This is a genomic window from Corynebacterium sp. LaCa117 (genome assembly GCF_046717765.1).
In the GTDB taxonomy this organism is placed as follows: Bacteria; Actinomycetota; Actinomycetes; order Mycobacteriales; family Mycobacteriaceae; genus Corynebacterium; species Corynebacterium kefirresidentii.
Window position 1 is genome coordinate 113,162 of record NZ_CP177102.1, and the last position, 53,154, is coordinate 166,315.

A 53,154-nucleotide genomic window follows, 5' to 3' on the forward strand; every position below is an offset into this window, starting at 1 on the left:
CCCGGGCCCATGTCGGGGACTACCTTCGCTGTGACTTGCAGGAACGCGTCTATCTCATTGATCGCCCACTCGGGGTCCAGCTCGGCCATGCCTCCATTATGACGTATGGGGCTGACATGGCCGGAGAGAACTGGTCTGATACCCCCCACCAGAAACACCCCGCATTGTTGCAGGCGCGCTGACGCGCGCCCATCATGGAAACCATGAGCGATCCCAACTTCACGATCCGCCAGATCACCTTCGACTGCCACGATCCCTCAAAGCTCGCCAAGTTTTGGTCCGCCGCAACCGGCTGCGAAATCGCCGCGGATTACGGCGATTTCGTGATGGTTGATTCCACCCCGGCGCTGGGATTTCAGCGCGTTGAGGAACCGACACCTGGGAAAAACCGCATGCACGTCGACGTTGGCGGGGCGGAGCGCGAAACTTTAATAGAACGCCTCAAAGACCTAGGCGCCACCGAACTCACCACCCACGAAGCGCCGGGATTGGTGTGGACCGTCATGCAGGACCCGGAAGGCAACGAGTTCTGCGTGGGTAACCCCGGGGCCTAGCTACACGTTGAACTTGAACTCGACTTGGTTCAAGTCATCCGTGTGACCCCGCGGGCGACCCGCGCCGGGTTGATGCGTGCGTTGGGGTGTGCAGCGGCACAGAGTTTTGGGTGACAGCATCCTTGGCTGGCGCTCCGCGGTGATCACTGCACGGCCTAGTGTGTTGGGTGCGCTGCAACTCATTGGCGGGCTTTTGTCCGTATGAGCGTGTCTTCGATTCGTTCCGGTTTTAAGTCCGCCGCGTACCTACCGTGGTGGCGGGCACCGAGAATTACACGGAACAGGCCATCGCAGCCGGCAGCATTAATGACTTGACTGGCTGGCTCGCCTATAAGCTCGGGGTGGTCACGAACCTATCCAATCCGAAAGCACTCGTGTTCTTCGGCGCGGTTTTCGCGCAGTTTATTCGCCCCGATATGTCGCCCACGTGGACCGTTGCGGTGGCGGTAATCCTCTTGGCGATGTCCTTGACGTGGTTTTCTACCTTTGCTCTCATTGTGCGCGCGGCATCGCGCTGGATTGCGCATCATTCCGCGGCCATCGATATCGTTTCCGGTCATATCTTTGCGGGGCTGGGACTCGTTATGGCCGTGGAGGGCGTCATTGAGCTCTTCGGTTAGTGCAGGTGGCGGATTTCTATAAAAGAGTTGATATAGGAGCTGCCTAAATCACAGAACTTACCTGTTTCGCTGCAGGTGAGAGGGCACTTATAGTGGCATACGTTGATCCAATGGCATGCGAGTATGGAGGTGTTAGGTGGCTATTAGCGCCCTCGTGACCCTGATGGGCGTGTGGTTCGCGGCGATGGCCTCGCCGGGCCCAGACGTAGTGCAAATCATTCGCTTAGGTGCGCGTTCTACGCGCGCAGCCGTATGCGCGGCGCTGGGTAGTACCACCGGCCTTACCATTTGGACCGTGGCCTCCTTGGCGGGGCTGTCCGCGCTGATTTCCGCGCACCCTGGGATCCTCGTGGCGCTGCAGGTTCTCGGTGGCTGTTACCTGCTGTGGATGGCCTATACCGCCATTACCGGTGGCATCAAGGAGCGTCGCGCGCCCGCAACCGTCGTGGGCACCGAAACCCGCGCCCCGCAGCCGCGCGGGTTTACACCGGACGGCATCATCAAGGCGGGCACTGCCTACCGCATGGGATTTATCTGCGATCTTTCGAACCCCAAGGTGGTCATCTTCTTTGGCGCCATCTTTGCCAATTTCATTGATCCCGGCATGGGCATCGGCGCCAATCTCATGGTGGGTGCCGTACTGATTCTGGAAAGCCTCGTGCTGTTTGTGGGCGTGGCTTTGAGTACCCGCGCGGTCTCAAAGTGGATGGCTAAGAACTCCGCCTGGGTGGATATTGTCAGCGGCGTGGTCTTCCTTCTGCTGGGTGTCATCATCCTTTTTGAGGGAGTGCGTGGTCTTATAGCCATGTAATCTGGGGCCATGATTTTTACCACTACTAATACCGTTGATGGTTATGAGATTACGGACTATATCCGCATTATCGCCGGGGAAACCGTCATCGGTATTAATATGCTGAAGGATTTCGGGGCATCCATTCGCAATATCACCGGTGGGCGCTCCGCCGGGTACGAAAGCGAGGCCATCAAGGCGCGTGAGGCGGCACTCGATGAGTTGTGGCGGCGCGGGCAGGAGCTCGGGGCCGATGGTGTGGTGGGCATCGCCTTCGATTATTCGCCCATGGGGACGTCGAATGACATGCTGATGGTCACGGCCACCGGCACGGCGGTGAAGCTGCGCGCTCGTGATTAAGGTAGGCAAGAAAACACTGGCCCTGTGCGCTGGGTTATGCGCGGCCGCCGGACTCATGGCGGGGTGCGAGGAAGAACCGCCGTTACCGGGCAGCGTGCCAAATGAATCGCAAGGCGCGGCCGATGGCTATATCACCACGCTGCCGGACCAGGGCACAACGGCCAATGGCCGCTACCAGATCATTAACCTACAAAATCATCGCAGTTTTGTAGTCCACGTGCCGTTTAATGCGGATAAGCACCACCGCTTGCCCGTGGTCGTGGTGATGCACGGCTATGAGATGGACGCCGGAAATATGTTTAAAGGCACCGACTTATCCCAAGGCGATGCCATTACCGTCTTTGTCCAAGGTGCGGGCAAGGCGTGGGCACCGGCACCCTATGCGGTAACCAGTTTGGAAGATGACCTCAAGTACGTGGATGACACGATTGATTTCGTCCGGCGCCATTATCCCGCCACGGACACCACCTATGGCGTGGGCTTTTCCAATGGCGGCGGATTCGCTCGTGCGGTGACCTGCAAGCGGCCGGGCCTATTCGATGCGGTGGCCACGGTTTCGGCGGCAAAATATGACCGCGTGGAAAAAGACTGCGCCAGCGAGCCCACCGATTACCTGGATATCCACGGCACTAAGGACGCGCTGATGAAATATGGCGGTGGGCGCCAACACGGAGCGCACTACCACTCGGTCAAACAATCGCTGCGCGGGATTGCGAAAGAGAATGGGTGCAATCCGTTTCCAAAGAGGCGTCGGAAAGAAGCAGTGGAGCACTTCACCTGGCGGGTATGTGATGCGCGCACCGAGCAGTACACCATTCACGGCGGCACGCACACGTGGAATGGTGGGGCCACGGACCATTCCGGCCTAGTTAAGGCAGAATGGACCACCGATACGGTGCTGGATTTCTTCCATATTGCCCACCCGTAGTAAGCGCCGCGCGCGGGCTGGGTAAGCTGGGCGGCATGCTAGACATTCCTATCAACGGCGATTCCATCAAATTGGGTCAGTTCATCAAGCTGGCCAGCTTGGTGGCTACCGGCGGCGAGGCCAAGGAACTCATCGCGGAAGGCGTGGTTACGGTCAATGGCGAGCCCGAAACGCGCCGGGGTGCCACGCTCCACCCAGGCGACGAAGTGTGCATCGAGGATGCTTGCGCACGGGTGGGCGAGCCGGACGAAGACGATGATTACTTTGATGAAGCCACGGCCGACGATGACTTTGATCCGGAAAAGTGGAGGAATATGTAGATGCCAGCATTCGAAGCTGAAGTGGGCATGCCCTACTGGATTGACCTGACCACCTCGGATCCGCGCAAGTCCGCGCACTTCTACGAGGAAGTGCTGGGGTGGGAGATTTCCGCCGAGTCCGCGGAGGAAAAGCCCTATCAGATGGCGCGCTTGCAGGGCCTGCCCATCGCCGGGCTTATCCCGCAGCCGGAAGAGGCACCCATGCCGGATACTTGGGTGACCTACTTCCTCTCCAAGGACATCGCTGGTGATTGCCAGCGCGCCGAGAGCCTAGGTGGACGCATCCTGGTGGAGCCGCAGCAAGTGCAGCTAGGGCACATGGCTTTGCTTGCCGACGCCGCCGGTGGCATGTTCGGCCTCATCCAGCCCGCCGGCCCAGAGCACTTCGTCGCCGCCGGCGAACCCGGCACCCCGGTATGGCACGAGCTCACCGCAACCTCGGGTTTCCAGCGCGCAATGGACTTTTATGGAGAGCTTTTCAATTGGGAAATTCGCGCCATGCAGTCCGAGGATGAGAACTTTATCTATGCCACGGCGGAAGAAGACGGTGCGCCGTTTGCTGGCCTGTGGAACGCCGAGGGCCAGTTCCCGCCCCAGGTGCCGAGCTTCTGGCAGACCTACTTGGGCGTGCGCGATATCGACGCCGCTGCGAAGAAGGCCGTGGAACTAGGCGGTGAGGTCATCCGCGAACCATGGGATTCGCCCTTTGGCCGCATGTGCCTATTGGCCGATTCCACCGGTGCGACCATCACCCTCACCGAGGTCGAAGACGCCCCTGAAGAGGAGCCGACCGAAGCGGATGATGTGTTGGGCCTTGACCCGCAGTAATCGCGATGAGTGAGTCGCCACTGGTCAAGCGCGTATTGGCGGTGGTTGCTGTAATTCCACCCGGCAATGTCACCTCCTATGGTGAGGTGGCTAAGGTGGCCGGTTGCGGCGCGCGCAACGTCGGTACCGTGTTAAAGCGCCACGGTGCCGGTACTGCCTGGTGGCGCGTGGTCCGCGCCGATGGCACCTCTCACGATCCCGTCCGTGCGGAGGACTACTGGGACCGGGAGGCAATCGCCCACGCTGGCGGCCGCGTTAAAATGCACGAGCACGGAATCGACGCCCGCGAATTACAGGAGTTGATGGAGTGAGGGCCTGGGTCATTCTCTTCCTCGCGATTGCCAGCGAAGTCGTGGGTACCATCGCGCTGAAATACGCCGTAGACCATTTCTGGATCTACGGTGTGGCCGCTCTTTGTTTCATCCTCGCCTTCGTGCTCCTGCACCGCGTCATGCAAGAAGGCGTCAACGTGGGCGTGGCCTACGGCCTCTGGGCATCCGGCGGAGTAATTTCCACCGCGCTGCTTTCCGCCGCGCTCTTTGGCGAGCCGCTCGGTGCAGTAAAACTCGCTGGCATCGCGCTCATTATGGCCGGCGTATTCTGCGTGGAAATGGGCGTGAAACCGCACGAGGATGAAAACCGCACGGTGGAGGTGGCACCGCAATGATCTGGTTTCTGCTTTTCCTCGCCACCGCCATTGAGGTCACCGGCACGTTGTGCCTGCGCATGTCCGCGGTGACCGGCCGTCGCTTCTGGGTAGTGCTCGTCGCCCTGTGTTATGTCAGCGCCTATGGGTTCTTGGCGCTCGTGCTTAAGGCCGGTATGGACCTGGGCGTGGCCTATGGCATCTGGGCGGCTACCGGCGTTGCGCTTACCGCCATCGCCTCGTATCTCCTGTTTAAGGAGCCGTTTACCTGGCTAAAATCCCTCGGCGTGGTACTGATTGTCGGAGGAGTGCTGCTGGTAGAAGCTGGTGCGTAGCACCTGCGGGGGCGCTACTATATTTTCATGATGAAAAAGCTGGCGGTAGGTTCCCTGGTTACCGCACTCTCCCTCGCAATCGCCCCTGCCGCCCAGGCTGTCACCCTCGATCCGCACGCTGTGCCCGCGCGCACCCAGATCACCGTCCGGCATGATTCTGGCGCGACTGTTTCCACCGCTAACGCCCATGAGTCTCGCCCCGCGCTGTCTTTGAGCAAGCTCTACTTGGGCTATTGGGTCCTAAAATACGGTGCGCCGACCGACAAAGCCCGCGTGGAGCACATGATCCGCGTCAGCGATGACAACGTGGCTACCGACTTGGATCGCCGCTACCCGCAAGCCATCCCCAGCACCATCCACGAGTTTGGCCTGCGCGAAACGCACTACACCGGGTATTGGGGAACGACCACAACCTCTACTGAAGATGTAGCGCGGTTCACCTCGCGTATCCAGCACGATCCCATTGCCGCACCCATCATGACCGGCATGGCTAACGCCGCCCCTGTGGCTGCCGATGGCTACCGCCAAGATTTTGGTACCTCACGAATTCCGGGTGTTATCGGTACCAAGTTTGGCTGGTCCGATAATCGCCGCATCCATGCCTCGGTATCCACCGCCCCTGGATTTACCGTAGCCGCCAATACCTATGGTGACGCGGGCACTCATACCGCAGATGTCACCCGGGCCGTACATAACGCCCCAGGCGCACTACCCGCAGCGGGCGGTTCTAGCCAAGCTATTGGCGCGCGCATCGAGCACGATTTGAATCTACAAGGCCCCGCGCGACAGGCCGTCCGCGATGCCACCCGCACGGCAGCGAGCTACGAGCGTCAAGCCTGCGCGAGCGCGAACCAGGCATTGGCGCAGGTAACGCCGATGCGTGTGTGTAACTAGGATTTACGGAGCCAAAACAGATGCAAAACAAGCACGTTTCGTCTCTCACGGGGTGTGAAAAGGGCGAAACGTGCTTGTTTTGCACAGTGGTCGGACGAAGGCTAGCGCGTCTTCGGTGGTGCTGTGGCTGTAGCTCTCGTCAGCCTTGGCGAGCTTATTGCCACGCAGTACAAGCCACACGCTGGTGGGGTAGAGAATAAGCGCCACGACAACGGCTTGGATGATCGAGGCCACCTCGGAATCGTGCAGGTAGTTCCAACAAAAATGCAGGGTGAAAGAGGCGGCTAGGGCGCCGAGGAAGACTCCGATGCGCCACCACCCGGGTTTGGCGGCGGCATAGAGCGCCCAGCCGATGCCCCAGCCGGCCAGCGCGGTGAGCAATACGTGTAGGCCAGGACCGGCGATAAGGCGCAGGCCCCACATTTCAAAAAGCCCCTGGATATCGCTATCAGGATGCATGGTGGCGCCCATGGCGCCGTAGAGGATATTTTCGCAGGCCTCGAAGCCAAGGCCCACCACTGCGCCCACCATCCAGCCATGCCATGGGCGGTTGAGCTGGCGGAAGGACATGAGCACGAAGATTACGCCGGTGGCCTTAGAAATTTCTTCCGGATAGGCACCGCTCCACGACATCATGGCGTCGACCCAGCCGGAGCCAATGGCGAGCTGCATGACCGGCCCAGCGCTGATAAGCGCCAAGGCAACGGCTACTCCGCCGCCCCAAAGGAAAGCCAGCGTGGCCCATAGGCGCGCCGGGCGGGCCCACATGGGGCTGCGTTGCAGCAGGTAGATGACCAGCGCCACGAGTATGGCGGCGATGAGCAGGCTGAGCAGGCCCATCAGGGGAGAAATCAAAAATGTGCTTAGCGTCTGGAAAAAGAAGGCGATGAGTCCAATGCCGGATAAGATCCACAGCGTGGTGCGAAAGAGCTTAGACATCTAGAACATCAACTCCCCGTTAAAGTCAGCGAATTCTGAATCGGCATCGGCGGGTAGATCCTTTTGGCCGAAGGCATGCCAAATGCGAGAGGCGGTGGCGCGGGCCTGCTCACCCTTGCCGGTCACGGTGACCACCCAATCCTTGTTTTCGTCCTCGCCGGTGCCGTCAAGGGAGAGGGCGGCGGTGGAGGAGGGGGCGTCGGCAAGCAGGAGCGCTCCGTTGGTGCCGTCGAAGGTAGGGGCATCGGCCGGCAAAGGCGCCATGGCTAGGGCGCGGACCATGCGGCGCAAGGTGGTGGCATCGTCTTTGGCATCCTCGGTAAGGGTGGCTTGTACGCTGACATCGCCGCAGTTCCAGCCGATGCTGGCGAGGGATTCATAGTCGCGCTCGCAATAAAGATCGGGAACGTCAATCTCCCAGTCCTGGCTGGGCTCGGCCAGGGTGACCTGCTCGACGTCTGCGGAAGAATCCCCTAGCGCCGCTTGCACGATCATGGGCAGGGCAAGAACCACCGCCACGAACGCAATGACGGCGCAGAAAAGGCGCCGCGGATGCGCTGGAGGAAAGCGATAAAAATTCATGGACCACACCTTATCTTGTCGCTTTGCCCTAGAGTGGCAAGCATGAAAGATCTTTATCAACTAGTCAATGGACCCTGGCTGGAAAGCCACGTCATTCCCGATGATCGCGGCGTGGATGGCACCTTCCACGCGCTGCGCGACGAAGCCGAAGAACTCGTCCACGATATCGTGCAAAAGGACACCGGCCGACCGGGCAAGCTTTATGCCTCCTGTATGGATACCGAAGGGGTTAATGCGGCCGGCATGACTCCATTGGATGCGGATCTGGACCGCCTGAGCGCGGCCGACCCAGAGGAATTAGCGCAACGCCTGGGTGAACTCGAGCGCACCGGTGTCGGCTCCCCGGTGACCTTTTGGGTATCTAAGGACTCTGGTTCCGAGGACGCCATTGCCTATGTCATTCAATCCGGCCTGGGCCTGCCGGATGAAGCCTATTACCGCGAGGAAGCCCACGCCGAAACGCTGGCCGCCTATGAAAAGCATGTGGCAGAGATGCTGGAGTTCCTCGACCCAGCCCGCCTTTTCGGCCTAGGCGCCGAGGTAGCCGCCCAGCGCATCGTGGGCTTGGAAAAGGAACTTGCCGCTGGCCATTGGGATGTGGTCTCCACCCGCGATGCGGTCAAGACCTATAACCCGTGTGAGTTTGGCGAGCTGCCCGCCATGGCGCGGGCCGTGCTCTCCGGCGGCAACCTGCCGGAGCACCGCGTAGTCAATATGATGCCGTCCTACCTCGAGCACTTCGAGAGCCTCTTTACCTCCGAGCGCATGGCCGATTGGCAGCTGTGGGCCACCTGGCACATCCTGCGCTCCCGCGCGGCCATGCTGCCGGAGGAAGTCGGCGCGAAGAACTTTGAGTTCTACGGCACCAAGCTCTCCGGCGCCACCCAGCAGCGCGACCGGTGGAAGCGCGCGGTAGGCCTGGCTGAGTCCCTCGTGGGCGAAGAGATTGGCCAGGTATTCGTGGATAAGCACTTCCCGGCTTCCTCCAAGCGTGAGATGGATGAGCTGGTGGCCTACCTCATTGCTGCCTACCGCGAGCGCATCTCTCAGCTGGAGTGGATGACCCCGACCACCCGCGAGCGTGCCTTGGAGAAACTTTCCCAGTTCAAGGCCAAGATTGGCTTCCCGGATTCCTGGCGCGATTACTCCGCCCTCGAGGTTTCCGGCAAGGGCGCGGACCTGCTGGCCAATGCGCGTGCCGGCTCTGCCTTTTCTCACGACTTTGAGCTGGTCAAGATTGGCAAGCCGGCCGATCGCGATGAATGGGTGACTACCCCGCAAACGGTCAACGCCTTTTATAACCCGGTGGTCAATGACATCACCTTCCCGGCGGCAATCCTGCGCCCGCCGTTCTATAACCCGAAGGCCGATGCCGCAGAAAACTTCGGCGCCATTGGTGCCGTCATCGGCCACGAAATTGGTCACGGCTTTGATGACCAGGGCTCGCAGTTTGATGGTCAGGGCAACCTGAACTCCTGGTGGTCCGATGAGGATCGCGCCGCCTTTGAAAAGCTCACCGCCAAGCTGGTGGAGCAGTTCAATGGCCAGGTACCGACGGTGCTCAAGGAGGCCGGCATCGAATCTACCGGGGTGAATGGCAGCTTTACCCTGGGTGAGAATATCGGTGACCTCGGCGGCCTGGGTATCGCCGTGGTGGCTTTTAAGAACTACTGCGCCGATAAGGGCATTGATCTGCAGGGCAAGGAGGAAAGGTTCGAGGTAGACGGCGCCGAGCCAGAGCTGGCCGAGCACACCTACAACGGACTGCAGCGCTTCTTCCTGTCCTGGGCCCGCGTATGGCGCACCGCCATCCGCCCGGAGATGGCCACCCAGTACCTGGCCATTGACCCGCACTCGCCGGCGGAGTTCCGCTGCAACCTCATCGCTGCCAATATTGCGGAGTTTTACGAAGCTTTTGACGTAGCGGAGGATTCTGCCATGTACATCGCGCCGGAGGACCGCGTCACCATTTGGTAGCCCTTTTAGCCGGTAGGCGGTGCGCGTAGGCTCGGTGGCATGACTAACGCAGATGCTAACCAGGACCCGCACCGCCCGCTGGAGCCCGGCCAAGAGTGGCACATCGGCGGCCAAGACCGCCAGATGGAGGACAAGGAACAGCTCGAGCAACTCGTTGCCTATATCGACGCCCACTATGACACCCCGGATTTCCGCCCACCGTGGGCTGGGGGCGGCTCCCCCGAGGCGGATCAATATTGCGCGCTCTTGCCGGACCGGATTACACACGCGGCAATGATGGTGCTCGGCACTGCGGTGGACCATGCGCTGCCGGGAACCGCCTATACGGAGGGCATCAGCGTGCAAGAATCTGAGGTGGGAACCATTTTTCGGCCCACAAAGCCCACCGGCCGCTGGGCGGTGTCGCTCCATTCCGGCGGCTGGTGGCGCGGTGCTGGCCAAGCACTAGAGATGCAATGGCGCCCTGAGGTAGCAGCCGCCGCGCAACTATCTGGCACCACCATCATCGATGTGGACTATCCGCTTGCACCCGAACACACCGTGGCGGAGATGGTCACTGCCGTACAGCACGCCATCGACTATGCCCGCAAGCAGGGTGCTTCCAACGTCACCACCTGGGGATATTCCTCAGGCGGGGCACTAGCGGCGCTTGCGCCTGCCGACGCCCTCCTGCTCACCTTCCCCGATTTCGGCGCCCTGGAAAATCTGCCGGAGGATCTCCGTGCCGGCTATGCAATTCCGGCGGACCTTTCTAAGCTCTGCCCGGATATTTTCGTCCAGACCGCGACCGAGGATGAGATTGCTGCGCGTGTTTCTGTGCCCGGCGCCGTGGCACGCGATTACGTTTCCACCCACCGCGTGTCTACCCCGGCGGTTGCCCGTCAGCGTGTGCGGGATGCGGCCACGTTCCTGGCAGGAGAGCTAGAAAAATAACAATTGCCTGGAGGTTCCATGCTAAAAGGGAACTAGTTTCAACAAGGTTGCGACTAGTTCCGCATGACCATATCCACTCATGGCGCGCTATCGCGCCTGCATAAATTCGCCGGCGTAATCATTGCGCCCTTTCTCATTGTCGCAGCGTTAAGCGGGTTTCTCTATGCCTTGGCGCCCACCTTTGAACCGTGGATTTACCACGATGAGGTGACAGCCACCGCGCAAGGCAGCCCGCGCAGCCTTGATGAACAGATTGCCGCCGCCCAGCGCCAGCACCCGGATGGGACGGTGGTTCGGGTTGAGCCTTCCGAAGACCCGCAAGAGACCACCCGCGTGCTTTTCGACGACCCCACCGCCCCCAATTCCAGCTATACCCACGCTGTCTTTGTAGACCCGGTGGACCTGCACATCACTGGCGAACTACAACAATATGGCGGCTCGCGGGCGCTACCTTTCCGCACGTGGGCCTCTAATGGCCACCGCACCCTATGGTTGGGCGAGCCTGGCCGTCTCTATGCCGAACTTGCGGCCTCGTGGCTCGGTGCGCTGAGCATCCTCGGTCTCTACCTGTGGCTCAAGCGTAAACAAAGGAATAAGAAGAAGCGCTCCACGGTACTGGCGCTGCACGCCCGCGTGGGTGCCTGGTTGTTGCCGGGCTTCCTCTTTCTTACCGTTACCGGCCTGACATGGTCGCTGGTAGCGGGCACAAGTATTGGCAAGGTGCGCGAGGAACTTAATTGGAAGGAACCGTCCGTGGCCACTTCCGTTGCAGAAGCGGGGGCTAGTACTGGGGCGGGGGAGCATGCCAACCACGCCGGGCACGCGGGTCACGCCGGGCACGCGGGTCACGCCGGGCATACGGGACACCACGGTGCCGCAGAACTCGCCGGAGCCCAAACTGCAGAATCGACCGCCCGTAGCCAGGGTTTGACCGGAGTGCTGGAAATGACCCCACCGGAAAAGCCCGGCGATGCGTGGGGCGTGCGGGAGGCTCGTGCGGCCTTCAAGTTACGCAGCGACGCCGTGGCGGTTACTCCGAACGGGGAGGTCATCGACCGCATCAATTCGGCCGACTGGCCGCTTGCGGCACAGCTAACCTCGTGGCTCATCCAGCTGCACATGGGTACGCTTTTTGGAATCTATAGCCAGGTTGCATTGGCGGTACTCGCCCTCGGCCTGCTCGTGGTGAGCATTGCGGGCCTGTGGATGTGGTGGAAGAAACCGCGCCGCCGCCTGCCCGAGCTAAAAATTACCCCCGCCGTGCTGGCGGGGGCGGTGGCCTACTCAATCATCGCGCCTCTCTTTGGCGCTTCGCTGCTGCTGTTTTTCCTAGGTGATTGGATCGTGCGGCGCCTGCGCGCCCCGAAGCGGGATCGGGGCGCGGCCGCTGGGGAGGTTACTCCTCGCCCTCGGGGCGAATCTTCATCTCGGAGTCTTTCCACAGTCCGGAACGGGTAATGTCCTCATAATCAATCTCGGCTGGGACTGGGGCATTGCCCTGTGAATCGGTACGCAGTTCGTACTTTTCGATGGCACCCCAGTCGCGTGCCCAATCATTATTGAGGTAGCTCGGGATCTCATAGGAGTAGTTGACCGCCTCCGCGGTGGACATGGCACCACCACCAGAGAAGGACTGGAAGTCCGTCAGCGAGGTCTGGGCCGAGGAATCCGGCAGGATGCGATACTCCGGGATTTCCGTGACGCCGGCGAAGTGGTCAAAGGTGCGCTGGCACGGGAACTGTAGGGCTACGGCCCAGTCCAATAGTGCCGGGGTGTCCTTGGAGAACTGGTTATTGATGGTGTCCAGCTCCGGCACGCGCGGCGGGGTAAAGGCCAGCCAGTCATCCTCATCGGTGGAATCATCCGTTGCTACCAGGCGCACCACGTTGGCATCCTTTGGCAACTTATCCAGCGGCAGGCGCAGGTTGCGCCACTTTGGCGTGGCACCGACGGCGGAGAGTTCTTCCTCGCCAGTATTGGTGACCTTTCCGGAGCCATCGATGGTGCCGTATTCGAGGCTAAGCTTCATGCCTTCCTGCTCTACCCCGTTGACGTCGTGGTGGTAGATATTGCCGGCTGCAGATACGGCGAGCACGGGAGTATTGTCCTTGGCCTCCGGCAGGTTGTACCACTTGGTGGTCACCTCAGAGGTGGAGTCTTGCGCCTCGGAATAGGAGCCGAGCACCGGGACCTTGGTGTAATCCAGGTTGAACGGCAGGTGCATGGTAGAGCCATTGACACCCTCAGTGCCGCGTACTCCACCCTCCGAGGTATTGGTGGTTTCCTTGGACTTCTTGTCCTTTTTGTTTTGCTTATTCTTTGTCTCCTGGGAATCAGCGGAATCGCTGTTACCGCCGGATTCGGTATCCGCACCCGAGGTAGCGGTCTCCGCGCTATCGGAGGAGGAGTCGCTGGAGCCATCCGCGATGGCACCTACGGAGGCGGAATTCTGGTTTTCCGGCTCGATGGATTCAGGGATGAAGTTTGGATCGAAGCCCTTGTGGGTCTCGTCCTGGTCCACCAGGGAATCGCCCAAGTCGCCTTCGACCGGGGTCAGGAAGGAATCATTGGTGTTGGTCTCCACCATGGTCTGATCCGCCAGAGCGCAGGTATTGCCGCGCAGGGAGGCCACGTTTCCCTTGCCCACGGAGTAGGAATCCGCCTGCGAGACGGTGGCCTTGGCAAAGGAAGCACACGATAGCGCTACCACGATGGCACAGGCCAAGGCGATGGGCGCGGACATGATACCGGCGGAGCGCGAAACCTTAGCGGCGGCATTTTTCTCAAATTCCGCCAGGGTGCCGGCCTCTTCTGCTTGGGACTTGCGGTAGCTATGGCGCAGGGACTGCACTATGCCGATGGCGAAGATGACCAGCGCGATGGCGAGGAGCACCTTATTGGCCTCGATGGCCTTGAATTGCACCGTACGATCCCACCACGGGATGCCAAAGGAGGAAACGTACCACCAGGCGTTCCAGCCGGCGAAGGAAATGGCCAGCAAGAAGACCACCGCAGCGATAGCGAAGGTGCGAGCACGCGGCGAACGCAGTGCGAATTGGGAGAGCACCACGGCACCGAGGGCGGCGATAACACCGGCCACGCCGGCGTAAATGCCAAAGTGGTGGGTCCACTTGGTGGGGGTGAACATGAGGAAGAACATGGACAGCGCCACGATAATGAGCAGGCGCTGGGTCGGGCCAACGGCAGCACCGACGACGCGGCGGTCCTTGATGAAGGCCGCCACGATGAGCACCAAGCAGAAGAGCATGGTGAAGACCGCGAAGCGGCGGGTGAGCGAGCCATCCACCGATTCCTGGAAGAGGGTGGAGTAGCGCGCGTACTCCGCGTACCACGGCAGGGAGGGGCCGACCTCGGAGCGCACGCGGGTGGACTCCAGCACGGTCGATAGCGTCTGATCACCAAAGGCAGCAACCATGATGGCGGTGCCAGCGCTAAGGAATGGCGCAATGAGCGCGAGCCAGCCCAGGGCGCCACCGCCCATGGACGGCACGCGCTCGGCCATGGCGCGGAAGAGGTGCGGCAGGCTGACCAGGAAGACGCCCACGGCAAAGAGGCCGGTGGGGCCGGCGGCCAGGGTAATGGTTGCGGCGATGGTGCCCACGGCCGCCGGGAGCAGGCGGCGGGTGGCGATGGCGCGCTCAAAGGAGGCCCAGGTAAACATCACGCCAAGCGCCACGATGGGCTCGGGGCGGGTGCCGTTATTATAGGGCAGCCAGAAGGCCAAGAACATAAGCGCCGCGGTCCAGTGAGCGACCCGGCGGCCGTCGACAAGCTGGCCAAAGCGCGGGAGTATCTCGCGGGAGAGGATAAACCAAATAATGAGCCCAGAAATCAGGCCGGGCAAGCGCACGAAGACCGAGGCGGTGGAAATCTGGGAGAGAACGGCAACCAGGTCATAATAGGGGGCGCCGAAGGGCGCCTCTGGCACGCCGTACCAGCGGTAGTAGTTGGCCATGTAGGTCGCGTGATCGAAGACGCGGCTCATGGAGAAGATGAAGCCATCATCGGAGGTATTGGCGCCGAAGATATACCAAAATCCCAAGACGGCGGTCACCACGCCATCGAGCGGGCGCACCTTCTTCCACGTCTTAGGCATGAAGCCAAAGCGGCGGCCATCGAGGCGGTCGATGCGCCATAGGCAGAACAGGGATACGACCACCATGGCGGTGCCCAGCCACATGGCGATGGTCTTGAGCAACGTCGGGGAGGAGGTGAAGCGGGAATTGATATCGACGTGCACATTGAGGCCGTCGTCAAGCAGGGCCTGCACGTCCGCTTTATCGTCTATTTCGGTATAGACACCGGTGACCTGCGGGCGCAGATCCTCCTCGGTGGTCTTTTCATGATCCCCCACGCGCACGCTGGTGCCATCGCCCGTAGCAGAAATCTCAATCTTGGCGTCCTTAGGGAGCTTGGCTACCTCTTTGGAGTTGAGGGTAAGCAGAACCTCATCCAAGGAGACAACGGAAAGGCCCTCCTCATTCGCGCGGACAAAAAGGCCGCGGTTGGAGGCTTTCTTGGACTCCGGCGGGACGGTGCCGTAGACCATGGACTGTCCCTCACGCAGCTCATCGACTGCGGAGATAGGGATGGTGGCCTGAAGATCCTCCGGCGCCACGGAAATGAGTGGCGCGTTGATGGATTGCACGGAATCATGCTGCGGCCAGTCATAAGAGGACTGAGTTTGGGTCACCGGCAGTAGCGGGGTGGCTACAAAACACAGGAAACCAATCAGTCCGGCAATGATCGCGGTCCACCGCAGGCCCGCGGGGGCGGCGGCGAAGCGGGAGCTAGCAGGTCGCGCTTGGGTGGTATTCGTAGTGAGGCTATCTGACACGGCGATTAGTCTACGTCAGATAACCCTCTCCGCCCGCGGGCACACCCTGCCACGGGCGGGAAGTGTGGGTGAACTTACTTGGTGCGAACGGCTGTTACGAAGGGGCCGGTCTGCTTTAGCTTCCAGCCCTTGTCAAAGACATCGGCGTTGAAGAAGACCGCGCGATAGCGAATATTCGGCTGATTGGGGTAGATATCTTCTGCCAAATGCAGCTTGAAACCATCGTCCTTATTTTCTAAATCACCGCGGAAGATCATGACATCTGGGCTGCGCCACGCAGCGGAATCCAGGGCCTTGCGGAACTCCTCCGGCTTCATGTCCCAGGAATCGTTGGCCCAGGTTTCAATCTGCTCATTGCGGGTGCTGAACTCACCCAGTGGATTGGCATAGTGGCTGGTAAAGGCGTTAAAACCCCAGTATGGGTAGTAAGACATGAAAATCTTTTCATCCGTGAGCACCACCGTCTCATCCGGCGTATAGCCCTGGTCCTGGATGAAGTTGTGGATATCCAGGTAATAATGAGCAGAATCGCTAGTGAAGCGGTCGGCGCGCTCGCCATAGCCATCGGTATCGCTATAAGCGTGGTCGATGGCGTCCTCGTTGGCCTCCGGAATCTGCTGCGCATAGAAGACGCCGGCCAGGGCGAGGATAATGCCCAAGACCGCGGTGATTTGCTTATTGGTGGTGTGGGAGAAGCGCGCCGGGTAGAGGCGGTGTACGCCCAAGAGGCGAACCTCGGCTAAGGCTAGGACACCGGCGGTAGCAAAAAGGAGTACCACGATGATTTCGAGGCGGAAGCTCAGCAGCGTGGTGCCGGCCAGCGTTGCCACCATAGACACCACGGTCCACAGGTAGGTGCCGACGAGGGAGATGCCCAGCGCACGCACCTCTACGTCCTTGAGGCGAATGACAATATAGACCAGCCCCATAAGGCAGAGGAAGCCCACAATGCTAAAGGACAAAAATGGCACTGGAATCTGGGTGCCTTCCTCTGGCAGGTAGTGCTGCGCGGTGGTCTGCAGCGGTACTGGCGAGTGCATGACCGCCCATACATAGGGTCCCCAGGCGATGAGCGCAATGGCAATGGAGCCTGCCGCCATTACCGCCAGTCGCACGATGGGTCGCCACGTATGCTCAAATAGCGCGGTAAAAAGCGCGATGAGGCTGACCACGGTGAGCGCGGCCGCACCGGTGAAAAGCGTGTAGAAGGTGGCGGAAATGCCCAGGTAGAGTGTCACACCCAGGGTGGAGAGCCAAGAGCCACGGAAGGCGCGGGCGCTGAGCACCGCGACGGTGGGCAGGCCCATGGCGATGACCGCGGAGTAGGGCTCCTCGGCCGCGATGGTAAGCGTAATCGCGGTGGTGACTAGGGCGATGGCGGTGGCGACCGGTAGGGAGCTGGTGAGGCGCTGCCAGAGGGGCACCAAAATGCAGCCGGCTACAGCGATGGAGATAAGCGCCCAGGGCTGGTAGACCTCCCATCCCGGAATGCCCAATAGCGCTCCCAAGCGGCCGCCCAGCCAGAACCAGCCAATGGGGTAAAAGGACGGCATATCCTGGTAGTTCATATCCGCATAGCCCATCTCATCCACCGAGCGGGTGAGGAACTGGGTGCGGAAAGCCTGGTCCACCTGCACGCCGTCGAGCCACAAACGGGAGGCGGACAGCGGCAGGCCCACGGCAGCCAAGGTCAGCAGCGCGGGGGAGAGGTAGGTGACCGCGTAGGTCAGCCAGACCCGCCAGCGCGGCCGAGTAAAGGAATCCTTGTAGTGGTCATAAAGCCACCACACGCACAGCCCGCCGGCTAGAGCCAGCGTGACCACCACACCCACAGTGCTCAGCGCGCGGGTGACCATGGAGGTATTAAAAGAAGGCAGAGACACCGTCTTGAAGGCAAACCAGCCCAGCAGCGTGACCGCACCACTGGCCAGGGCGGTCAACACAATACCCAGCAGGGTCGCGCGATGAGTCAGCGCATCGGCGCGGTAGGCCTCGGTGCGCGGATTTTCGCTCACGGGCGTTGACTGGGTGGGTATAGCTGTGCTTGTCATGCCCATTAGTTTCGCATACCCAAGCGCCACAACCCAGATTTGGCGCGGGCAGGAAAACACTTGCTTTCCGGCGCCCCCTTATACACCACCGCCCCCGCCCCTCCCCGCCGCGGGCGTGCGGCGAGACGGAGGAGCGGGGGCGAGGCGGCTGGCAGGCGCCAGTGCAGAAACCGCGGTGAGTTAGAACGGCAGCTTGCGGAAAATGGCCTGCGGGATGAACTTGAATGCCAAAGAAACGTATTCAAACAGCGGGTGCACGAAGATGGACTGCTTGCCATCGAGCACGGCCTTCACGGTGGCTTCGGCAACATCGGAGACGTTGACGGTCAACGGGGCGTCGCCAGCCTCGGCGGACATCTTGGTACGCACCTGGCCCGGGCGGACAACCAGCACGTTGGCGCCGGTGCCGCGCAGGGCCTCGCCCAGGTTGATGTAGAAGCCGTCCACGCCTGCCTTGGAAGCACCGTAGACAAAGTTGGAACGGCGCACGCGCATGCCAGCCACGGAGGACATGGCGACGATGGTGCCGTGGCCCTGGTGCTTGAACTTCTCGCCCAGAAGCACGCCCACGGAAACCGGGGCGGTGTAGTTGGTCTGCGCGGAGGCGACGGCCTTGTCGTGGTTTTGCCACAGCTCCTCCTGGTCACCCAGGGTGCCGAAGGCAACGATGGCCACGTCTACATCGCCGCGTTCCCAGGCCTTATTGATTACCTCTGGGTGGGAGTCAAAGTCAGTGGCGTCGAAGTCTAGAACCTCTACGTCAGCGCCGCGAGATTCCAGGTCTGCCTTGGCCTGGGCGATGCGCGGGGACTCCGGGCGGGCAGCCAGGGTGACCTTGGCGGGGCCGCGCTGCAGGAATTCGGAGACGACGCCGAGGCCGATCTCAGAGGTGCCGCCCAGAAGCAGGATGTGTTGTGCTTGGCCTACTGCATTAAGCATGGTCAGTAAATCTCCTTAAAGGTGTTATTTCCAGTGATTAGTGCAGCTCGAGGCGGCGGGACATATCGGAGGCGAAGACGCCGGTCGGGTCGATTTCATTGCGGGTCTTCAGCCAGCCCTCCATGCCCGGGTACATCTTGTGGAAGTTCTCCGCGGAAGTGCGGGATTCCTTGGCCAGGTAGAGGCGGCCGCCGAATTCCATCACGCGGCGGTCCAAGTCATCCAGGAACTTGCCCAGGCCCGGACGGATGGGGAAGTCCACGCAGACGTTCCAACCCGGCATTGGATAGGACAGCGGCGCGCGGTTGCCTTCACCGAAGAAGCTTGAACACGTTGAGGGCCGAGTAGTGGCCGGAGCGTTGCATATCGCGGATGATCTCCTTGAACGGCTCCACGGCCTCGGTCGGTACCACGAACTGGTACTGCAAGAAGCCCTTGGAACCGTAGCCGCGGTTCCACTCGCCGATGAGATCCAACGGCTGGTAGAACTGCGTCAGGTTCTTGACCTGGTTCTTGGCCGGTGCACCCATGGTGTAGTAGGCCAAGCCCACAGCGGAGAGGGAAAGCTTATTCATGGTCCAGGACGGGAAGATGTCCGGCACCGTCATCAGCTGCGGCGCATTGAACTTCAACGGATCCTTAGCCAGTTTCGGGGCTAGCTCTTCCAGCTGCGCCAAGGTGGCCAGCGAACCGCGGGAAATGGTGGAGCGGCCCAGTTTTGGTTCTGGGGAAATGACATCGAACCAGGCGGAAGAATAAGTGTAGTTGTGCTCGGAACCATCGGAGTGGAACGCGATGGTTTCATCCAAGTTATCGGTGCGGTCTGTATCCGCGATGAAATAAGCGGTTTCCGTCTTGGTCATGCGGATGGTGGCGCGCAGGATGATGCCGGTCAGACCCATGCCGCCAACGGTGGCCCAGAAGAGGTCGCCGCTGGGGTCATCCTCGGAGCCTTCCGGGGTCAGGTGCAGCACGCGGCCATCGGCCACGAGCAGCTCCATGGAGACCACGTGGTTACCAAAGGAGCCGGCGGAGTGGTGGTTCTTACCGTGAATATCCGGGCCGATAGCGCCACCGATGGTGACCTGGCGGGTACCCGGCAGAACCGGAACCCACAGGCCATAAGGCAGGGCAGCCTTCATCAGCTGGTCTAGGGTAACACCACCATCGACGTCCACCAGAGCGGACTCCGGGTCGATGGAGTGGATCTTATTGAGCTTTTGCATGTCGATGACCAAGCCGCCGCCATTTTGGGCGGGGTCACCGTAGGAGCGGCCCATACCGCGGGCAATGACGCCACGGCGCAGGTGGGCGGGCTTATCCGAGTTATCTTCTGCAACCTGGGCCACGGCCTTCTTGATCACGTCCACGTCTTCGGTGGCGAGAACATGGGCGGTCGTCGGGGCGGTGCGGCCCCAGCCGTGCAGGGACTTTTCAGTGGTATGTAATTCCATCTCTTACTCTTTGCTCGACGGATTTGTGTCGCCTCCCTAGCCTACCTAGCTCACACGAGGGTAGACGGAGTGACGCGAGTGATATTCAGAACAAAACGGACGCTTGTACTGCCCGAATGTGTCCGTTTATAGATCCATAAGCGCGCGGATTTCCTCCGGCAGTTCTTCCTGAGATTCAATAGTCGGGCCATCGTACTCCCGCAAAAGGTCATAGACTCGAGCGCGCGAGGAGGAATCCAGCATGGGCAATTCCTCTGCCATCAGGCGAGTCATGAAAGGACTCAACGGCACATCGGTGTGTTCCGTGGCCTCGAAGTGGCCGTTGCGCTTATCGTCTTCCGCACGCACATCCTGAGCCGCCTGCTGCGCTGGCGTCATATGCTCTGTCTTATCCGAGTACATGCGCATTAGCTTACCGCCGCTTAAAGTGGTCGCTATGACCAACAACCACGAGACGCAAGATCAGCGCCAAGACAACTACGCCCTCGATGACACCCTGGCTGGTCGCATCACCCAGGCGGCCGCCGTAGGTATCGCGACCTCTTATCCGGATTGGATCACATCCAAAGGCGGTTTGATTACTGCCTATACCTTGTCTTTCTTTGGTTTTGGTGCCCTGGTGGCCTATACCAACGCGCACGCGGAACAGGATGGTGATGAGCCGCGCTCCCCGCAGGATGCATCCGATCAGGGCCTCAAACCCTGGGCCATTTTTGCCGCAGTGGTGCTGCTGCTCATCCTAGGCGGCTGGATGAACGTTGCAATTTCCCGCCGAATGGTAAAGTTCCTGCGCAAGCGCGGTGCCAAGCGGCCCTGGACCCTGTTGGGCGCCATTGGCGCGGCACTGACGTTCCTGATTAGTGAGCTGGAAGCGCGCGATATTGCAAAACTAGCTTCCTAAAACTTGCGTATGGTGGGGCCCATGAACGCAGGGGTCACCGATATCGCACAGGCGCGGGCCAAACGCGCCAATAGCGTGGTATCCCTCAAACGCGAGCCCCTAACAATCATTTGCCAAGCCGCGAATATCCGCGCCGATGGTGAGGTGCACCGCCAGATTGGCTTTAGCGATGCCCTGACCTTCACCGAGTTGCACCGTGTGCTGCGCATTTGCTTTGGCCTGCCGGAGGAGGAATCCCCCTGGCACTTTTATGAACACACCGAGGCGCGTGGCCCGCGCATCGATCCGGAACGTCAGGCCTCCGAATTCCTCTGGCGCGAAGGCGATCAAGTCGACTTCGCCTGGGGGTTATGGGACTTCGAGCTGGTGGTAGCTGAAATTTATCCGCGCGATAATGGCACCCCGGAAGCGCTATGCGTAGGCGGCTCGGGCTCGCTCTTTGCACCCTTTGAATTAACCAGCGTCAACCGGGAATTGACCGGGCAAGAAGTCACCGATGAGGTCCTTTCCGCGGTAGTGTCCCCTGTGCGTGATTTGATTGAGCGCACCAAGCTCTATGACTTTGTTCCGCTGCTGCAGGCGATGGACCTAAGCAGGGGTACCGAATTGTCGCCGAATACTGCCCGCGTGCTCGCCAGCCTGCCGCGCGAGGTTACCCATGAAGGCAAAGATGCTTTTTGGTCCATGGCGCTAGCCCTATCGTGCATGGGTGGCGCGGAGCTGACCGATTCCGTGGTGGAGACCACCATGGATGCCCTCGGCTGGGTTAATGACGATGGCTCGGCGCTGACCGGGGCTGAAGTGCGGGAGTTATGTGCGGCATCGTTGCAGCAATTGGCTGGGATAGGCGCCTATGGTGCCGAATCCGCCGCGCCGGTGGATCGGTTGGACATGTACCGAGCGCTCTTGCGCGGGTAGGCTACTCACTCGTGACTAACTCCGCTGATGACGCCGTAGAAGTAAAACCTTCGTCCACCTCGCTGCACACCCAACTGGTGCGATTTATTTCCGTGGGTGTAGGTGCCGCCGCCATTGACTATGGCCTGACGCTTTTATTGACGTATGTGGGACTGCACCGTTCCGCCGCCAAGGCCATCGGTTGGGTCTTTGGCACCATTGCCGCCTACCTGGCTAATGCGCGGTGGACCTTTGGGGTCAAAGTCTCCGGCCGTACGGCCGTTACCGTGGGGATCTTGTACGCCTCCACTTTCGCGGTTCAAAACTTCTTGTACTGGGTGCTCAATGAGCCGCTTTTATCCCTTGGCTTAGAAGGCGTGCTTAAAGACACCATCGCCTTTGTCATCGCCCAGGGCGTGGCCACAGTGACCAATTTTGCCATTCAGAGGGCCTTCATTTTTAAAGAAAAATAACCTCACCACGGGAATCGAGCCCGACCAATCTGCGCGCGGGGTGTCAAGCTCTCGGTGGTGGCGGGTATGTGCCGCGCTTATCGATGCCCCCCTTGCCCAGCCCCTGCAGTTCGGCTTCGGCCTAGCTAGGGCGCCGGAAATCTTCCCTGCGCCCGCGGTTGTGGAGCTTGAGCCATTCGATAAAGCCGGCCGGATCGTGGCGCTGGATCAGGAAGAACCAGCCAAAGCGGGCGAATTCCTGCGGCAGTAGCTTGCGCATGCCGCGTTGCCACAGCAGGTAGCCGCGATTGCGGTAAGTGAAAAACCGCTTGAACTCACCCTCTGGAAACTGGGTGTGCATCTTGCCGCCCAAAATGGGCTTAAACTCATCCGATCCATCTGGGTGCAGGTAGCTTGTGGTCAGCGCCGTGCCGAAAGAAAGCCCGGAATTGACCAGCCGGCGGTGGTATTCCACCTCATCGCCGCGGATAAAGAGCCGGTAGTCCGGCACACCAATGATCTCCATGGCCGCTGCGGAAATCAGCGCGCCGTTAAATAGCGATGCGATGCCAGGCAGGAAATCGCCCTCCAGCTCATCCATTCGTCGGCGCCACACTAGGCCTTGGCGCAGGGGGAAGGCGAGCTGGTCGGGATCGTTGATATTGCATACCGCTGGCGAGACCTCATGCAAACGGTTGGCCTCGGCCACCCGATACAGCTCCGCAAGGACCGTGTGATCGGCGGGGCGGCCATCGTCATCGGCACACCACACGGCATCCGCGCCCAAAGAAAGGGCGGTGAGAAAGCCTAGCGCAAAGCCGCCAGCTCCGCCCAGGTTGGTCTCCGAAGGCACGTAGACGCCGCGGTCGCCCGCCATGGACTCGACAAGTTCACGCACTGCATTTTCCGCACCATTATCCACCACGATCACCCACTGCACGGGGTGGGTTTGGTGTACCACCTGTTCGAGCGATGCCCGCAGCAGTTCGGCGCGCTGATGAGTAACAATGACGGCGGCGGTAGAACCGGTAGAAGTCAGGGTGGCAGTCATGGGTTCCATCTTGCCACCGGGGCGGGGGACCAGCGCAGAAACACTCCGCATTGGTGGAGCGAAAAGTGGATATAGGCGCCGCTTTGCGGATACTGTGAAACCTATGGAAAACTTCTGGCCGCCTTTTGCGGTGACCATTCGGGCCTGCGATGATACGGGCCGCGGGGTTGACCTGCGTGTCATGCGCGATGAGGACATCGCACAGGTAGCGCAGGTGTGTGCGGAAGATATCTATGGCGACGACATTCCAGAACATGCATTTCCCTGGCTTTTTGATGAGAAGACGAATACCCCCGCCGCCATGGCCCAGCACCGATGGGAGCACCGAGCGAAGCTGTGTCCCCAGAAGTGGACCTTGGATTTCATCGCTCGCCAGGTAGAAACCCAAGAATTAGTAGGCGTGGTGGACCTGGCGGCAGAAAATTTTGCGGCCGCACGGGAAATAGAAACTGCATCATGGGTGCTGCACCGCTTTCAAGGCCAAGGCTATGGCACGCTTATCCGCCAGGCGATGGCGGCGTTTTCCTTCTTGCACCTCGATGCGGGTTCGCTGTGCACCAGTTGGATAAAAACCAACCGCGCCTCAGCCCGGGTGAGTGAAAAGTTGGGCTACCGCGTTAGCACCGAGGCAAAAGAAGAGCCTGCGGGCCCAGAAAAAATTAACCGGCCGGTGGTCAGCGCGCGCCTGAGCGCTGCGGACTATCACCGACCGGAAGGGGTGCAGGTGGACGTGACGGGTGTGGGGGACCAGCTGCTGCATATGCTCAGCTAGTTGCCGCTGGTGTCCTCATTTTCAAAACGCTCGCGCAGGTCGCGGACGTAGTCGCCCACCTCAGGTCCTTCGTACTCACCGACGACCTCGGAAACCTCGCCTACCGAGCGGATCTCACCGTGGTCGATCCACAAGGCGGTATTGCATAGCTGGGCCAAAAAGTCATTGGAGTGGGAGGCAAAGACCAGGATGCCGGAGCGCTTCACCAGCTCCTGCAGGCGTACGCGTGCCTTGGCCATGAAGGCGGCGTCGACTGCACCAATGCCCTCATCCAACAACAGGATTTCCGGCTCAATGGAGGTCACCACGCCGAGTGCCAAGCGCACTCGCATACCGGTGGAATAGGTGCGCAGCGGCATGGAGAGATAATCGCCGAGCTCAGAAAACTCCGCAATCTCATCCATCTTCTTTTTCATCTGCTTGATGGACTGGCCCAAAAACAGGCCGCGGATAATGATGTTGTCGTAGCCAGAAACTTCCGGGTCCATGCCTACGCCCAAATCAAAAACGGGGGCCACCCGACCGCGCACATCGGCAGAACCGCGGGTGGGCTCATAAATTCCAGACAAAAGGCGCAGCAAGGTGGATTTACCGGCGCCGTTATGGCCCACCAGACCCACGCGGTCGCCCTCGCGCAGGTGCAGGTTAATGTCCTTCAGGGCTTCCACCACGACGGTGTTTTGGGCATTTTTGCCAATGGCGCCACCGGCAGAAGAGAGCATGGCCTTCTTCAGTGAGCGAGATTTGGCATCAAAGATGGGAAAGTCCACGCACGCGTTATACGTATCAATCGAGACCATCAGTCAGTATCCTTTCGAGGAATCTCCACAAGTACAGGGCGTGGGCTTAGACCCAGTAGCTGACGCGGAAGCGCCACTTGCGCATGACCAAGCCGGCGATGAGCAGGCCGAGCACGGTGCAGCCGATAACGATCCACCAGTGGTAGGCGGCTACCGGCTCACCGATCATGGGTGCGCGGACGATTTCTAGGTAGTGATAGAGCGGGTTGATCTCCGCGATGCGGGCTCGCCCGGCCACGGCACCGCCCTGATCCTTCAGGGTATTGGTCATCCACACAATCGGGGTGACGTAGAACAAGAGCTGGGTTAAAGCCTCCAGCAGCGGGGCTACGTCACGGAAGCGGGTGGCAATGATGCCAAAGAACATGGTGACCCACACGCCGTTGACCAACAACAACGCCAAACCTGGGATAAAGAGGAAGAACTCCCAACCCAGACTGCGCGGGAAGATGAGGATAAGCAACAGCCAGATGATGAGGTTATGGCCCAAAAATAAGGTTTGGCGCCACACCAGGCGGTAGACGTGCACCGAAAGAGGGGCGGGAAGCTGTTTAATCAAGCCCTCATTATCAATGAAGACGGTGGAGCCTTCCTTGATGCAGCCCGAAATGAAGGTCCACATAATAAGGCCCACGGTGACGTGGGGGAGGAACTCCGCAACGGGAATCTGGAAGAGCATGGAATACAAAAGGCCCAAGGCGAGGGCCATCACGCCGGTGGCGATGGTGATCCAAAACGGGCCCAGGACAGAGCGGCGGTAGCGCTGCTTAATATCTTGAATACCCAGTTTGAACCACAGCTCGCGCTGCTGTGCCCCCTGCGCAAGGTCCGCGAAGGCGGCCTTGAGGGTCTCGGACTGGGACGCTGGGGTGGCCTCGCCGTCTGGCTGGGAGGTCATGCGGGCGATATCAGCGCGCAGTTGATTGTTATCTTGCACGCTCAACACCCTAGCGCGCGGGCTGGGCAAACGGGAACTACACGCCGCTAGCCTGCGAAAACGGCCGTATTCAGCGAAAATCCAGATTTGGGAAACTTGGGCCAAACGCGTATACAGTAGGGAATCGACCGCCACTGAGTGGCGATGCCTAGCGCGAAAAAGAAGGGACCGAAATGCCAGCAGGAGCTTCGGCGCACTATGACGTATTCAGTGTGCGCGGTTTATATACCGGGCTATCTGATGGTTGGACCTACCTTAACGCGCACGCGGTTCCCCAGATTTCTGAGCGAGTAGCCTCCGGCGTGGCCCGCTCTTTCCGTATGTCTACCGCGGTGGCGCCCCAGGAAGGGCCGGGTGGCGCCCACTCTGCCACACCCGCGCCGGGGCGCTTGGAAGGAGATGGGAATTACACCGCTGCGCGCATGGCCGTAGCGGATCTGACCGGTTCCAAAGCAGACCGCGTGGTGCTCGGTCCCTCCCTGCCGGTTCTTTACCAGTCCTTGGCGCATGCGGCGCGCCCGCTTTTACGCAGCAATTCCTCACTAGTGCTCTCAAAGCTGGACCCGCCTTCCCTGTATTCAGCATTTTCTGAGGTCAAAGCAGAAACCCGCTGGGCCCAGCCAGACTTAGGCACGGGTGAGTTGCCGGGGTTCCAATTCGCCGAGCTTGTCGACGGCTCCACGCGACTTGTCGCTTTCTCTGCCGCCCACGAGCTTTTGGGTACGGTCTCCCCGACGGCTGAGATCATAGACACCGTGCATGAACGCTCTCGCGCCTGGACGCTTCTCGACGTCTCTGCGATCGCCCCCTACCGCCCCATCAACTTCGATGAGCTCGGTGCCGATATCTTGGGTCTCGACCTTGGTCTGCTGGGCGGCCCGCAGCTAGCGGCCTTGGTATTCCGCGATACCCGTATGTTCCGCCGCCTCGATGCCCTTGATCCGGTGCATGCCAGCAAGGGCGCTCGCAAGCTGGAAACGCCAATTTCCTCTGGCCTGGCCGGCGGTGTCGGACCACTCGTGGACCATCTTGCCGCCCTCGCCGGTGGGGAGAATGGCTCCCGCCGCAAGCGCCTGCGCACCTCTATGGATGCGCTTAGCGCCTACCTCGAGGACCTGCGCGGGGACCTTTATTCCTTCTTGAGCACCTTGCCTGCCGTGCACATCCTCGGAGTGACAGGAGAGGCGGCCGCAGGCGCATCCGATGATCGCCTGCCGCGCCTTACCTTTGCTGTGAAGGGCGTTCCGGCGGAGACCGTGTACAAGCGCCTCTTTGATAATGGATTAGTCACCACGCTTGCCCCACAGACCCCGTTGCTTACGGAGATGGGCGTGGAGGAAATCGGCGGCGCCGTTACCGTTTCGCTTGGCCCCTTCAACACTTATCACGACGTCGAACACCTCACCCGTGTTGTAGCCTCACTGGCTTAAGCGGTAAGCACCAGGGTGCCGGTGACTTCACCGCTGTCGAGTGCAGCGTGGGCGCGGGCGGCGTCGGCAAGCGGGTAAGTGGCGTGCAACGCATGCTTTACTCGGCCGTCCTCCAACATGGGCCAGACATTTTCTACTGTGCCCGCCACAATCTGCGCTTTGTCTTCTAGATCGCGGGCGCGCAGCGTCGTCCCTTGGATAGTCAGGCGCTTGGACAGCATGGCTCCTAGATTGATTTCCGCTTTGGTGCCGCCCTGCATGCCGATAATGATGAGCTTGCCGTCCTTAGCTAGGCACTTCATATTCTTTTCTAGGTACTTTGCACCGATGATGTCCAAAATAACATCGCAGCTTCCCTTTAACTCATCTAAGAAGTCCTGCTCCTTATAGTTGATGAGGATGTCGGCGCCCAGCTCGCGGCAGCGATCCAATTTCTCTTGCGAACCGGCCGTTACCGCCACTTCTGCTCCTAGCGCCTTGGCTACCTGGATGGCAAAAGTACCAATGCCACCGCCTCCACCATGGATAAGCACACGCTGGCCCTCGTGGAGGTTCGCCTCGATGCCCAGGTTGGACCAGACGGTGCATCCGACCTCGACTACCGCCGCGGTTTCCTCAACGCTATACCCCTGGGGTAGAGGAAGTAGCTGGCCCTGTGGGACCGCAACGTATTCGGCGTAGCCACCACCAGCGAGCAAACAGCCCACTTCGGTGCCCACCTCCCAGTCGGTATCCCCGGCGTCCGTGATGGTGCCCGCTGCTTCCAAGCCCAGGATTTCTGACGCCCCCGGTGGCGGCGGATAAGCTCCCATCGTTTGCAGGATATCGCCGCGGTTAACGCCTGCCGCCTGCACCTTGACGAGAACCTCGCCCGGCTGGAGCTGGGGAACCGCGACCTCTTGGAGTTCTAGGGACCGGCGCTCATGGGGATCGGTCTGGACAATTGCCTTCATTTTTCCTGTAGTCATAGGCCCAATCTAACGAACCTGGTGTGTCCTGCGCTACGAAAAATGCTGTATTTCAGCATTGCAGGTGGATTTTTGGGAAACCAGGCCATCTATTTAGTACACTGACTAAGTTGCTTCGTAGGCAAGAAGAGTGCCTTCGATATACAACGTGGAGACGTGGCAGAGTGGCCGAATGCACCGGTCTTGAAAACCGGCGAGGTAATACCTCCGCGGGTTCAAATCCCGCCGTCTCCGCCAACGTCTTAATTTATGGCTCGGCGATACCTCGGTAGCTTCTGGCTCACGCTAGGAGTTACCGTTTTCTCGTTTTACTTATGTGCGGATATCCCGGGAAGCCTCACCCTGGATGGTGTTAACCCGAACTTGGTCATGGCGGGGCACCGGAAAAACGGCTTGGGGTAAAAACCTGCTTCTTTTGGTGCTGCGGCGTTTCATACCGGGGGATGATGCGCCTGCTGCGGCGTTTCATATCGGGGGATGATGCGCCTGGTGCGGCGCAGACTTAATCTTGGAAATGTACAGGGCAAGTGAGATGTGATTGTGATCAAGCTCTGTAGCGAAGATAAAAATTACTCGGCGAAAGGACACCATGAGCACTTCGGAGTTTTACCTAGCAGCAGCGGAATCTACTAACCCTAACGATACGTGGTGGTTCCTCGGGTTCCTTCCCATCTTTTTGCTCGTCGCGTTCTGGATAGCGGCCTTAATTTCTATCATTTCTTCTGGGTACACGCTTGCAGCGAAGGTGCTCTTTATCGTCGCTACCTTCACACTGCCCTTCTTAGGACCGCTTATCTGGTTCCTCTTTGTTCGCGGAAAAGAAGACAAGAATAGAAGGGTCTAGACGGCTCGCCGTGGGGGCGCGTTAACACGCTCCTTGTTGTTCCAACCACGCGTTAATGCCGCCACGCAGGGAAACCACCTGTGAGTATCCGCGCTCGCGCAGAGCGTGGACGGCTTGGGCGGAGCGGATGCCGCTGGCGCAATATATAACGGCTACCTCGCCCGGTGCGATATCGGGGTTTTCACCGGCGAGGATGCGGTTGAGGGGAAGATGCGCTGAATTAGGAATGGTGGACCGGGCGCGCTCGGGGTCGGTGCGGACATCGATAAGCATGGCGTGGGCAGGGATCTCGCGGACCTCGGGGGCATCGTCCGGCTGGGTAGGCTCCGCCCCGGTGGAACGGATGGGGATATATTCCCACGTCCCAGAAAGGGCCTCGTAGTAGCCGAGCGTGCCCATAAGCGGGGTGCCGACGCCGGTAATGATTTTTAAGGCTTCCAAGGCCATCGCGGATCCCACCACGCCGACGATCGGCCCCAGAACGCCGGCCTGAGAGCACGAAGGAACCTCGCCTGGGGCAGGGGCAGTGGGAAAGACATCCTCGTACACGGGGCCCTTGCCCGACCAAAAGACGCTCATTTGCGCATCGAATCCCAAGATAGAGGCCCAAATGTGCGGAATGCCCAAGCTATGGGCGGCCCAAGAGCACAGGTAGCGGGCGTCGAAATTATCCGTGCCATCGAGGAGCACGTCGCAGCCGCGCAATTGCTCGAGGGCGGTGGCCGTTTCGAGGCGACCATGGCAGGTGATGTCCACCTCCGGATTGAGCGCACGGACGGCGGCCGCGGCGGAATCAGTCTTCGGCGTGCCGATGGCCGCGGTGGTGTGGATGACTTGGCGGTGAAGGTTAGAGGGGGAGACCACGTCGTCGTCGAAAAGCGAAATGCGGCCTACGCCCGCGCCAGCTAGGTAAAGCAGGGCGGGGGAACCCAAGCCGCCGGCCCCGATAACCGCTACGTGGGCTTGAGCGAGCTTGCGCTGTCCCTCCTCGCCCCAGAGCGCTTCTTGGCGGGCATAGCGGATGCTCATTCCAGACCCACCCAGTTAGTGGAGCCATCGCCGTGGCTTTGTTCCTTCCAGATGGGCACTTCTGCCTTGACGCGATCGGCGCATTCTTCGGCCGCGCGGAAGGCATCGCCGCGGTGCGCGGCGGCCGCAACTACGGCAAAGGCCAGGTCGCCGACCTGAAGATCCCCCGTGCGGTGAGCGGCCCAGAGGCGCACCGGATGGCTGGAGGAGACGGCGTCGGTGATGTCCTGCAGCTTCTCTGGCGCGGAAGGGTGGGCGCTATAGGAAAGAAGGGTGACATTCGGCCGTCCGCCATCATGATCGCGGACGACGCCTTCAAAGGTGACAACGGCACCCATGGCGGCCGTGGCGGTCTCTTCCTTGGCAGCGGCAAGGTGGGATTCAAGGGGCTGATCGCTCAAAAGCGTGCCAATGGTGCAGCCGGTCTGTTCGGCCACATAGGAGGGATCAGTGCTCATGTACTCCTTCTAACATATCGACGATCGGAACAATTAATTTATCCAAAACTGCACAGCCGTCTTTTACCCCGCCGGTGGAACCAGGCAGCGTCATAGCAAAGGTGGAGTCATTAACACCGGCAATCGCGCGGGAAGCCACCGCGGTGGGCACGCTTTCCAAGCCTCTCTGCCAGAAGGCCACTGCGATGCCAGGCAGCTCGCGGGTGATATGCGGCGCGACAGCCTCTACCGTCTTGTCATCTTGGGTCAGACCGGTGCCACCAGAGGTTAGGATGACCGAGGGTTCTTCGGCGAAGGCGGCAGCAACGGTGGCGGCAATATCGGCATCGGGGACGATGCGTGCAGCGGGGCAGTCAAAGCCCTTGCGTCGCAGGAAATCTACCGCGATAGGGCCGGATCGGTCCTCGTAGATACCCGCGGCGGCGCGAGTAGAGGCGACGATGACGATGGCGGTGCGCTGTGGGCTCATAGTGGGTAGACCTCAACTTCTTGGCCTTCCGCAAGGCGTTGGCCGGCAGGGATGCGGATGAGATGGGTGGCGTCGGCCGCTTGGGCGAGCAGATGGGAGCTGGCACCACCGAGGATATGGGCGTGGGAATCGACGCGCCCACGGCGAAATTGGTCCTTGCATGGGAGGCCTTCGATGCCTGCCGCGAGCGGAACGCGGAATGGCTCCGGAGCCCAGCCCAGTGCCGGGGCCACGAAGAGGCGGAAACTTACCAACGTGGAAATGGGATTTCCCGGCAGACAGATCACCGGCGTGCCGTGGAAAGCAGCGATACCCTGTGGCCCGCCAGGCTGCTGATCCACATGACCAAACCAGCCATCGAGCACTTGGCGTACTACTTCAAACTTCCCAGCAGAGATTCCGCCCGAGGTAATGATGGTGTCTGGGTGATGCTGCGCAATGGCTTCTGTCAAAGCGTGGGTTAAGGCCTGCGGGTCATCATCGGTGGTGATAAAGCCCGCGACGTCGATGCCGGCGCGGTGGGCCAATGCCGTCAATAGCGGCGCATTGGCGTCAGGAATGGCCGCGCTACCACTGCCAATCTCTGCTCCGCCGGTGCAGATGAGGATCCGGGCGGGGCGGTAGACCTCCACCTCGGCGATGCCTTGGGAAGCAAGGGCGGCCAAGCGGACCGGCGTGAGTTTATCGCCCTGGGCCGCCAGGAGGGCGCCTTCTTCTAAGTCCGAGCCGGCGCGGCGGATGAATTGCCCAGGTGAGGTCACCGGCACGGTGACATGGTCACCAGGGGCGAGGAATTCTTGTGGTTCGCAGTGCTCAATAGGCACGATGGCTGCAGTTGCTTCCGGAACTTTGGCACCGGTCATGATGGGGCAGGCCGCGTTGAGTGAGCCGTGGAGCACTTGGGCGGGCTCTGTACCGGCGGCGATGGTGGGGCCTACCTGGTAAGTCCCGGCCGCACACTGAGGGAGGGCGTAGCCATCCATTTGTGAATTATCAAAGCGCGGGGAAGGGAAATCAGCGCGGATATCCGCAGCTAAGACCATATCCTGCGCCTGATTGAGGGTCACGGTGGTCACATGACGTAAGGGCAGGGCCGCGGCGACCTTGCGCGCGTGAATCTCGGGTGTGCGCATGTCGGCTAGTTTACCCGCGGTCTCGACACGGCAGGGGTGCGTAGGCATAGTAGAAGGCATGTTGACCGTTCACTATTTCGCCGCCGCCCGTGCCGCCGCGGGGGTGGCTTCTGAGCAGGTAGATGCCCCCGCTACCTTGGGTGAATTGGTAGCGCAGCTGGGCAAGGACCATACCGGCACCACTGCGGCCGGCATGAGCCTAAAAGAAGTGCTGGGGCGCTGTAGCTTTCTTATCGACGGCGCTGGGAACACCGCCATGGATTCCCCCCTGGCTGGCGTGACCCGCGTGGACGTGCTGCCGCCTTTTGCGGGCGGCTAATCGCGCTGGCGCAGCGGACTGGTAAAGAAATTGATGACGCTGCTGACAATGGAGAGCACGATGGCGCCGATAATCGCGGCTCCCCAAGAGTCGATGATAAGGTGGCCAATTCCGAGGTCCAGCGTATTGAGCGCCCACTCCACAATGATGAGCGCTGCGCCGTTTATGACGAGGGAGAAAAGCCCAAGCGTCAGGCACGTCAGCGGTGCGCCGAGGATGCGCAGCACCGGCGTGACTACGGCATTAATGATGATGAAGACGATGGCAATGGCGATGAAATTTCCGGTTTCGGCCGGAGTGATAGAGATTCCGGGAATGACAGTGACCACGGCCCACAGCGCCACCGCAATGGCAAAGACATTCAGGGCGAAGTTAATGAGCGATCGCATTTAGCCTCCTATGGTTGCGTTCCACGCCTGCAGTAAGGCGTCGGTTTCTTCCCTGGTGGTAACGGTAATACGAATGCCCTCGCTAAAGGCGCGAACGAGCACGCCGCGTTCGGCGAGGCGGGCGGCTACCTCTTGTGGAGTGCCCAGACTGGCAAGATTCTTAGCCGGCAGCCACACGTGATTCGCCTCGGAATGCGGCACGCCCCAGTCCTGCAGGGCTGCTTCTAAGCGCTCGCGCTGGACGACGGTCTCCTCGGTACGCTCCCGCAGTGAATCCTGCGCCGCCAGTGCCGCGCGGGCGCCAACCTGAGCCACGGTGCTGGCGGAGAAGGGGATAGCCACCTTATTGAGGGCCTCAATGATATTTTCCGGGCCGAAGGCATAACCGATACGCACGCCGGCCAGGCCATAAGCCTTAGAGAAGGTGCGCAGGCACACCAGGTTGGGAAAGGTACCCACCAGCTCCGTGCCCAGCGGGGTGTCGGTGTCGCGGTTGTATTCGATATAGGCCTCGTCGAGGGCTACGAGGACGTCGGCAGGCACGGCATCCATGAATGCGGCGAATTCGGCCTTGGTAACCGTGGTGCCCGACGGGTTATTGGGATTGCACACGAAGATGAGCCTGGTTTTATCCGTGATTTTCTTCGCCATGGCAGGAAGGTCCACGCGCTGGTCTGTACTGAGCGGAACCGGAATGGGGTGGGCGCCCACCACTTGGGCGAAGATGGGGTAGGCCTCGAAGGAACGCCATGGGAAGAGGATTTCTTCGCCGGGAGTGGCGGCAATTTCTACCAGCTGTTGGCACAATGCGGAGGAGCCGGTGCCCACCGCTACCTGCTCCTGATCCACGCCCAGGTGCGCGGCTAGGTCCTCGCGCAGTGCGGTGGCCGCAATATCCGGGTAGCGATTAGCCTGTGCGGCTGCCTCCGCCATGGCCGCGGCCGCTTCTGGCAGGGGCGGGTGAGCAGCCTCGTTAGAGGAGAGCTTGAGTGCATCATCGTTGCGCGCACCAGCGACATAAGCAGGGATGGCTTTCAGATCAGGGCGAATCATGCCTACCACTGTAGGGCCTGCGCCTTTGCTGCGGGAGCGAAAGCAGGGGGCTAGTTTGGCAGCGGCGGGGCAGGCAGGTATTGTCAAACGAGGTTCCTAGTGAACCGTGGAGATGTGCCAGAGCGGCCGAATGGGGCTCCCTGCTAAGGAGTTGACCCTTCTGGGGTCCGGAGGTTCGAATCCTCTCATCTCCGCCATCTAATCCCGAGCGTGCGCGCTCGGGATTTTTTAGTTTGCGTTTTCTAGACTCGTCGGCTCCGTGGAGTGGAGAAATCTGCTATTTGTTCTGGTACTTGGCGCAGCGGCGGAAGAGCGTGAGCATGCCAACGCCGAAGATAAAGCTCCCGGTAAATACCGCAGCGCGCAGGGAAGTGACCTCGTGGAAGAGAGCAGGCACCATGAGCATGGCGATAACAGAGCTAATGACTCCTAGGACGAGGAAAGTAATCGTCACGATAGGTCCCGGTGTGGATTGCTGCGGCATGGGGGTCAGTCCTTTCATCACTCAATTCTGATGAAAATAACTCTAGGTTGCCCTCCCAGGAGCTGCAATAGGAAATTCTTAAGGGATCAAGCAGGGCCTTAGGATTCTAGGGCAGGAAAGACCTCGTCGCGCAGTAGGTGGGCGAGCTCGCGATTTGGGTTGGTGGGGTCTACCCATGCGACTTCCGCAATCTCTGCGGCTGCGCGGGCAAGGACAGGGCGGGGATAGGTAAAGATGTGGCCGCGCACGGTTTCGCCGGGTTCGTTGGCGGCCGGTGCGTCGAAGGTGCCGAGCGGGGAAAGCTCCGGGAGGCGGACCTCCACGCCGATTTCCTCTGCGACCTCGCGGGTTGCAGCCTGTGCAGGGGTTTCGCCAGCCTCAAGTTTGCCGCCAGGTAACTGGAACTTGGTGGACGAATCTTTGCGCACGGTGAGGACATGGCCAAAGGAATTTCGGAAAACTACGGCGGCAACTTCAATCATGGGCCCGACTATAACTCGCTGCGGCGGTTTAATTCAGAATGCCGGGTGCCCACTCGCGCTCCACTTGGGCAAGCGCTGCTTCTATCTGCTGCTCATCCAAGCCGATATTGGGAGTGCCTGTGGATACCGGGTCACCGGCGAGCACGGCAAGTAGTGTCCAGCCATTATTAACGGTGGGGCTCACACGCAGATCGTCGGGGTTTTCCGCAATGGCAGTGCCATCTGACCTCATCAGTTCAGGCGGATAGTCGACAGCTTTCACGGTTGCGAGCTCTGGTAGTACTTCCGTGGAGCCATCAGGAAAGAACACCATGATGCGCGCATGGTGGAAGTAATAGTGGTCATCGCCTATAGGGTTCTTTTCTTCCTTGGAATCAAAGTGGTAGAAGTTTCCCACCAGTACGGGATAAAACTCGAGCCAGTTATTGGCCCACGCTGTGCAGAGCAGAGTGCGCTCATTGTGGGTCGAGGCCAGCCAGCGAACGGGCTTGGAAATGCCGAATGCGATGATGGGCAGGCTGATGAGCAAGGCGATGCGGAAATCGAGTCCGGTAAGAGCAAAGGGGAAGAGTCCCAGAATTACGATGCTACCCATATGGAAGAGCTGGAAGAGGAAGTCGAATTTCGTATGGTTCTTGGAGGGGCAAGGGCCGTTATTAATAACGGCCTCGCGCAAGCCGGTGGCATCGGGGCGGGTATTTGGGGTGCTGACGCGCTTGATGTTCTCTTTGCTGAAAAACTCGTCCTCGTGCGGGGAGGATGGCACGTAGTTGCATAAGCGCAGATTCATAGGGGATGGGTACTCCTTGGCTCAGGGGGCTGGCCTGTGCCTATGAGGCTACGGGAAGGCGAAGCGTTACGTGGGCTTGTCGCGACGCAAGAGACAAATGAATATAAAGTGGTGCCCATGAGTGACTCGAGGTTTCCCCGTTCGGTGTTTGCAGTTGGCACCGACCCTGATCCGCGTTTCACGCTCGCTAATGAGCGCACGTTCCTGGCGTGGATTCGCACTTCCCTGGCGTTGATTGCTGGCGGAGTAGCACTTGAGGCCTTTGACGTTCCGCTGCCAGGCACCCTGCGTGCCGCGGTATCGGTCTTCATGCTGATAGTCGCCATAATCTTGCCCGTGGTGGCGTGGGGGCATTGGAAGCAATCAGAGCGCGCAATGCGAGAGAATCGATCGCTACCGTTTAGTTTCGGCCTTCCGGTCCTTGTTGCTGTAATCGTGGTGGTGGCTGGTGCGCTTTTGGTAGGCGAGTTCCTTGTCTAACCAGCCCTTTGATCCTGGTCTGCAACCAGAGCGCACGCGCCTGTCTTGGCAGCGCACCCTTTTGGCGCTTTCCTTAGTGTTGCTAGGCGTGATGCGGGCGGTGAGTGTGCACGTCTTCTTGCCGCTCGTCCTCCTTGCCGCCGGGGTGCTGGCGCTGGTCTTGGCGGTGTGGCAACGTGCCTCGCTTGTCGACGTCGCCCTGTCTTCCCAGGCTCCCCTTCCGCATGCAATCATTTTGGCCAGTACCGCCGGTCTGGTGTCTTTGCTGGCAGCCTTCGCCCTGTGGGGTCTATTCCTGTAGTCATCCCGGTGTCGTCATTGAGGTGGCTTCTGGGCGTCGTCATGCGGCCAGGGAGGATCTCTGGCGGATTTTCTGGGCAAATGACGTAGTCTAAGAAGGCTGAAGTCAATAACCTGGGGCTGGAAAGGCGGGTAGGCCATGGCGGAGACCACCGAGCGGGCTAGCGATATTGTCGAGGCATGGCTCAAACAAGAAGACGCCATTGACCCCACCAAGGCCCCGCGCCTCCAGGAACTCCTGGAGAGGGTGCCCCTGCAGGAACTCATCGCCGTCGTCGAGCGGCAAAATGCCGTCCGGTCGGCCTTGGCCCTGCGCTTGTTGCCGCGCCAGAAATCAATCGTCGTCTTTGATGCCCTCGATGCAAAGCACCAGGCCGATATCATCGATGAGCTGGGCAATGCTGATGTCTATGAGTTCTTCGACGAGCTTGATCCGGAAGACCGCGTGGCTTTGCTGGATGAGCTGCCCGCGGAGATTGCGGACCGGCTGCTGCGCTCACTGACTCAATCCAAGCGCGATGTCACGGGCGTGGTGTTGGGCTATGTCAAGGGATCGGTGGGGCGCCGAATGTCACCCGAGGTGCCTGGAATCCACCCGGACATGAGCGTTAGGGACGCGCTGTTTAAACTGCGGGAGACCGCACATGAGCTGGAAACTATCTACACCGTGCCCATCACTCGCGAGGATAGGCGTCTTGTGGGAGTAGTGAGCCTGCGCGAAATCTTCACCGCTGATGCCGCGCTGACCATGGCCGATATTATGCACGACCCCATTTTTGCCCGTGCTAGTGCTGATGCGGAAGAAACCGCGCGTTGGTTCCTCCCATTGGACATTCTTGCGCTGCCAATCGTGGATGATTCGCACCGCTTGGTTGGTCTGCTGACGTGGGACGATGCTACGGACATTGTGGAGGAAGAAGATAGCGAGGACTCCGCTCGTGCTGGCGGTACCGAGGCCCTTCAACAGCCGTACCTATCCACGCCTTTGCTCAAGCTGGTGCGCTCGCGCATCGTATGGCTGCTCGTGCTGGCAGTTTCTGCGCTGTTGACTGTGCAAGTATTGGACTCCTTTGAAGACACGCTGGCCAAGGCCGTGGTCCTCTCACTATTTATCCCGCTGCTGACCGGCACCGGGGGCAATACCGGCAATCAGGCTGCCACCACGGTGACCCGTGCTTTGGCGCTGGGCGATGTCCGCACCCGCGACCTCGTTGCCGTTTTGTGGCGCGAGCTACGCGTCGGCATGTTGCTAGGCGCCGTGCTCGGCTTGGCGGGACTGGGGCTGGCTACGCTGGTTTATGGCATGAGCATCGGCCTAGTCATCGGTTCGACGCTGTTTTTGATTTGCTCGATTTCTGCGACCGTAGGCGGGCTGATGCCCATCGTGGCTAAGACCATCGGTGCCGATCCGGCGGTCTTTTCCAACCCGTTTATCTCTACCTTCTGTGATGCTACGGGCCTCATTATTTACTTCCTCATTGCTAAGACCGTGCTGGGAATTTAACCCACCCTTCATTGATCGGGGGTAGGGGAGCGGTGGAGTGATTTCTGGTTTCGGGCAGGTGTGGTGTGTGCTATTCGGGGGTGCGGGGGTGGTTTATTGTGACGGGATATGGTTTCTGCGTCACATGTTTTGTATGGTCAGTGCATGCTTCGCAGTGAATTAGATAACTTTCTATTTGCTGTCTAGGCCAGCTAATAACCTGGGAAGTACGGAGCATATCCCTCAGCACAGTCCTCTCTTAGTGAAGGAGCGCGCGGTATGACCACCCCGCATACTCACGAATCCACCGCCCACACCGAAGGTGACGAAGCCCCTAAAGTCCCACGCGGCGAATGGCGCCGGCAGTTTATTGGCCTCTTCGTGGGCTTGGCATTGGCGGTACTTGTCTTCTTTATCTTCCCCTCCAATGCCATCGAGACAGTCCAAGGCTCCTCTGGCGCAGATCCGGAAGCCGAGTACACGCTTGGTGCCATCCGCGCTGTTGCAGCGGTGACGATCCTTATGGGCGTGTGGTGGATGACTGAAGCTATTCCGCTCGCTGCCACCGCGCTGCTTCCGTTGGTTATTTTCCCACTAGCTGGCGTCGGATCAATCAAGGAAGTAGGCGCCCCGTATGCCTCCGCCACCATTTTCTTGTTCATGGGTGGCTTCCTCATCGCGCTGTCCCTGCAGCGCTGGAACCTGCACCGCCGCTTGGCCCTCTATGTGGTGAAGGTGATTGGTACCTCTCCCAAGCGCCTGATCTTGGGCTTTATGCTGGCTACCGGATTTTTGTCCATGTGGGTTTCTAATACGGCTACGGCCGTGGTCATGTTGCCTATTGGCACCTCGGTGCTCGCGCTGACCGCAGAGACCGTAGGCGGCTGGGAGAAGCAAAAGAAATTTGCCACGGCCCTCATGCTGGGCATTGCTTATTCCGCGTCCATTGGTTCGCTGGGCACGCTCATCGGCACCCCGCCGAATGCCTTCCTGAACGCGTATATGGCCGATACCTGGGGCGTTACCCTTGGCTTTGGTCGATGGATGGCGGTCGGTGTACCGCTCGCCGTGATCTTCCTGCTGATTGCTTGGGCACTACTTATCACCATTTTCAAGCCAGAGATGAAGGATATTCCGGGCGGCCGCGAGCTTATCGACGATGAAATTAAGGCCCTCGGCCCCTGGACCCGTCCCCAGATTATGACCGGCGTCATCTTTGTTCTGGCCGCCGCAGCGTGGGTAATCCTGCCGCTGGTGCTTAAGGAATTTGAGAACTATGACGATGCCATCGTGGGTATCGCTGCCGGCATCGTGCTCTTTATTCTTCCGGCGGATAATCAGCGTCGCACTCGTCTGCTCGACTGGAAGACTGCCAATGAGATGCCGTGGGACGTTCTCTTGCTCTTCGGCGGCGGCCTGTCGCTGTCCTCGGTCTTTAATTCTTCCGGACTGTCCCTGTGGATTGGTGAGATGGCTAAGGGACTGAGCGTCCTCCCAGTTGTCCTTATCGTCGCCGCCGTAGCCGCACTGGTGCTCTTCCTGACGGAGATCACCTCCAATACCGCTACGGCTGCCACCTTCATTCCAATCATGGGCGGCGTTGCCGTGGGTGTTGGCCTGACCGCGGAGGGAGATATCAACGTCCTTCTGCTCACCATTCCGGTGGCGCTCGCGGCAACCTGTGCATTTATGCTCCCCGTGGCCACCCCGCCGAACGCCATTGCTTATGGCTCTGGTTACGTCAAGATTGGCGAGATGATCAAGGGCGGTCTCGGACTCAATATCATCGGCATCTTCCTTATTACCCTTACGGTGTACCTGCTGGCGGTGCCCATCTTCGGCCTATCCATTTAGCGCAAGAGACCACGTAGCCATTCCCTAATGAAAAACGTTATCATTAGGGAATGGCTACACCCGTTACCGTGCTGTCCGGATTTTTAGGCAGCGGAAAAACCACGCTCTTAAACCACCTGCTTGCTAACCGCGAGGGGCGCAAGCTGGCCGTCATTGTCAATGACTTCTCCGAGGTCAATATTGACGCCGCTCTCGTTGCCGGCGAGGGCCACCTTGAGCGCGGGGAGGATCGCTTTGTCGAGCTCTCTAATGGCTGCATTTGCTGCACCCTGCGCGAAGACCTTATTGAATCCGTGGGCAAGCTCGCCCGCTCCGGCCGCTTCGACCAGATCGTCATCGAATCCACCGGCATTTCCGAACCCATGCCCGTTGCGGCCACCTTTGAGTGGGAGTTTGAGGATGGCACGACGCTTGCCGACGTCGCCCCCATCGACACCATGGTCTCCCTCGTGGACGCTTCCACCTTTCTTGACCAGTTGCGCCGTGGCAAGAGCCTTGCGTCCCAAAGCATCGAAGCCACGCCCGGCGATGACCGCACCGTGGCTGACCTCCTAGTGGACCAAGTTGAGTTCGCCGACCTTATCCTCATCACCAAGACCGACGTGGTTGATGCTGCCGAAGCCGAACGGGTCATCGCTACCGTGCGCGCCATGAACCCCCGCGCCCGCGTCGTGATTGTTACCAACGGTGTCATCGACCCGCGACTCGTCCTCGATGCCCACTTGTATGACATCGCTACCGCTGCCACCTATCACGGCTACGCCGAAGAACTGGCCAACCCGCATACCCCCGAGACCGAGGAATATGGCATCTCCTCGGTGGTCTTTCGTGCGGATCGGCCCTTTAATCGCGAGCGCTTACTTGCCGCCCTGCGGGCCAGCACCGGTCTGGTGCGTTCCAAGGGGTACTGCTGGATCGATACCGATCTGCGCGTTGCACACGCCTGGCAGCAAGCCGGCCCGAACCTCCAGATCGTGCCCGCGTCTCTCTGGGCGGCTAATGGCGTGACCCCTGGTGCTGAAATTGTTCTCATCGGCATTGACTTCGACCACGAGGCCACCCTGCAGGCTTTCCGGGACGCCCTGCTTTCCGACGCCGAAGTTGCCGCCCTCATTCCTTCCTAAAGCCTTCCCACTTCTCGTGGGTAAACACCAAGTGAACTGGGGATTTGGTAGTTTCCCAGACCGTGGGTATAGTTATTTCTCGTTGCACAGCAGAGCACACGCACTGCTTAACAACGGTCTGCGCCCGTAGCTCAACGGATAGAGCATCTGACTACGGATCAGAAGGTTGGGGGTTCGAATCCCTCCGGGCGCACCACCTAAACCCCCAGGTTAAACGGTATAAACACCGGGTAGCCTGGGGGTTTCTTCGCGTTTTAGCCGCCCAAAAGTAGTCCAGAGTAATCCCAGATGAACCGAAGTGAGTGCAAACGCGGTGCAAACACCCTGCAAACAGATTGCAAACGGATCGAAGGGCTGAGCTCGGAGTGCAGACATAAAAGAAGCCCCGCTCGCGCGGGGCTTCCAGCGATGTGAAGTCACGGATCGTTCGAAGGCTATTGAACTAGCCGGAGATGCCGAACCTTAGACTCTTTCTCCCGCTGGGCGCGCCGGGCTTGGGCGGATTCGACGCGCTTGCGCTCGGCTTCGAGGTGCCGTTCGATGGCTTCGGCAGCTTCGTCCAGGCCCTCGTCCCAAAGGTGGCCGTAGTGCTTGAGTGTGGTCGATGCGGAAGCGTGGCCACACATGCGCTGGACGACGTAGACGTCGGCGCCGGCCGCGATGGCCATGGATACAGCGGTGTGCCGGAGCTCGTAAGTCTTAAGCGTGGTGTCGACGCCGGCATCGACAAGCAGGTTCTCCCAAATCACTCGCCAGCGCGCGGTGGTCCACACGTGGCCGTATTCGTCGGGGAGTAGCCATGCTTCGGGGTCGCGGCCTTCGGCTGCCTCGGCGAGTGTGAGCAGCATGAGTCGGGATACGGGTACGTCTCGGTGCTGGCGGGTCTTGGTCTCGTCTACTCGGCCGAGGTCGTCGATGTCGCGGCGGATCATCAGCCGGCGCCGCGTCACGTCGAGGTCTTTGACCTTGAGGCCCTTGGCCTCTCCGGGGCGCAGCCCGGTCTTGAGAAGGACTTCAAGCATCATCTTCACCGCGGGATGCTTCGCGGCGAAGAGGAGGGCGTCGACTTCCTGGATTTTGAGGTAACGGCGCTCTGCTTTAGGGATGGCGGGGGAGGGGGAACCGTCGAGTGGATTGGCGTGGATGATCTTCATCTTCACCGCACGCGCGAGCATGGATTTAAACATGCCGGCAATCTTGCGCTTGGCAGAGCCTCCGAGGGGCTTTGGCTCCTGGCCTTCCTTGACCCCCTTCGTTGACGTGAGAGATGCAATCCAAGCGACGACTTGGTGCTCTTGAACCTGGGAGACCTTCTTGTTTCCCCATGCGGGCTGGATGTGGGTATTCCAGTAGGAGATATAGTCCTTTCGGGACTTCTCTGAGATGTTTGCCTTGGAGTCGAGCCACGGCTCCCATAGCTCGGCCAGAGTGACGTCTTTCTTGTCTGCCGAAATGAGAGTGCCGTCGGACTTGTTGACGCGCACTTTGGCGTCGAAAACCTCGGCGGACTCGTAGGTGTCGAATGTTTCGGAGGTGCGGTTTCCTTCGAGGTCAAGATATTGGACTATCCAACGCTTTCCGACGCCGTGGCGCTTAGTCGGAACCTTTTTGGTCTTCTTCTTTCCGGATTTCTCATCGGTAACGCTTACACGCTTATACCAGAGGTCACGAGGGGCCATTTGCTACACTTCTCCCTTGTCAGGTCAATTGTTGGTCTGTCGTCTCCTCTTCCTCCGTCGGTCGCCAAACTTGCCGGAGGAAGAGGGCTTAAAGAACTATTTGAAGATGCCAGCGTCTTCCGCATCCTGATACGTAAAGTCGGCATACTCCTTATCCTTGCGCTGCTCAAGCATGTGCTCATACACCCACCCGTAACAAGAACGGTCATTATCCGGCGAAACTGTCAGCGGAACAGTCGAGATAGCATCGGCACCCATGTTGTGGGAAACAATATCTAGCGCCGTTCTACGCTCAGCGCTGGACGACGATTTGTCTGCTAAAACGCCAATTGCAACAGATCTAGCTTGCCCCTGTTGGTCCTGTGGGCTATCCAAGGACGTCCTGCAAACGTAAGTCTGAAACGCCTCTTCCTTAGTTTCCTCATCAGCAAAATCTGGGTTCAGCAGAAAATAGATAAAAAGAACCACGAAAAAGAGCACCGGAATAAGCAGCACCAAGAGAAGCCAAAACCACCACTGCTTCCACAGTGACTTCTTCGGCGAAGGACTATCGCCATACGGCACCGACAAACCTTGCGGAGAATAAGGGGAATAGGGGCTGGGGGAATTCACGATGCAATCCTCTCGTACATACGTTGCCAAACCTCAACGAGGTGAACAGTAACTTCTAAATCACGGGCAATCGCGCCGGGGTGGGGGCAGACGGCTTCCGCCCGGGCGTAATCATCTTCGGAGATAAGCAGTTGGGCCGCCCATTCGTTGGCTTCACGCTCTTGGCGCTGAACTACCCAATTAGGCAGGGAGTCTCCGGCCAGGTGGTGGTGAGCCGCATGCCCAAGTTCGTGAGCAAGCGTGCAGCGGTAGGCGACGGGGCCAAGTCCGCGGCGCAAACTTATTGTCCGCGAGCCTGGGTACCAGCGCCCCTTTTCTCCTCCGGAATGGCGTGCGAGCGCCACATCCAGATTGGCGGCAACGATATCAAGGTCCATCATGAAATCCGTCCTCTCCGGGTTCTGGCTCGTCAGGAGAGGAATCTGCAGCGTAATCATCAATTGATTCTTCTCTTGAGGGAATCTCGGTAACAGTAGCTAGTGGCGAACTGTCTGTAGCCCTCTGGATGCGATCGACAACGATCTGTGCAAGCTCAAGGTCGGAAAAATCATCGATCGTTGCCAATTTTGAGTACTCTTTCAAGTCCTCCGTGGAGAGCACATCAGCAGCCAACAATCCGGGGATTGGGTTGGCCTTGTAGGCACGTGCGACCTCAACAACTGCGCTCGCCGGCTCATTCTCCAACCTTCGCTTAATAGTTGGATGAGTGGTGCCTAGCTTTTCAGCAATCGTGCGCCACGAATCACCATGGGTTACCCGTTCTTTCCATTCATCGAAAGCGTTCATGGAATGAATGGTAAGAAAACTAACCATCATTGTCTAGTTGACCAGCGCGGATTATAAATAAACCACCCCCGCAAGGGTGTAAGGGATTGTAATTACACCGCAATGGTTTATTATCGAACCGTGATGGAAAGGAGGTGAACCATGGCCAACAGTATTCGTGTTAAGGCGAACGAAATGAGAAAACTCTCCGAGCTTTACAAGCTAAACGCTAGTGGCATGGCAGAGCGCATCGGAGTTAACAGGGAGACCTATCTAAGGGCCATGGAGGGAGGAAATGTTTCCGCGAGCTTTGTGGCCGGGGCGACGCTTGGATTCGGAATAGAGTTCTCGTCCCTCTTCTACAGCGTTCGCGCCGAAAACGTGGCGGCTTAAGCGCGCCGGGAAATCGAGTATTGACGAAGGAGGGAAACAGTGAAATGGATACATTGAGTTGGGAAGAAAAGCAGGCACGCTCGTATCGAGACATGATGCGCAGTGGAATAGATGCGCGTTGCCGGATGAAGTACGGCTTTGAAAAGGGCTGGCAAGAGCAGGCCGAATGCTTCACAGAGATGATCATCGACGGGCTATACGGACAGGGTTTCCGAACCCCTTGGGAAGCGCCCGCTGAAAACTTTGCTTCGCTCGTCATGTCGAACTGTATGTCATTGACCGATAGCCAAAAGGCTGCTCTGGAAACAGATTTATTGGTGCCCGAAACCGGAAGCTACTAGTCAGAGATGTTCCTGCGGCAGGGGATACCGCGGGAACGAGAAAAGGACAGGCAATGAAGAAAGCAAAGTGGTCTGTGGAATTTCCAGTCCATGATGTTGAGGACCAGGAGCAGCGTCTAGAGGAGGCCAAGGGAGAGGCGAGAAATCTCCTCGCGAAAATTTTCCTCGATGGTGGCCTCGGGCATGGCGAGTGCACGCACGTTTCCGGGGCTATCGATGCCGCAGCAGATGTCGAAGAAGTCAGCGATGTTGTCGAAGGTTACCTAGCTCCGTACCTCGACACGGAACAAGAACAGTCCCTGGACGCGGACACATCCAGGGACTGACCAAACCATTCTTTATTTGGAAAGGAGAGCGCGTTGCCTCGCACTCTTACTAAGCAGGCTACCACTAGGCAGCCGAAGTTGATAAAGGTAGCGGATTTTTCGGAACAGTCTGGGCTTGCCCGCAAGCAAGTAATCAAGCTAATTCTCAGCGGCCGAATAAAGGCAGAAAAGATGAACCCGCGGGCCCGGAACTCTCCGTGGTTAATACCTGCAGCCGAACTCTCTCGTTACGTAGAGGAGATTGCAGCATGAAAACACGGCCAGTAAAAATCATCGTCACCCCGCTCACCGGGAACTGGACACTTGTGGATGCGGAAACGACAGTCAACGGAAAGACTTGGATTGTAAAAGCTGTCAAACCAGGAAAATACCTAAAGTGGAAAAGCTTCGAGGTATTCGAAAAGAGGACACTATCTCGGCTTGATCCGCATAGCGAAGTGTTCGAAACCATCCGCGATGCAATCACCTCGGCATTTTTCCACGAAACAAGCGTGCCAGGGGGAGATCCAGATCTTCCATACGAACTAGCAGGCCAAAAGCCATTTGATCTGCAAACACGAGCGTTTCTTTCGAAACTGATCGAATCGCTAAGCGGAGCTAAAGAACAACGTCTTCAGGACTTTTCTAACGCCGAGACACCGCTCGCACGCTTAATGGCCGGCATCGGAGCAGAAGCACTTGAAGATGCCATCAACATGATTCGGGTCGCGTATATGGAATACGCACATGATCCGATTCTTCTCGAAGCTGCTATCTCTTCTCGGCGCATAGATGAAGCCCAAGGAAAAACAGAACTCTAAGGAGAAAAACAATGACTATCACCCCGAATGACCTTGCTAGCAATAGCAACAATCCAGAGTCCAGTGCCCCGAAGGCCGGCGACCAGGAAGCCAAGGAATCCAAGTTCACTAAAGCTACAAAGAAAGTGAAGGCAAAGCGACAGAATCAAGAAGTTAAGTCCATCATTTATGAGACCTCTCGCGAGGAAGGTGGACGCCGGCTTCTAGTGGACCGTCATAGCTTGCCGCTGCCTCCTGCCGCTCACGTTTATGTGGACGTGGAGCCTGACGGATCGGGAATGGTAACTGCTCGAATTCCAGCAGCGCGAGTCCAGGTGATTCCTGCAGGAAAGAAGATCGCTACTCGTCGCCCCAAGCGCTCTGCGAAGAAAGGGGACGAATAATGGCTAAGCACCGCAAGCCGACCGACGATATTAATCAGCCGCCATTGTGGTGGTACATAGCTGTGCCAGGCGCGGTAATCGGAGTGATCGCTCTGTTAGGGGAGGTTCTCTAGTGTTCCGAAAGAAAGACCAGCACGAGGAAAAGTGGAAGACTTTCGCAGGTTTCATGTCGAATATTTCGATTCTGTGGAAAGTGCGGTTCAAGAAAAATATTTTCGTAGCTCTCCTTGAAGAGGATGGAGAACTCCTCACCGCAGGAACAGTCGAACTATCGCCAGCTTGGCCGCGAAAGATGGCCGGTGCGCTCCAAAACAGAGCCGACAGCATGAGTGAGAATATCGGCTTCCCAGACCAGGCCACCGAAAACGGTGACCGAGAAAAACTCTAAGGACTCAAAATGGAATTCATCTTGACCCTAATGTGCCTTATCGGAATTGGATGCGGGCTTCTCGTAATTATTCCCGCAATCAATCGTATTGGGATTCTGGAAGAAAAGGTCTCCGACTTGGACCGAGATCTCAGTGAAGCAGAGATTCAACTTGCCGAAGCCTTGCGAAGCGGATGGATTTCGAAGCGTCCACAAGTTCGCGTGGTGCGAATCGATGCTCCTCGCGAAGCGGTCGAATGAGGTTGTGAAACATGTTTGACCAAGTGTGCCCGACGTTTTCCTCTTATACCGGAGAAGAAGCGGCTAAACGTCACCAACAAACCGCTCAAGATGGCGTCGAGGATCTGCTCTCCAAAATGATTGAGTCTTGGGAGAAAGACGAATTATATATGGCTGAGCAGATGGCAGAGCAATTGCGAGCCCCACTCCTTGACCTGATCGCCGGAGGAACTGAACGTCTTCGGGCGGAGTGTGACCATATGTTTCGGCTTATGGACGAGGTCGACAGCCACAACGGCAAGAGGAAATGAAGTTAGTTCGACGCCGCTATCCACCGCGTGGCTATCTGATGACGATCGCTATTTCTCGCCGCAAGGCTTATATATCTATCGGCGACTTGATGGCCAATATCCCTCGGAGCCCATGGCTGCGAGGGATGGGAGAAACACCACAAAAACAGATATGTCGAGAAAGATACGTCGATCTTGACGATGCAGCCCGCTGGAGATTGCTGCTTGAAAGAGCAGGACACAAAGAGCCAGCTCAAGGATTAACACTCCTGCTTGGGTGGGCAGCGAACGAAGTCGATGGATTCAGGAATCAAGAGAAACGGAAAACCGCTTAGGAGAAAAGATGGCTAATCTTAAACAGCCGCAAGACGTTAGCTTCCTGGCCGAGTCGATCCAAGAGCTCGTCAACATTATTCGAGATGGGAAAACAGACCATGCGCTATCCCGCGCGCGCGAGCTCTCCCGCGAGATAGAAGCTTTGCTTCCAGAGCGTAGCCTTGAGGAATTAGGGCCCGCCTATTACCCGCAGTTGCCTGGTATGCATTGCCGGGTAGCTGGAGAAAAATACCTGGGGATCATCCTTAGCGTAGACGCTGACACCCAAGAGGCGACCATCATTAATATCTCCCCCGAGCCCGATATCTATATTTCGGATCTTGAGTTCGTAGTTCCTCTGTTTTCTGAGCCCACGGCTTGGCCGGCGAGGGGACGCCTAGCTCCAGTCTCAGAGGAGCCGGACATTCAGATAGTCGCTTCGCCGGAAATGTACGACGAGCCGGATGGGTATCCCATCAGCTTCGAGGAGTTTATCAAGCTGCCCGCCCGATCCACGGTGCGCTCGCATAGCACGGAGCAAGGCGTTACAGCCTACCGCGTGCGAAAAAATCGATGGGCTTTCGACGGTGTAGATGCTCTGGGGAATGAGCACGTAAATGATGAAGAAGCTTGGGACATGCTTGTCACAGCCTCGGAAGGTGGCTCAGTTATCTGCACTTATTTGGGCAAGTAGCAATGGCAGCTTCTGACGACCACGACGCTTGGTGGGCGGAACTTCCGCAAGCCCGAAAAGCACAGATACGTCGCTGGCTTGCCAAAAACACAGATATTGATCGCCCAACGCCTGGACAAATTCCGCTGCTAGATATGGAAAGGAGGAGCAATGGAAACGTCGAAAATAATCGTTGATGCGCAGCCATTTGCCAGAGCTCTCGCTGCTGCCATTGCCGTTGCGCCAAGTAAGGAACCCCTTGATGTAATTCAATTCCGGATTGTTGCAGATGAGTTAGTAGTAGCCGCGCGATCGCACACGGAAGCAGTAGCGGTAGAGGTACCTGTTTATTACCTCGATGTTGATTATGAACGTGACGGCTACTTCGAGATCACTCGTTCGGAAGCGCGCGCCCTGGCCGCGATGAAGATGAAGAAGGAGGATCCCGACGATGAGCTTCGTCTTGGCCTTCTAGTCCATGAACGATGGATTCATCGTACTGATGAGTCCGGGCTGGGATTAGGGCTAAGAGCTGTAAAAGTTCGGCGGTGCGGAAACCCTTATGAATCTGCATTAGGTGACGTCCCGCATGCGCTAACCCAAGCGGTGGAAAAGCCTGTAACGGAAGCGCACCCGAAGATGGACGGACGGCAATGGGCTTTGGTGGGAAAGGTCGCTAAGGCGCTTGATTGTCATTTAGCGCTCTGGGCTAATTCGAAACCAGAAAGCCAGAATGTGCGAACCGTAATCGAAGGTGATGGCGTGGCCATGATGGTGCTGTGCGCTGATATCGAAGTATCTGAGACTAAGGAACCAAGCGTAGAAGAACCCGCGTTGGAAATCTCCTTAGCGTCTATCGACGATACAGGTAACAACAATGGTGGAAAGACAGCACGCAAGGTATCTGCCAAACCGCCGAAGGGGCTAGCGTGAAAAGGCGCTTGGAGTTCGGCTTGGGTAACTGCCAAAGGCCAGAACACCGGCCTGGGCCTGACGGGCTTAATCTCTGGGAATCTCGACGCCCGCGGGAAACCGACAGTGAAATTGCACGCCGGCATTTGAAAGCCAAGCTGGAGTGTTACCGCTGCCCGTTGCTGGAGGACTGCGAAAGAATGGTCTGCCACTTCGAGGAGAGGAACGAATCTGTTGATGGGGTAGTCGCCGGTAGGTACTCCACTGCGCTAAGAAATCGGACTGGAGAAAAGCTAAACGTAACCTGTAAAGGCTGCGGAGAGCTGCTCGCGCCCCAGCACGACTTCGAACGCCCAGGCCGCGTTAACCGCAAACGGCATGCCGGAGAGCAATTCTGTACCGACTGTTACCCGCGGTTCTCTCGGCAGGCTAGGAGAAAAAGTTGACGAACACAATACAACCACCGAGACCACCGCCCTAAGAATGACCGCCATCAACATAGAAGAAGGACGCCACCATGCACATACCCGCACCACGGCAGGCGACCCCAGTCCGGGGAAGTGATCGTCGATGAGTTGGATACGTGTAGGCGATACCTTCAATGGAGCGCCAGAGTTCATGAAAGCCTTTGAGCTTGCCGTTGAGCGTGACGATCCCCGCTTAGTGGCTGAGCTAAAAGGGTGGACGATGGCCCTGTTTGTCTTCTCTGCGCAACAGTGGACGGACTATGAGATCGGATACGGAGCACTGGCAGACATTGTCGGTCTGTCGAGGGCACAGCAAGCGTTGCAGGACCTGATAAAAATCGGAGTACTCCGCGACGTGTCCACAGACTCCGAGCGTAAATATAAGCTCGTCGAGCGTGACTCCTTTGTCCACATCATCAAGTCCACCGACAAGAAGATGGCGGCGAAAAGAAAAAGAGACCAGAACAAAGGAACGCTCCAGGTTCCCGTGCTCTTGCGCGATGGTGACCAATGCCGCTACTGCGGTGTCGAGGTCAACTGGGCGGACCATAAGAATGATGAAGGTGGCACCTTTGACCACCGCAACCCCGAGGAGGACACAACCCCAGACAACTATGTTGTGTGCTGCCGCGGCTGCAATCAGTTGCGGTTCGAGCTCGGCGAAGAAGCCGATGATGAGCTCCCGCTCCTGGACGCGCCAGAGCAGGCAGTGTACGGCAAACACATCATGGCCAAGTTGTCTAAATGGTGGCGCATCACTGCACGCACGTGTCGCCAAATGGGAATCCCGAATCCGTTAAACGCGGACTCGGTTGAGGCCCACCCGGACCCCGCACCTGCCAGCGGGCCTACGGCTGCATCTGTACCTACTACCCAACCTCCGGCACCGGGCGGCAACCAGCCGTCAAGCGCGCCGCGGCTCCCGGCACCACCCAAAGGCGGATTCGCCGGTCGAGCTGCCAAAGAGGACACCCCAGACCCTGCAACCAGCAAGGGCACCAAGAAGACCACATCCACCCAAAGGACCCCGGCACCGGGCGGCAACCAGCCGTCAAGCGCGCCGCAGAACGATACCACGACGCCGGCGGCACCCGGCGCCCGTTCCGCCAAAGAGTCCACCCGACCCGTGCGCAAGCGCCGCCGAGCCCGCCGACGCCGTAGGTAACTATTCGCTCTATTAATTCGTAACGCGAACTTACCCCCTACCCGTCGCCAAATACCCCCGGCGTCGTGTTCTTTTCGCATGCCCAGATACCCCGCGACCCTCAAGAATCTTTCCCGGGAAAGGGGGGTAGACGTTCCCGGGAAGCCGGGTCGGGACGGGACGGGACGGGACGGGTCGGGTCGGGCCGGGCAAGCCTTTAGCCGCACCCTGATTATCTTTGAAAGGAAACACTGAACATGGATGATGTACTTCTAGATAGGCTTTCCAGATCACTGGTAACGCTTGAGAACCTTGGGCCGAAATTGGATGACCTACTTTTCCCACGGCAGGCACCACCCGACGGCGGGGGAGTAGGAGGGCGACCGGGCCCCAAACCTCCACTCGTGGTATCCATCGTGGATCTCAAAGTCGAAGTGGAATCGTGCCTGCACTTCTGGGCAACGGAACTCTCAGTAAGCTGTGAACAACTAGAGCACACGACAGCTAAAGACATTGGAGCTCTAGCACTCTGGTTGCGTAGGCGGCTCAACGAGCTGGAGACTGTGCCTTGGGCTGAGCAAGCAGCGATAGAAATTATCGACAAAGCTTGGTTTGTTGAGCAAACAGTTGCACCAACAGATGCAAGGGAAACCATCGAGCCGCCGTCTGAAGGCACCACGCGAGTAATAGCCAGTTGGCTCAAAAAATTAGGCCACCCCCTCTCCAGAACTTCCCTCCGCCTCTACATGGAGGACGGCGCCCTGGACTACACCATCGACCAGCAAGGCCGAAAAATCCTGCGCCTAGAAGACGCCATGAATCTAGCCAAAAGGCGCAATGACCAGCAAAGCTACATAAGCGCCCACCCTGTGTTATAAGATAATCGCGAAAGCGCTGGGCCCGAACATCAAGTACCGATGTCCGGGCCTTTCGCATACCCACGGAAAGGAAAATTCCATGGCAAGCTTCCAGAGCAACCACCGCACCCGTCAACGCGGCGTGCCCCGCAAGCTCCGAACAGCCGTCATGCGCCGATGCCGTGGCCAATGCGAAAAGCGCGGACCCAACTGCACGGGAACCGCTACCCAAGTCGACCACATCATTCCAGTGGTAGAAGGCGGAACCGATGCGCTATCCAACCTCGAAGGAACGTGCGCCGCCTGTCACGCCCCCAAGACCCAGCGGGAGGCGCAGCGCGCCCGGGCCCGATACTCGCGCAAGCGACCCCCAGCCCCTCGAGCCGGACTCTTGCCCGGGGCGTCGCCTACCGCGCGCCGGCCCCCTGGGGATCCCCTCCCCGGCCGTCGAAGCGCACGGACGGCATAGGGCCTCCGATAGTGTACGGGTTTCCAACTTTTTGCAGGCAGGGCTATAAAACCGCCCTAGATGAACCGCTCCGGCGAAAGTAGGCATCGGGCCTCGCCGAAAGGCGGCGCGCCGGGCTGAACGGCTGTACGGCTTTCAAGAATTGCGGAAAGTTAAAACCCCTGCATAAAGCATTAAGTCGTAACGCTCTGTGGTAAAATTGGGTTATGAAATGCGTCGAGTGTGGAGCGAAAACCGGCCTAGGTGGCGCCCGCGGGCGTCGCCCTCGGTACTGCTCTAACGCCTGCCGGCAACGTGCGTACCGACGGCGCCAACGCACTACCCGTACGCCGCAGCGTTTAACGGCACTCTCACGGTGGACGCGAGCGGCCGGGAAAAGGCCAATCCAAACGAACGGAAAAGCTGCTTCCTCTACAGACCCAACAACGTGGTCCACCTACGCCGAAGTGCAAAACTCCACAGCTGGAGACGGCTACGGCTTCATGCTCGGCGATGGGGTGGTGTGCATCGACCTAGACAACGCTCTCGAGGACGGAAAGCCGACGCCTACCGCTCAAGCCGTACTTGATACGACCGAAGGAGCGTGGGCGGAAGTATCGACCTCTGGCGCTGGAATTCACATATTCGGTGCTGGATTTGAGCGCGCCGGGCGCCGCCTCGTGTCCGCAGATGGAACCGGAGTGGAGATTTATACTCGCGGGCGCTTTATTCGAATGACCGGAAAGACCTATCGACCAGGAGGACTCGTAGTCCTGGACCTTGACGCTGTACTAACTGCTGCGCAAGCAATGTAGACCGTTCGCAAGAAGGGGGTGATGCCAATGCCAGGCCCCGTCCCCAAGAGATCGGACCAGCGCCGTCGCCGAAACAAGACCGAAGGACCAGAAGTAGCGAAAATCGCCGGAGCGGCTGCAGTCAAGGCCCCTGCAGAGGATAAGAGCTGGCATATTGCAGCAAAGCGCTGGTATCGATCTCTGAAGAAGTCCGGGCAAAACGTCTTTTACGAGCCCTCCGACTGGGCTTATGCACAGCTATGCGCAGACTTAATGAGCGCGGAGATGCATCGAGAAAAGCCCCGCGCAGTGATGATGTCCCAAATTCTTTCCATGATGGATAACTTGCTCACCTCTGAAGGGGCTCGCCGCCGTGTCCGCATTGAGCTTATCCGAGCAGAGCAAGGTCAAGGTGAGGAATCGAATAATGTAGTCGATCTG

The 53,154-nt window shown here is 59.0% G+C and carries 66 protein-coding genes, 3 tRNA genes and 1 pseudogene (2 of these 70 only partly in view); 45 read left to right on the plus strand and 25 right to left on the minus strand.

The window, feature by feature from the left end:
• Positions 1-89 carry the 5' end (the start) of a TIGR02391 family protein gene (locus tag ACLI1L_RS00535; RefSeq protein WP_086588590.1) on the minus strand. Its footprint begins 637 nt before the window's first position, so only the first 89 of its 726 coding nucleotides appear in the window; its start codon is at positions 87-89; the stop codon falls past the left edge of the window.
• Positions 90-203: 114 nt separating this feature from the next.
• Between ACLI1L_RS00535 and ACLI1L_RS00540 the strand changes: the two genes are divergently transcribed.
• The 11 genes from ACLI1L_RS00540 to ACLI1L_RS00590 all read left to right on the plus strand — a co-directional run bounded on the left by ACLI1L_RS00540 (position 204) and on the right by ACLI1L_RS00590 (position 6,275).
• Complete coding sequence (locus tag ACLI1L_RS00540; protein ID WP_034656146.1) at positions 204-554, plus strand: VOC family protein; 351 nt, start codon at positions 204-206, stop codon at positions 552-554.
• A gap of 254 nt (positions 555-808) precedes the next feature.
• Complete coding sequence (locus ACLI1L_RS00545; protein WP_411707766.1) at positions 809-1,174, plus strand: LysE family translocator; 366 nt, start codon at positions 809-811, stop codon at positions 1,172-1,174.
• A 136-nt stretch (positions 1,175-1,310) separates the two neighbouring features.
• Positions 1,311-1,985, plus strand: a complete 675-nt coding sequence (locus tag ACLI1L_RS00550; protein ID WP_411707767.1) for a LysE family translocator — start codon at positions 1,311-1,313, stop codon at positions 1,983-1,985.
• A 9-nt stretch (positions 1,986-1,994) separates the two neighbouring features.
• A complete protein-coding gene (locus ACLI1L_RS00555) occupies positions 1,995-2,324 on the plus strand; it encodes a YbjQ family protein (protein WP_049358954.1) in 330 nt (109 codons plus the stop codon).
• Positions 2,317-3,252: an alpha/beta hydrolase family esterase gene (locus tag ACLI1L_RS00560; protein ID WP_411707768.1), complete on the plus strand. Its 936-nt coding sequence runs from the start codon at positions 2,317-2,319 to the stop codon at positions 3,250-3,252. The genes ACLI1L_RS00555 and ACLI1L_RS00560 overlap by 8 nt, the downstream gene beginning before the upstream one ends.
• 35 nt (positions 3,253-3,287) lie before the next feature.
• Positions 3,288-3,572, plus strand: a complete 285-nt coding sequence (locus ACLI1L_RS00565) for an RNA-binding S4 domain-containing protein (RefSeq protein ID WP_023020323.1) — start codon at positions 3,288-3,290, stop codon at positions 3,570-3,572.
• On the plus strand, positions 3,573-4,400 hold the full coding sequence (locus tag ACLI1L_RS00570; protein ID WP_411707769.1) for a VOC family protein: 828 nt from the start codon (positions 3,573-3,575) through the stop codon (positions 4,398-4,400).
• A 5-nt stretch (positions 4,401-4,405) separates the two neighbouring features.
• A complete protein-coding gene (locus ACLI1L_RS00575) occupies positions 4,406-4,711 on the plus strand; it encodes an MGMT family protein (RefSeq protein ID WP_239207791.1) in 306 nt (101 codons plus the stop codon).
• A complete protein-coding gene (locus ACLI1L_RS00580) occupies positions 4,708-5,067 on the plus strand; it encodes a DMT family transporter (protein ID WP_411707770.1) in 360 nt (119 codons plus the stop codon). The genes ACLI1L_RS00575 and ACLI1L_RS00580 overlap by 4 nt, the downstream gene beginning before the upstream one ends.
• Positions 5,064-5,381, plus strand: a complete 318-nt coding sequence (locus ACLI1L_RS00585; protein WP_239206325.1) for a DMT family transporter — start codon at positions 5,064-5,066, stop codon at positions 5,379-5,381. The genes ACLI1L_RS00580 and ACLI1L_RS00585 overlap by 4 nt, the downstream gene beginning before the upstream one ends.
• Positions 5,382-5,408: 27 nt before the next feature.
• A complete protein-coding gene (locus ACLI1L_RS00590) occupies positions 5,409-6,275 on the plus strand; it encodes a hypothetical protein (RefSeq protein ID WP_411707771.1) in 867 nt (288 codons plus the stop codon).
• Between the two features lie 45 nt (positions 6,276-6,320).
• Here the strand turns inward: ACLI1L_RS00590 and ACLI1L_RS00595 are convergent, their stop codons facing one another.
• Positions 6,321-7,214 (minus strand): PrsW family intramembrane metalloprotease, encoded by an 894-nt coding sequence (locus ACLI1L_RS00595; RefSeq protein ID WP_411707772.1) that lies wholly within the window; start codon positions 7,212-7,214, stop codon positions 6,321-6,323.
• Positions 7,215-7,796, minus strand: a complete 582-nt coding sequence (locus ACLI1L_RS00600) for a hypothetical protein (RefSeq protein ID WP_411707773.1) — start codon at positions 7,794-7,796, stop codon at positions 7,215-7,217.
• Between the two features lie 42 nt (positions 7,797-7,838).
• Here ACLI1L_RS00600 and ACLI1L_RS00605 point away from each other — a divergent pair, with 42 nt between their 5' ends.
• The 3 genes from ACLI1L_RS00605 to ACLI1L_RS00615 all read left to right on the plus strand — a co-directional run bounded on the left by ACLI1L_RS00605 (position 7,839) and on the right by ACLI1L_RS00615 (position 12,164).
• Complete coding sequence (locus tag ACLI1L_RS00605; RefSeq protein WP_411707774.1) at positions 7,839-9,773, plus strand: M13 family metallopeptidase; 1,935 nt, start codon at positions 7,839-7,841, stop codon at positions 9,771-9,773.
• Positions 9,774-9,812: 39 nt separating this feature from the next.
• Positions 9,813-10,706, plus strand: coding sequence for an alpha/beta hydrolase (locus ACLI1L_RS00610; protein ID WP_411707775.1), 894 nt, complete (start codon positions 9,813-9,815; stop codon positions 10,704-10,706).
• Positions 10,707-10,769: 63 nt separating this feature from the next.
• Positions 10,770-12,164: a PepSY-associated TM helix domain-containing protein gene (locus ACLI1L_RS00615; protein ID WP_411707776.1), complete on the plus strand. Its 1,395-nt coding sequence runs from the start codon at positions 10,770-10,772 to the stop codon at positions 12,162-12,164.
• Here ACLI1L_RS00615 and ACLI1L_RS00620 read toward each other — a convergent pair.
• From ACLI1L_RS00620 to ACLI1L_RS00640, 5 genes and pseudogenes are all read right to left on the minus strand, one after another.
• Positions 12,103-15,564 (minus strand): arabinosyltransferase domain-containing protein, encoded by a 3,462-nt coding sequence (locus ACLI1L_RS00620; protein WP_411707777.1) that lies wholly within the window; start codon positions 15,562-15,564, stop codon positions 12,103-12,105. The genes ACLI1L_RS00615 and ACLI1L_RS00620 overlap by 62 nt on opposite strands.
• 74 nt (positions 15,565-15,638) lie before the next feature.
• Positions 15,639-17,615: a galactan 5-O-arabinofuranosyltransferase gene (locus tag ACLI1L_RS00625; protein WP_411707778.1), complete on the minus strand. Its 1,977-nt coding sequence runs from the start codon at positions 17,613-17,615 to the stop codon at positions 15,639-15,641.
• Positions 17,616-17,795: 180 nt separating this feature from the next.
• Positions 17,796-18,554, minus strand: coding sequence for a decaprenylphospho-beta-D-erythro-pentofuranosid-2-ulose 2-reductase (locus ACLI1L_RS00630; RefSeq protein ID WP_394285935.1), 759 nt, complete (start codon positions 18,552-18,554; stop codon positions 17,796-17,798).
• A 37-nt stretch (positions 18,555-18,591) separates the two neighbouring features.
• Positions 18,592-20,008, minus strand: a pseudogene (locus tag ACLI1L_RS00635) (FAD-binding protein).
• 126 nt (positions 20,009-20,134) lie between these two features.
• Positions 20,135-20,410: a hypothetical protein gene (locus ACLI1L_RS00640; RefSeq protein WP_200288400.1), complete on the minus strand. Its 276-nt coding sequence runs from the start codon at positions 20,408-20,410 to the stop codon at positions 20,135-20,137.
• 34 nt (positions 20,411-20,444) lie between these two features.
• Here ACLI1L_RS00640 and ACLI1L_RS00645 point away from each other — a divergent pair, with 34 nt between their 5' ends.
• Genes ACLI1L_RS00645 through ACLI1L_RS00655 form a run of 3 tightly spaced genes read left to right on the plus strand, consistent with a single transcriptional unit; the run spans position 20,445 to position 22,279 of the window.
• A complete protein-coding gene (locus ACLI1L_RS00645) occupies positions 20,445-20,909 on the plus strand; it encodes a hypothetical protein (protein WP_200288399.1) in 465 nt (154 codons plus the stop codon).
• Positions 20,910-20,918: 9 nt separating this feature from the next.
• Positions 20,919-21,827 (plus strand): hypothetical protein, encoded by a 909-nt coding sequence (locus ACLI1L_RS00650; protein ID WP_411708379.1) that lies wholly within the window; start codon positions 20,919-20,921, stop codon positions 21,825-21,827.
• A gap of 11 nt (positions 21,828-21,838) precedes the next feature.
• Positions 21,839-22,279 carry a GtrA family protein gene (locus ACLI1L_RS00655; protein ID WP_317001448.1) on the plus strand — a complete coding sequence of 147 codons (441 nt, stop codon included), beginning with the start codon at positions 21,839-21,841 and terminating at the stop codon, positions 22,277-22,279.
• 121 nt (positions 22,280-22,400) lie between these two features.
• On the opposite strand, the gene ACLI1L_RS00660 is transcribed toward ACLI1L_RS00655, so the two are convergent.
• Complete coding sequence (locus tag ACLI1L_RS00660) at positions 22,401-23,318, minus strand: glycosyltransferase (RefSeq protein ID WP_200288995.1); 918 nt, start codon at positions 23,316-23,318, stop codon at positions 22,401-22,403.
• A 94-nt stretch (positions 23,319-23,412) separates the two neighbouring features.
• Here ACLI1L_RS00660 and ACLI1L_RS00665 point away from each other — a divergent pair, with 94 nt between their 5' ends.
• Positions 23,413-24,081: a GNAT family N-acetyltransferase gene (locus tag ACLI1L_RS00665; protein WP_411707779.1), complete on the plus strand. Its 669-nt coding sequence runs from the start codon at positions 23,413-23,415 to the stop codon at positions 24,079-24,081.
• Here ACLI1L_RS00665 and ACLI1L_RS00670 read toward each other — a convergent pair.
• Entirely contained in the window at positions 24,078-24,881 is an 804-nt protein-coding gene (locus ACLI1L_RS00670) for an ABC transporter ATP-binding protein (RefSeq protein ID WP_086588605.1), read from the minus strand. The two genes, ACLI1L_RS00665 and ACLI1L_RS00670, sit on opposite strands and share 4 nt — an antisense overlap.
• 46 nt (positions 24,882-24,927) lie before the next feature.
• Positions 24,928-25,779 carry an ABC transporter permease gene (locus ACLI1L_RS00675; RefSeq protein WP_051138321.1) on the minus strand — a complete coding sequence of 284 codons (852 nt, stop codon included), beginning with the start codon at positions 25,777-25,779 and terminating at the stop codon, positions 24,928-24,930.
• A gap of 212 nt (positions 25,780-25,991) precedes the next feature.
• Here ACLI1L_RS00675 and ACLI1L_RS00680 point away from each other — a divergent pair, with 212 nt between their 5' ends.
• Positions 25,992-27,248: an aminotransferase class V-fold PLP-dependent enzyme gene (locus ACLI1L_RS00680; protein WP_394285931.1), complete on the plus strand. Its 1,257-nt coding sequence runs from the start codon at positions 25,992-25,994 to the stop codon at positions 27,246-27,248.
• Here the strand turns inward: ACLI1L_RS00680 and ACLI1L_RS00685 are convergent.
• Positions 27,245-28,201 carry an NAD(P)H-quinone oxidoreductase gene (locus ACLI1L_RS00685; RefSeq protein WP_411708380.1) on the minus strand — a complete coding sequence of 319 codons (957 nt, stop codon included), beginning with the start codon at positions 28,199-28,201 and terminating at the stop codon, positions 27,245-27,247. The genes ACLI1L_RS00680 and ACLI1L_RS00685 overlap by 4 nt on opposite strands.
• A 165-nt stretch (positions 28,202-28,366) precedes the next feature.
• Here ACLI1L_RS00685 and ACLI1L_RS00690 point away from each other — a divergent pair.
• Positions 28,367-28,453: transfer RNA gene (locus ACLI1L_RS00690), tRNA-Ser, on the plus strand.
• A gap of 352 nt (positions 28,454-28,805) precedes the next feature.
• Positions 28,806-29,060 carry a PLD nuclease N-terminal domain-containing protein gene (locus tag ACLI1L_RS00695; protein ID WP_086588608.1) on the plus strand — a complete coding sequence of 85 codons (255 nt, stop codon included), beginning with the start codon at positions 28,806-28,808 and terminating at the stop codon, positions 29,058-29,060.
• Between the two features lie 21 nt (positions 29,061-29,081).
• Here ACLI1L_RS00695 and ACLI1L_RS00700 read toward each other — a convergent pair whose 3' ends face one another.
• From ACLI1L_RS00700 to ACLI1L_RS00715, 4 genes are read right to left on the minus strand one after another with little or no spacing between them, the layout of a single operon-like run.
• On the minus strand, positions 29,082-30,089 hold the full coding sequence (locus ACLI1L_RS00700) for a ThiF family adenylyltransferase (RefSeq protein ID WP_086588609.1): 1,008 nt from the start codon (positions 30,087-30,089) through the stop codon (positions 29,082-29,084).
• Positions 30,086-30,547: a molybdenum cofactor biosynthesis protein MoaE gene (locus ACLI1L_RS00705; protein ID WP_023020357.1), complete on the minus strand. Its 462-nt coding sequence runs from the start codon at positions 30,545-30,547 to the stop codon at positions 30,086-30,088. The genes ACLI1L_RS00700 and ACLI1L_RS00705 overlap by 4 nt, the downstream gene beginning before the upstream one ends.
• Positions 30,537-31,016 carry a MogA/MoaB family molybdenum cofactor biosynthesis protein gene (locus ACLI1L_RS00710; RefSeq protein ID WP_086588610.1) on the minus strand — a complete coding sequence of 160 codons (480 nt, stop codon included), beginning with the start codon at positions 31,014-31,016 and terminating at the stop codon, positions 30,537-30,539. Before ACLI1L_RS00710 ends, ACLI1L_RS00705 begins: the two co-directional genes overlap by 11 nt.
• Positions 31,013-32,149 (minus strand): molybdopterin molybdotransferase MoeA, encoded by a 1,137-nt coding sequence (locus tag ACLI1L_RS00715; protein WP_411707780.1) that lies wholly within the window; start codon positions 32,147-32,149, stop codon positions 31,013-31,015. Before ACLI1L_RS00715 ends, ACLI1L_RS00710 begins: the two co-directional genes overlap by 4 nt.
• A 58-nt stretch (positions 32,150-32,207) precedes the next feature.
• On the opposite strand from ACLI1L_RS00715, the gene ACLI1L_RS00720 reads away from it, so the two are divergent.
• Positions 32,208-32,468: a MoaD/ThiS family protein gene (locus ACLI1L_RS00720; RefSeq protein ID WP_411707781.1), complete on the plus strand. Its 261-nt coding sequence runs from the start codon at positions 32,208-32,210 to the stop codon at positions 32,466-32,468.
• On the opposite strand, the gene ACLI1L_RS00725 is transcribed toward ACLI1L_RS00720, so the two are convergent.
• Together ACLI1L_RS00725 and hisC are read right to left on the minus strand one after the other, a co-directional pair.
• The gene (locus ACLI1L_RS00725) at positions 32,465-32,857 is read right to left on the minus strand and encodes a phage holin family protein (RefSeq protein WP_394286166.1); all 393 of its coding nucleotides are present in this window, start codon (positions 32,855-32,857) and stop codon (positions 32,465-32,467) included. The two genes, ACLI1L_RS00720 and ACLI1L_RS00725, sit on opposite strands and share 4 nt — an antisense overlap.
• On the minus strand, positions 32,858-33,910 hold the full coding sequence (gene hisC / locus ACLI1L_RS00730; RefSeq protein ID WP_411707782.1) for a histidinol-phosphate transaminase: 1,053 nt from the start codon (positions 33,908-33,910) through the stop codon (positions 32,858-32,860).
• 108 nt (positions 33,911-34,018) lie between these two features.
• Here hisC and ACLI1L_RS00735 point away from each other — a divergent pair.
• Positions 34,019-34,107 (plus strand) — tRNA-Ser (locus tag ACLI1L_RS00735).
• A gap of 80 nt (positions 34,108-34,187) precedes the next feature.
• Here ACLI1L_RS00735 and ACLI1L_RS00740 read toward each other — a convergent pair.
• From ACLI1L_RS00740 to ACLI1L_RS00750, 3 genes are all read right to left on the minus strand, one after another.
• Positions 34,188-34,412, minus strand: a complete 225-nt coding sequence (locus tag ACLI1L_RS00740; protein WP_411707783.1) for a hemolysin III family channel protein — start codon at positions 34,410-34,412, stop codon at positions 34,188-34,190.
• Between the two features lie 80 nt (positions 34,413-34,492).
• Positions 34,493-34,876, minus strand: coding sequence for an NUDIX hydrolase (locus tag ACLI1L_RS00745; protein WP_394286661.1), 384 nt, complete (start codon positions 34,874-34,876; stop codon positions 34,493-34,495).
• Positions 34,877-34,904: 28 nt separating this feature from the next.
• Complete coding sequence (locus ACLI1L_RS00750; RefSeq protein WP_411707784.1) at positions 34,905-35,666, minus strand: hypothetical protein; 762 nt, start codon at positions 35,664-35,666, stop codon at positions 34,905-34,907.
• A gap of 117 nt (positions 35,667-35,783) precedes the next feature.
• Here ACLI1L_RS00750 and ACLI1L_RS00755 point away from each other — a divergent pair, with 117 nt between their 5' ends.
• The 6 genes from ACLI1L_RS00755 (at position 35,784) to ACLI1L_RS00780 (ending at position 41,103) form a co-directional block, all read left to right on the plus strand.
• Positions 35,784-36,146, plus strand: coding sequence for a YidH family protein (locus ACLI1L_RS00755; protein ID WP_049359000.1), 363 nt, complete (start codon positions 35,784-35,786; stop codon positions 36,144-36,146).
• Positions 36,139-36,447, plus strand: coding sequence for a DUF202 domain-containing protein (locus ACLI1L_RS00760; protein WP_200288386.1), 309 nt, complete (start codon positions 36,139-36,141; stop codon positions 36,445-36,447). Before ACLI1L_RS00755 ends, ACLI1L_RS00760 begins: the two co-directional genes overlap by 8 nt.
• A gap of 138 nt (positions 36,448-36,585) precedes the next feature.
• Entirely contained in the window at positions 36,586-37,950 is a 1,365-nt protein-coding gene (gene mgtE / locus ACLI1L_RS00765) for a magnesium transporter (RefSeq protein ID WP_316327971.1), read from the plus strand.
• Positions 37,951-38,208: 258 nt separating this feature from the next.
• Complete coding sequence (locus ACLI1L_RS00770; protein ID WP_086588616.1) at positions 38,209-39,783, plus strand: SLC13 family permease; 1,575 nt, start codon at positions 38,209-38,211, stop codon at positions 39,781-39,783.
• A gap of 50 nt (positions 39,784-39,833) precedes the next feature.
• Positions 39,834-40,907, plus strand: a complete 1,074-nt coding sequence (locus tag ACLI1L_RS00775; protein WP_411707785.1) for a GTP-binding protein — start codon at positions 39,834-39,836, stop codon at positions 40,905-40,907.
• A 120-nt stretch (positions 40,908-41,027) separates the two neighbouring features.
• A tRNA-Arg gene (locus tag ACLI1L_RS00780) sits at positions 41,028-41,103 on the plus strand.
• Positions 41,104-41,341: 238 nt separating this feature from the next.
• On the opposite strand, the gene ACLI1L_RS00785 is transcribed toward ACLI1L_RS00780, so the two are convergent.
• The 4 genes from ACLI1L_RS00785 to ACLI1L_RS00800 form a co-directional block, all read right to left on the minus strand.
• On the minus strand, positions 41,342-42,586 hold the full coding sequence (locus tag ACLI1L_RS00785; RefSeq protein ID WP_411707786.1) for a tyrosine-type recombinase/integrase: 1,245 nt from the start codon (positions 42,584-42,586) through the stop codon (positions 41,342-41,344).
• 96 nt (positions 42,587-42,682) lie between these two features.
• Positions 42,683-43,198, minus strand: a complete 516-nt coding sequence (locus ACLI1L_RS00790) for a hypothetical protein (RefSeq protein WP_411707787.1) — start codon at positions 43,196-43,198, stop codon at positions 42,683-42,685.
• Positions 43,195-43,578, minus strand: a complete 384-nt coding sequence (locus ACLI1L_RS00795; protein ID WP_411707788.1) for an ImmA/IrrE family metallo-endopeptidase — start codon at positions 43,576-43,578, stop codon at positions 43,195-43,197. Before ACLI1L_RS00795 ends, ACLI1L_RS00790 begins: the two co-directional genes overlap by 4 nt.
• A complete protein-coding gene (locus ACLI1L_RS00800) occupies positions 43,565-43,984 on the minus strand; it encodes a hypothetical protein (RefSeq protein WP_411707789.1) in 420 nt (139 codons plus the stop codon). Before ACLI1L_RS00800 ends, ACLI1L_RS00795 begins: the two co-directional genes overlap by 14 nt.
• Before the next feature lie 141 nt (positions 43,985-44,125).
• On the opposite strand from ACLI1L_RS00800, the gene ACLI1L_RS00805 reads away from it, so the two are divergent.
• The 16 genes from ACLI1L_RS00805 to ACLI1L_RS00880 form a co-directional block, all read left to right on the plus strand.
• Positions 44,126-44,356: a hypothetical protein gene (locus tag ACLI1L_RS00805; protein WP_411707790.1), complete on the plus strand. Its 231-nt coding sequence runs from the start codon at positions 44,126-44,128 to the stop codon at positions 44,354-44,356.
• Positions 44,357-44,400: 44 nt separating this feature from the next.
• A complete protein-coding gene (locus ACLI1L_RS00810; protein ID WP_411707791.1) occupies positions 44,401-44,697 on the plus strand; it encodes a hypothetical protein in 297 nt (98 codons plus the stop codon).
• A 53-nt stretch (positions 44,698-44,750) separates the two neighbouring features.
• Positions 44,751-45,023, plus strand: a complete 273-nt coding sequence (locus tag ACLI1L_RS00815) for a hypothetical protein (RefSeq protein ID WP_394286651.1) — start codon at positions 44,751-44,753, stop codon at positions 45,021-45,023.
• Positions 45,024-45,271: 248 nt separating this feature from the next.
• Positions 45,272-45,823, plus strand: coding sequence for a hypothetical protein (locus ACLI1L_RS00820; protein ID WP_411707792.1), 552 nt, complete (start codon positions 45,272-45,274; stop codon positions 45,821-45,823).
• 11 nt (positions 45,824-45,834) lie between these two features.
• Positions 45,835-46,206, plus strand: a complete 372-nt coding sequence (locus tag ACLI1L_RS00825; protein WP_411707793.1) for a hypothetical protein — start codon at positions 45,835-45,837, stop codon at positions 46,204-46,206.
• A 112-nt stretch (positions 46,207-46,318) separates the two neighbouring features.
• Positions 46,319-46,594 (plus strand): hypothetical protein, encoded by a 276-nt coding sequence (locus ACLI1L_RS00830; RefSeq protein WP_411707794.1) that lies wholly within the window; start codon positions 46,319-46,321, stop codon positions 46,592-46,594.
• Between the two features lie 9 nt (positions 46,595-46,603).
• Positions 46,604-46,834 (plus strand): hypothetical protein, encoded by a 231-nt coding sequence (locus ACLI1L_RS00835; RefSeq protein ID WP_394286647.1) that lies wholly within the window; start codon positions 46,604-46,606, stop codon positions 46,832-46,834.
• Between the two features lie 11 nt (positions 46,835-46,845).
• Positions 46,846-47,124, plus strand: coding sequence for a hypothetical protein (locus tag ACLI1L_RS00840; RefSeq protein WP_411707795.1), 279 nt, complete (start codon positions 46,846-46,848; stop codon positions 47,122-47,124).
• A complete protein-coding gene (locus ACLI1L_RS00845; protein ID WP_411707796.1) occupies positions 47,121-47,438 on the plus strand; it encodes a hypothetical protein in 318 nt (105 codons plus the stop codon). Before ACLI1L_RS00840 ends, ACLI1L_RS00845 begins: the two co-directional genes overlap by 4 nt.
• A gap of 8 nt (positions 47,439-47,446) precedes the next feature.
• Positions 47,447-48,112, plus strand: coding sequence for a hypothetical protein (locus ACLI1L_RS00850; RefSeq protein ID WP_411707797.1), 666 nt, complete (start codon positions 47,447-47,449; stop codon positions 48,110-48,112).
• Between the two features lie 150 nt (positions 48,113-48,262).
• Positions 48,263-49,024 carry a hypothetical protein gene (locus tag ACLI1L_RS00855; RefSeq protein ID WP_411707798.1) on the plus strand — a complete coding sequence of 254 codons (762 nt, stop codon included), beginning with the start codon at positions 48,263-48,265 and terminating at the stop codon, positions 49,022-49,024.
• A 549-nt stretch (positions 49,025-49,573) separates the two neighbouring features.
• Positions 49,574-50,635 carry a hypothetical protein gene (locus ACLI1L_RS00860; protein ID WP_411707799.1) on the plus strand — a complete coding sequence of 354 codons (1,062 nt, stop codon included), beginning with the start codon at positions 49,574-49,576 and terminating at the stop codon, positions 50,633-50,635.
• A gap of 236 nt (positions 50,636-50,871) precedes the next feature.
• Positions 50,872-51,492 (plus strand): hypothetical protein, encoded by a 621-nt coding sequence (locus ACLI1L_RS00865; protein WP_411707800.1) that lies wholly within the window; start codon positions 50,872-50,874, stop codon positions 51,490-51,492.
• Positions 51,493-51,571: 79 nt separating this feature from the next.
• The gene (locus tag ACLI1L_RS00870) at positions 51,572-51,940 is read left to right on the plus strand and encodes an HNH endonuclease (RefSeq protein WP_411707801.1); all 369 of its coding nucleotides are present in this window, start codon (positions 51,572-51,574) and stop codon (positions 51,938-51,940) included.
• Positions 51,941-52,386: 446 nt separating this feature from the next.
• Positions 52,387-52,734 (plus strand): hypothetical protein, encoded by a 348-nt coding sequence (locus ACLI1L_RS00875; protein ID WP_411707802.1) that lies wholly within the window; start codon positions 52,387-52,389, stop codon positions 52,732-52,734.
• 27 nt (positions 52,735-52,761) lie between these two features.
• Positions 52,762-53,154: the 5' portion of a hypothetical protein gene (locus ACLI1L_RS00880; RefSeq protein ID WP_411707803.1), read on the plus strand. Its footprint extends 24 nt past the window's final position; 393 of the gene's 417 nt are visible here — the first part of the coding sequence; the start codon lies at positions 52,762-52,764; its stop codon lies beyond the right edge, outside the window.

What these genes read in the sequence shown, in the direction of transcription:
- ACLI1L_RS00630 (WP_394285935.1), bottom strand. Translation starts at nt 18,554, where the DNA reads ATGCTTAATGCAGTAGGCCAAGCACAACACATCCTGCTTCTGGGCGGC.
- ACLI1L_RS00795 (WP_411707788.1), bottom strand. Translation starts at nt 43,578, where the DNA reads ATGATGGACCTTGATATCGTTGCCGCCAATCTGGATGTGGCGCTCGCA.
- ACLI1L_RS00640 (WP_200288400.1), bottom strand. Translation starts at nt 20,410, where the DNA reads ATGTACTCGGATAAGACAGAGCATATGACGCCAGCGCAGCAGGCGGCT.
- ACLI1L_RS00805 (WP_411707790.1), top strand. Translation starts at nt 44,126, where the DNA reads ATGGCCAACAGTATTCGTGTTAAGGCGAACGAAATGAGAAAACTCTCC.
- hisC (WP_411707782.1), bottom strand. Translation starts at nt 33,910, where the DNA reads ATGATTCGCCCTGATCTGAAAGCCATCCCTGCTTATGTCGCTGGTGCG.
- ACLI1L_RS00540 (WP_034656146.1), top strand. Translation starts at nt 204, where the DNA reads ATGAGCGATCCCAACTTCACGATCCGCCAGATCACCTTCGACTGCCAC.
- ACLI1L_RS00595 (WP_411707772.1), bottom strand. Translation starts at nt 7,214, where the DNA reads ATGTCTAAGCTCTTTCGCACCACGCTGTGGATCTTATCCGGCATTGGA.
- ACLI1L_RS00725 (WP_394286166.1), bottom strand. Translation starts at nt 32,857, where the DNA reads ATGCGATCGCTCATTAACTTCGCCCTGAATGTCTTTGCCATTGCGGTG.
- ACLI1L_RS00755 (WP_049359000.1), top strand. Translation starts at nt 35,784, where the DNA reads ATGAGTGACTCGAGGTTTCCCCGTTCGGTGTTTGCAGTTGGCACCGAC.
- ACLI1L_RS00625 (WP_411707778.1), bottom strand. Translation starts at nt 17,615, where the DNA reads ATGACAAGCACAGCTATACCCACCCAGTCAACGCCCGTGAGCGAAAAT.
- ACLI1L_RS00860 (WP_411707799.1), top strand. Translation starts at nt 49,574, where the DNA reads ATGAGTTGGATACGTGTAGGCGATACCTTCAATGGAGCGCCAGAGTTC.
- ACLI1L_RS00645 (WP_200288399.1), top strand. Translation starts at nt 20,445, where the DNA reads ATGACCAACAACCACGAGACGCAAGATCAGCGCCAAGACAACTACGCC.
- ACLI1L_RS00800 (WP_411707789.1), bottom strand. Translation starts at nt 43,984, where the DNA reads ATGAACGCTTTCGATGAATGGAAAGAACGGGTAACCCATGGTGATTCG.
- ACLI1L_RS00785 (WP_411707786.1), bottom strand. Translation starts at nt 42,586, where the DNA reads ATGGCCCCTCGTGACCTCTGGTATAAGCGTGTAAGCGTTACCGATGAG.
- ACLI1L_RS00815 (WP_394286651.1), top strand. Translation starts at nt 44,751, where the DNA reads ATGAAGAAAGCAAAGTGGTCTGTGGAATTTCCAGTCCATGATGTTGAG.
- ACLI1L_RS00820 (WP_411707792.1), top strand. Translation starts at nt 45,272, where the DNA reads ATGAAAACACGGCCAGTAAAAATCATCGTCACCCCGCTCACCGGGAAC.
- ACLI1L_RS00685 (WP_411708380.1), bottom strand. Translation starts at nt 28,201, where the DNA reads ATGAAGGCAATTGTCCAGACCGATCCCCATGAGCGCCGGTCCCTAGAA.
- ACLI1L_RS00565 (WP_023020323.1), top strand. Translation starts at nt 3,288, where the DNA reads ATGCTAGACATTCCTATCAACGGCGATTCCATCAAATTGGGTCAGTTC.
- ACLI1L_RS00670 (WP_086588605.1), bottom strand. Translation starts at nt 24,881, where the DNA reads ATGGTCTCGATTGATACGTATAACGCGTGCGTGGACTTTCCCATCTTT.
- ACLI1L_RS00570 (WP_411707769.1), top strand. Translation starts at nt 3,573, where the DNA reads ATGCCAGCATTCGAAGCTGAAGTGGGCATGCCCTACTGGATTGACCTG.
- ACLI1L_RS00710 (WP_086588610.1), bottom strand. Translation starts at nt 31,016, where the DNA reads ATGAGCCCACAGCGCACCGCCATCGTCATCGTCGCCTCTACTCGCGCC.
- mgtE (WP_316327971.1), top strand. Translation starts at nt 36,586, where the DNA reads ATGGCGGAGACCACCGAGCGGGCTAGCGATATTGTCGAGGCATGGCTC.
- ACLI1L_RS00675 (WP_051138321.1), bottom strand. Translation starts at nt 25,779, where the DNA reads ATGACCTCCCAGCCAGACGGCGAGGCCACCCCAGCGTCCCAGTCCGAG.
- ACLI1L_RS00810 (WP_411707791.1), top strand. Translation starts at nt 44,401, where the DNA reads ATGGATACATTGAGTTGGGAAGAAAAGCAGGCACGCTCGTATCGAGAC.
- ACLI1L_RS00715 (WP_411707780.1), bottom strand. Translation starts at nt 32,149, where the DNA reads ATGCGCACACCCGAGATTCACGCGCGCAAGGTCGCCGCGGCCCTGCCC.
- ACLI1L_RS00840 (WP_411707795.1), top strand. Translation starts at nt 46,846, where the DNA reads ATGTTTGACCAAGTGTGCCCGACGTTTTCCTCTTATACCGGAGAAGAA.
- ACLI1L_RS00590 (WP_411707771.1), top strand. Translation starts at nt 5,409, where the DNA reads ATGATGAAAAAGCTGGCGGTAGGTTCCCTGGTTACCGCACTCTCCCTC.
- ACLI1L_RS00750 (WP_411707784.1), bottom strand. Translation starts at nt 35,666, where the DNA reads ATGAATCTGCGCTTATGCAACTACGTGCCATCCTCCCCGCACGAGGAC.
- ACLI1L_RS00600 (WP_411707773.1), bottom strand. Translation starts at nt 7,796, where the DNA reads ATGAATTTTTATCGCTTTCCTCCAGCGCATCCGCGGCGCCTTTTCTGC.
- ACLI1L_RS00615 (WP_411707776.1), top strand. Translation starts at nt 10,770, where the DNA reads ATGACCATATCCACTCATGGCGCGCTATCGCGCCTGCATAAATTCGCC.
- ACLI1L_RS00605 (WP_411707774.1), top strand. Translation starts at nt 7,839, where the DNA reads ATGAAAGATCTTTATCAACTAGTCAATGGACCCTGGCTGGAAAGCCAC.
- ACLI1L_RS00660 (WP_200288995.1), bottom strand. Translation starts at nt 23,318, where the DNA reads ATGGAACCCATGACTGCCACCCTGACTTCTACCGGTTCTACCGCCGCC.
- ACLI1L_RS00825 (WP_411707793.1), top strand. Translation starts at nt 45,835, where the DNA reads ATGACTATCACCCCGAATGACCTTGCTAGCAATAGCAACAATCCAGAG.
- ACLI1L_RS00865 (WP_411707800.1), top strand. Translation starts at nt 50,872, where the DNA reads ATGGATGATGTACTTCTAGATAGGCTTTCCAGATCACTGGTAACGCTT.
- ACLI1L_RS00835 (WP_394286647.1), top strand. Translation starts at nt 46,604, where the DNA reads ATGGAATTCATCTTGACCCTAATGTGCCTTATCGGAATTGGATGCGGG.
- ACLI1L_RS00700 (WP_086588609.1), bottom strand. Translation starts at nt 30,089, where the DNA reads ATGAGCATCCGCTATGCCCGCCAAGAAGCGCTCTGGGGCGAGGAGGGA.
- ACLI1L_RS00850 (WP_411707797.1), top strand. Translation starts at nt 47,447, where the DNA reads ATGGCTAATCTTAAACAGCCGCAAGACGTTAGCTTCCTGGCCGAGTCG.
- ACLI1L_RS00740 (WP_411707783.1), bottom strand. Translation starts at nt 34,412, where the DNA reads ATGAAAGGACTGACCCCCATGCCGCAGCAATCCACACCGGGACCTATC.
- ACLI1L_RS00855 (WP_411707798.1), top strand. Translation starts at nt 48,263, where the DNA reads ATGGAAACGTCGAAAATAATCGTTGATGCGCAGCCATTTGCCAGAGCT.
- ACLI1L_RS00585 (WP_239206325.1), top strand. Translation starts at nt 5,064, where the DNA reads ATGATCTGGTTTCTGCTTTTCCTCGCCACCGCCATTGAGGTCACCGGC.
- ACLI1L_RS00845 (WP_411707796.1), top strand. Translation starts at nt 47,121, where the DNA reads ATGAAGTTAGTTCGACGCCGCTATCCACCGCGTGGCTATCTGATGACG.
- ACLI1L_RS00680 (WP_394285931.1), top strand. Translation starts at nt 25,992, where the DNA reads ATGCCAGCAGGAGCTTCGGCGCACTATGACGTATTCAGTGTGCGCGGT.
- ACLI1L_RS00770 (WP_086588616.1), top strand. Translation starts at nt 38,209, where the DNA reads ATGACCACCCCGCATACTCACGAATCCACCGCCCACACCGAAGGTGAC.
- ACLI1L_RS00695 (WP_086588608.1), top strand. Translation starts at nt 28,806, where the DNA reads ATGAGCACTTCGGAGTTTTACCTAGCAGCAGCGGAATCTACTAACCCT.
- ACLI1L_RS00650 (WP_411708379.1), top strand. Translation starts at nt 20,919, where the DNA reads ATGGTGGGGCCCATGAACGCAGGGGTCACCGATATCGCACAGGCGCGG.
- ACLI1L_RS00575 (WP_239207791.1), top strand. Translation starts at nt 4,406, where the DNA reads ATGAGTGAGTCGCCACTGGTCAAGCGCGTATTGGCGGTGGTTGCTGTA.
- ACLI1L_RS00705 (WP_023020357.1), bottom strand. Translation starts at nt 30,547, where the DNA reads ATGAGCACTGATCCCTCCTATGTGGCCGAACAGACCGGCTGCACCATT.
- ACLI1L_RS00870 (WP_411707801.1), top strand. Translation starts at nt 51,572, where the DNA reads ATGGCAAGCTTCCAGAGCAACCACCGCACCCGTCAACGCGGCGTGCCC.
- ACLI1L_RS00665 (WP_411707779.1), top strand. Translation starts at nt 23,413, where the DNA reads ATGGAAAACTTCTGGCCGCCTTTTGCGGTGACCATTCGGGCCTGCGAT.
- ACLI1L_RS00610 (WP_411707775.1), top strand. Translation starts at nt 9,813, where the DNA reads ATGACTAACGCAGATGCTAACCAGGACCCGCACCGCCCGCTGGAGCCC.
- ACLI1L_RS00555 (WP_049358954.1), top strand. Translation starts at nt 1,995, where the DNA reads ATGATTTTTACCACTACTAATACCGTTGATGGTTATGAGATTACGGAC.
- ACLI1L_RS00745 (WP_394286661.1), bottom strand. Translation starts at nt 34,876, where the DNA reads ATGATTGAAGTTGCCGCCGTAGTTTTCCGAAATTCCTTTGGCCATGTC.
- ACLI1L_RS00775 (WP_411707785.1), top strand. Translation starts at nt 39,834, where the DNA reads ATGGCTACACCCGTTACCGTGCTGTCCGGATTTTTAGGCAGCGGAAAA.
- ACLI1L_RS00720 (WP_411707781.1), top strand. Translation starts at nt 32,208, where the DNA reads ATGTTGACCGTTCACTATTTCGCCGCCGCCCGTGCCGCCGCGGGGGTG.